This is a genomic window from Massilia sp. UYP32, from assembly GCF_050434365.1.
Lineage (GTDB): Bacteria > Pseudomonadota > Gammaproteobacteria > Burkholderiales > Burkholderiaceae_D > Telluria > Telluria timonae.
In genome coordinates, this window is sequence record NZ_JBNDIK010000017.1 from 56,215 (window position 1) to 113,885 (window position 57,671).

Annotated in this window: 44 protein-coding genes (2 of these 44 only partly in view); 18 read left to right on the plus strand and 26 right to left on the minus strand. The window is 67.2% G+C overall.

Annotation, left to right across the window (positions count from 1 at the left end; translation table 11 throughout):
* On the minus strand, positions 1-1,838 hold the 5' portion of the coding sequence (locus ABIB42_RS14845; protein WP_429248579.1) for a hybrid sensor histidine kinase/response regulator. It extends 343 nt beyond the left edge of the window; 1,838 of the gene's 2,181 nt are visible here — the first part of the coding sequence; the start codon lies at positions 1,836-1,838; its stop codon lies beyond the left edge, outside the window.
* A 78-nt stretch (positions 1,839-1,916) separates the two neighbouring features.
* Positions 1,917-2,879 carry an MBL fold metallo-hydrolase gene (locus ABIB42_RS14850; protein ID WP_005665436.1) on the minus strand — a complete coding sequence of 321 codons (963 nt, stop codon included), beginning with the start codon at positions 2,877-2,879 and terminating at the stop codon, positions 1,917-1,919.
* Positions 2,880-3,027: 148 nt separating this feature from the next.
* Between ABIB42_RS14850 and ABIB42_RS14855 the strand changes: the two genes are divergently transcribed.
* The gene (locus ABIB42_RS14855; protein WP_429248580.1) at positions 3,028-3,444 is read left to right on the plus strand and encodes a hypothetical protein; all 417 of its coding nucleotides are present in this window, start codon (positions 3,028-3,030) and stop codon (positions 3,442-3,444) included.
* Between the two features lie 9 nt (positions 3,445-3,453).
* On the opposite strand, the gene ABIB42_RS14860 is transcribed toward ABIB42_RS14855, so the two are convergent.
* Genes ABIB42_RS14860 through ABIB42_RS14870 form a run of 3 tightly spaced genes read right to left on the minus strand, consistent with a single transcriptional unit; the run spans position 3,454 to position 5,257 of the window.
* On the minus strand, positions 3,454-4,365 hold the full coding sequence (locus ABIB42_RS14860; RefSeq protein ID WP_184237065.1) for an NAD(P)/FAD-dependent oxidoreductase: 912 nt from the start codon (positions 4,363-4,365) through the stop codon (positions 3,454-3,456).
* A complete protein-coding gene (locus tag ABIB42_RS14865) occupies positions 4,349-4,810 on the minus strand; it encodes an Rrf2 family transcriptional regulator (RefSeq protein WP_005665442.1) in 462 nt (153 codons plus the stop codon). The genes ABIB42_RS14860 and ABIB42_RS14865 overlap by 17 nt, the downstream gene beginning before the upstream one ends.
* A gap of 42 nt (positions 4,811-4,852) precedes the next feature.
* A complete protein-coding gene (locus ABIB42_RS14870) occupies positions 4,853-5,257 on the minus strand; it encodes a YbaN family protein (protein ID WP_005665445.1) in 405 nt (134 codons plus the stop codon).
* A 914-nt stretch (positions 5,258-6,171) separates the two neighbouring features.
* Here ABIB42_RS14870 and ABIB42_RS14875 point away from each other — a divergent pair.
* Entirely contained in the window at positions 6,172-7,455 is a 1,284-nt protein-coding gene (locus tag ABIB42_RS14875) for a diguanylate cyclase domain-containing protein (protein ID WP_429248600.1), read from the plus strand.
* Here ABIB42_RS14875 and ABIB42_RS14880 read toward each other — a convergent pair.
* Both ABIB42_RS14880 and ABIB42_RS14885 read right to left on the minus strand, forming a co-directional pair.
* Positions 7,434-8,729, minus strand: a complete 1,296-nt coding sequence (locus ABIB42_RS14880) for a cytochrome P450 (RefSeq protein ID WP_005665449.1) — start codon at positions 8,727-8,729, stop codon at positions 7,434-7,436. The two genes, ABIB42_RS14875 and ABIB42_RS14880, sit on opposite strands and share 22 nt — an antisense overlap.
* Positions 8,730-8,787: 58 nt before the next feature.
* Positions 8,788-11,133, minus strand: coding sequence for a CHASE domain-containing protein (locus ABIB42_RS14885; RefSeq protein ID WP_429248581.1), 2,346 nt, complete (start codon positions 11,131-11,133; stop codon positions 8,788-8,790).
* Positions 11,134-11,269: 136 nt separating this feature from the next.
* On the opposite strand from ABIB42_RS14885, the gene ABIB42_RS14890 reads away from it, so the two are divergent.
* From ABIB42_RS14890 to ABIB42_RS14905, 4 genes are all read left to right on the plus strand, one after another.
* A complete protein-coding gene (locus ABIB42_RS14890) occupies positions 11,270-11,722 on the plus strand; it encodes a hypothetical protein (RefSeq protein WP_219861221.1) in 453 nt (150 codons plus the stop codon).
* A 64-nt stretch (positions 11,723-11,786) separates the two neighbouring features.
* Entirely contained in the window at positions 11,787-12,407 is a 621-nt protein-coding gene (locus ABIB42_RS14895; RefSeq protein ID WP_071363757.1) for an LON peptidase substrate-binding domain-containing protein, read from the plus strand.
* Positions 12,408-12,429: 22 nt separating this feature from the next.
* Positions 12,430-13,188 (plus strand): hypothetical protein, encoded by a 759-nt coding sequence (locus ABIB42_RS14900; protein ID WP_071361454.1) that lies wholly within the window; start codon positions 12,430-12,432, stop codon positions 13,186-13,188.
* A 314-nt stretch (positions 13,189-13,502) separates the two neighbouring features.
* Entirely contained in the window at positions 13,503-15,071 is a 1,569-nt protein-coding gene (locus tag ABIB42_RS14905) for a DEAD/DEAH box helicase (protein WP_184237079.1), read from the plus strand.
* 45 nt (positions 15,072-15,116) lie between these two features.
* On the opposite strand, the gene ABIB42_RS14910 is transcribed toward ABIB42_RS14905, so the two are convergent.
* Positions 15,117-15,797, minus strand: a complete 681-nt coding sequence (locus ABIB42_RS14910; protein WP_229520282.1) for an ATP-binding protein — start codon at positions 15,795-15,797, stop codon at positions 15,117-15,119.
* Between the two features lie 33 nt (positions 15,798-15,830).
* On the opposite strand from ABIB42_RS14910, the gene ABIB42_RS14915 reads away from it, so the two are divergent.
* Entirely contained in the window at positions 15,831-16,484 is a 654-nt protein-coding gene (locus tag ABIB42_RS14915) for a sensor histidine kinase (RefSeq protein ID WP_312485798.1), read from the plus strand.
* Positions 16,485-16,521: 37 nt separating this feature from the next.
* Here ABIB42_RS14915 and ABIB42_RS14920 read toward each other — a convergent pair whose 3' ends face one another.
* From ABIB42_RS14920 to ABIB42_RS14990, 15 genes are all read right to left on the minus strand, one after another.
* Entirely contained in the window at positions 16,522-18,231 is a 1,710-nt protein-coding gene (locus ABIB42_RS14920) for a response regulator (protein WP_429248582.1), read from the minus strand.
* A gap of 177 nt (positions 18,232-18,408) precedes the next feature.
* Positions 18,409-20,526, minus strand: coding sequence for a DUF7024 domain-containing protein (locus tag ABIB42_RS14925; RefSeq protein WP_429248583.1), 2,118 nt, complete (start codon positions 20,524-20,526; stop codon positions 18,409-18,411).
* A gap of 16 nt (positions 20,527-20,542) precedes the next feature.
* Positions 20,543-21,319 (minus strand): PIG-L deacetylase family protein, encoded by a 777-nt coding sequence (locus ABIB42_RS14930; RefSeq protein ID WP_219861207.1) that lies wholly within the window; start codon positions 21,317-21,319, stop codon positions 20,543-20,545.
* Positions 21,309-22,163, minus strand: coding sequence for a GNAT family N-acetyltransferase (locus ABIB42_RS14935; protein ID WP_005665467.1), 855 nt, complete (start codon positions 22,161-22,163; stop codon positions 21,309-21,311). Before ABIB42_RS14935 ends, ABIB42_RS14930 begins: the two co-directional genes overlap by 11 nt.
* Positions 22,163-22,537, minus strand: a complete 375-nt coding sequence (locus ABIB42_RS14940) for a GtrA family protein (RefSeq protein ID WP_005665468.1) — start codon at positions 22,535-22,537, stop codon at positions 22,163-22,165. The genes ABIB42_RS14935 and ABIB42_RS14940 overlap by 1 nt, the downstream gene beginning before the upstream one ends.
* The gene (locus tag ABIB42_RS14945) at positions 22,530-23,582 is read right to left on the minus strand and encodes a glycosyltransferase family 2 protein (RefSeq protein WP_370659796.1); all 1,053 of its coding nucleotides are present in this window, start codon (positions 23,580-23,582) and stop codon (positions 22,530-22,532) included. Before ABIB42_RS14945 ends, ABIB42_RS14940 begins: the two co-directional genes overlap by 8 nt.
* Before the next feature lie 12 nt (positions 23,583-23,594).
* Positions 23,595-26,531: a glycosyltransferase gene (locus tag ABIB42_RS14950; RefSeq protein ID WP_429248584.1), complete on the minus strand. Its 2,937-nt coding sequence runs from the start codon at positions 26,529-26,531 to the stop codon at positions 23,595-23,597.
* Between the two features lie 3 nt (positions 26,532-26,534).
* Positions 26,535-27,857, minus strand: coding sequence for an FkbM family methyltransferase (locus tag ABIB42_RS14955; protein ID WP_429248585.1), 1,323 nt, complete (start codon positions 27,855-27,857; stop codon positions 26,535-26,537).
* Complete coding sequence (locus ABIB42_RS14960; protein WP_429248586.1) at positions 27,854-28,882, minus strand: FkbM family methyltransferase; 1,029 nt, start codon at positions 28,880-28,882, stop codon at positions 27,854-27,856. The genes ABIB42_RS14955 and ABIB42_RS14960 overlap by 4 nt, the downstream gene beginning before the upstream one ends.
* 16 nt (positions 28,883-28,898) lie before the next feature.
* Positions 28,899-30,176: an ABC transporter ATP-binding protein gene (locus tag ABIB42_RS14965; protein WP_429248587.1), complete on the minus strand. Its 1,278-nt coding sequence runs from the start codon at positions 30,174-30,176 to the stop codon at positions 28,899-28,901.
* Positions 30,176-30,976, minus strand: coding sequence for an ABC transporter permease (locus tag ABIB42_RS14970; RefSeq protein WP_429248588.1), 801 nt, complete (start codon positions 30,974-30,976; stop codon positions 30,176-30,178). The genes ABIB42_RS14965 and ABIB42_RS14970 overlap by 1 nt, the downstream gene beginning before the upstream one ends.
* Before the next feature lie 252 nt (positions 30,977-31,228).
* Positions 31,229-31,987: a Crp/Fnr family transcriptional regulator gene (locus ABIB42_RS14975; RefSeq protein WP_429248589.1), complete on the minus strand. Its 759-nt coding sequence runs from the start codon at positions 31,985-31,987 to the stop codon at positions 31,229-31,231.
* A 17-nt stretch (positions 31,988-32,004) separates the two neighbouring features.
* On the minus strand, positions 32,005-32,271 hold the full coding sequence (locus tag ABIB42_RS14980; protein WP_229410123.1) for a VanZ family protein: 267 nt from the start codon (positions 32,269-32,271) through the stop codon (positions 32,005-32,007).
* Positions 32,272-32,381: 110 nt separating this feature from the next.
* The gene (locus ABIB42_RS14985) at positions 32,382-33,650 is read right to left on the minus strand and encodes a tetratricopeptide repeat protein (RefSeq protein WP_429248590.1); all 1,269 of its coding nucleotides are present in this window, start codon (positions 33,648-33,650) and stop codon (positions 32,382-32,384) included.
* On the minus strand, positions 33,647-35,566 hold the full coding sequence (locus tag ABIB42_RS14990; protein WP_429248591.1) for a CHASE2 domain-containing protein: 1,920 nt from the start codon (positions 35,564-35,566) through the stop codon (positions 33,647-33,649). The genes ABIB42_RS14985 and ABIB42_RS14990 overlap by 4 nt, the downstream gene beginning before the upstream one ends.
* 212 nt (positions 35,567-35,778) lie before the next feature.
* On the opposite strand from ABIB42_RS14990, the gene ABIB42_RS14995 reads away from it, so the two are divergent.
* The 6 genes from ABIB42_RS14995 (at position 35,779) to ABIB42_RS15020 (ending at position 45,382) form a co-directional block, all read left to right on the plus strand.
* The gene (locus ABIB42_RS14995; RefSeq protein ID WP_429248592.1) at positions 35,779-37,149 is read left to right on the plus strand and encodes a FecR family protein; all 1,371 of its coding nucleotides are present in this window, start codon (positions 35,779-35,781) and stop codon (positions 37,147-37,149) included.
* Between the two features lie 370 nt (positions 37,150-37,519).
* Entirely contained in the window at positions 37,520-39,541 is a 2,022-nt protein-coding gene (locus ABIB42_RS15000) for a DUF4214 domain-containing protein (protein ID WP_429248593.1), read from the plus strand.
* Positions 39,542-39,984: 443 nt separating this feature from the next.
* Positions 39,985-41,793 carry a type I secretion system permease/ATPase gene (locus ABIB42_RS15005; protein ID WP_429248601.1) on the plus strand — a complete coding sequence of 603 codons (1,809 nt, stop codon included), beginning with the start codon at positions 39,985-39,987 and terminating at the stop codon, positions 41,791-41,793.
* The gene (locus ABIB42_RS15010) at positions 41,793-43,151 is read left to right on the plus strand and encodes an HlyD family type I secretion periplasmic adaptor subunit (protein ID WP_071361473.1); all 1,359 of its coding nucleotides are present in this window, start codon (positions 41,793-41,795) and stop codon (positions 43,149-43,151) included. Before ABIB42_RS15005 ends, ABIB42_RS15010 begins: the two co-directional genes overlap by 1 nt.
* Before the next feature lie 3 nt (positions 43,152-43,154).
* Positions 43,155-44,507, plus strand: coding sequence for a TolC family outer membrane protein (locus ABIB42_RS15015; protein WP_071361474.1), 1,353 nt, complete (start codon positions 43,155-43,157; stop codon positions 44,505-44,507).
* A gap of 266 nt (positions 44,508-44,773) precedes the next feature.
* The gene (locus ABIB42_RS15020) at positions 44,774-45,382 is read left to right on the plus strand and encodes a DUF4214 domain-containing protein (protein ID WP_071361475.1); all 609 of its coding nucleotides are present in this window, start codon (positions 44,774-44,776) and stop codon (positions 45,380-45,382) included.
* Positions 45,383-45,395: 13 nt separating this feature from the next.
* Here the strand turns inward: ABIB42_RS15020 and ABIB42_RS15025 are convergent, their stop codons facing one another.
* A complete protein-coding gene (locus ABIB42_RS15025) occupies positions 45,396-46,277 on the minus strand; it encodes a sulfurtransferase (RefSeq protein WP_273035357.1) in 882 nt (293 codons plus the stop codon).
* A gap of 304 nt (positions 46,278-46,581) precedes the next feature.
* Between ABIB42_RS15025 and ABIB42_RS15030 the strand changes: the two genes are divergently transcribed.
* Entirely contained in the window at positions 46,582-47,238 is a 657-nt protein-coding gene (locus tag ABIB42_RS15030) for a PEP-CTERM sorting domain-containing protein (protein ID WP_273035359.1), read from the plus strand.
* A gap of 439 nt (positions 47,239-47,677) precedes the next feature.
* Positions 47,678-51,172 carry a DNA polymerase III subunit alpha gene (gene dnaE, locus ABIB42_RS15035; protein ID WP_219861197.1) on the plus strand — a complete coding sequence of 1,165 codons (3,495 nt, stop codon included), beginning with the start codon at positions 47,678-47,680 and terminating at the stop codon, positions 51,170-51,172.
* Between the two features lie 34 nt (positions 51,173-51,206).
* Here the strand turns inward: dnaE and ABIB42_RS15040 are convergent, their stop codons facing one another.
* Positions 51,207-52,034 carry a glycosyltransferase family 2 protein gene (locus ABIB42_RS15040; protein ID WP_005665500.1) on the minus strand — a complete coding sequence of 276 codons (828 nt, stop codon included), beginning with the start codon at positions 52,032-52,034 and terminating at the stop codon, positions 51,207-51,209.
* Positions 52,035-52,117: 83 nt separating this feature from the next.
* Here ABIB42_RS15040 and ABIB42_RS15045 point away from each other — a divergent pair, with 83 nt between their 5' ends.
* Together ABIB42_RS15045 and msbA are read left to right on the plus strand one after the other, a co-directional pair.
* Positions 52,118-53,374, plus strand: a complete 1,257-nt coding sequence (locus ABIB42_RS15045; protein WP_314439995.1) for an O-antigen ligase family protein — start codon at positions 52,118-52,120, stop codon at positions 53,372-53,374.
* Positions 53,364-55,088 carry a lipid A export permease/ATP-binding protein MsbA gene (gene msbA / locus ABIB42_RS15050; RefSeq protein WP_273163354.1) on the plus strand — a complete coding sequence of 575 codons (1,725 nt, stop codon included), beginning with the start codon at positions 53,364-53,366 and terminating at the stop codon, positions 55,086-55,088. Before ABIB42_RS15045 ends, msbA begins: the two co-directional genes overlap by 11 nt.
* A 27-nt stretch (positions 55,089-55,115) precedes the next feature.
* Here the strand turns inward: msbA and ABIB42_RS15055 are convergent, their stop codons facing one another.
* On the minus strand, positions 55,116-57,377 hold the full coding sequence (locus ABIB42_RS15055; protein ID WP_429248594.1) for a family 1 glycosylhydrolase: 2,262 nt from the start codon (positions 57,375-57,377) through the stop codon (positions 55,116-55,118).
* 287 nt (positions 57,378-57,664) lie between these two features.
* On the opposite strand from ABIB42_RS15055, the gene ABIB42_RS15060 reads away from it, so the two are divergent.
* Positions 57,665-57,671, plus strand: partial view of a hypothetical protein gene (locus tag ABIB42_RS15060; protein ID WP_040775231.1) — the start only. The gene runs 230 nt beyond the window's last position; 7 of the gene's 237 nt are visible here — the first part of the coding sequence; the start codon lies at positions 57,665-57,667; its stop codon lies beyond the right edge, outside the window.

Here is a 57,671-nt window from a genome sequence, read left to right on the forward strand (position 1 = left end):
AGCACGGTGGCCGGCGCCGTCCGCGCCGGGGCTGCCGCGGCCGGCGTGTCGACCAGCGCGTGTTCCAGCAGCGGCAGGCGCAGGGTGAAGACGCTGCCCTGGCCGGTCCCCGCGCTCGCGGCATCGATCGATCCGCCGTGCAGCGTGACCAGGCTGCGCACCAGCGACAGCCCGATCCCGAGTCCGCCCTGGGAGCGGTCGAGCGAGACCTTGCCCTGCACGAAGATATCGAACAGGCGCGGCATCAGGTCGGGCGCGATGCCCACGCCGTCGTCAAGCACCGTCAGCACCGCCTGGCCCTTGCCGGCATGCGCTTCGAGCGCGATCTCGATCGCGCCGCCCGGCGGCGTGTACTTGAGCGCATTGGTGACCAGGTTCGTGACCACCTGTTCGATGCGGGTGCGGTCGGCGCGCACCCAGGCCGGCTCCAGGTTGGTGGTCAGCGTGTGCTGGACGCGGCCGGCCATGCGCAGCGCGGCCACGGTCGACTCGACCACCGCCGACAGCTCGACCGGCCCCATGTCGAGCTTGATCTTGCCGCGCGCCAGACGCGCCAGGTCGAGCAGGTCGTCGACGATGCGGGTCAGGTGGCGGCTCTGGCGCATCAGGATGTCCTGGGCCTGGCTCTTGAGCTCGGGCCGGGGGCTGTCCATGCGCAGCAGCTGGACCGCGCCGACGATGCCGCTCAGAGGATTGCGCAGCTCGTGGCTCAGCATGGCGAGGAAGTCGTCGCGGATGCGCACCTGCTCTTCGGCCAGCGCGCGCGCCTCCTGTTCGCGCTGCAGGAGGGCGCTGCGTTCGCCCTCGGCCGCGGCCAGCTTGCGGCCGGCTTCGCCGATGCAGCGCTGCAGGTGGTCGAATTCGGCGATGCCGGTGCGCGGCCGCGGCGGCAGGCCGCCATGGCCGAGCGCGGTCGCGCTGGCGGCCGCGCCATGGGTCGCGTTCACCAGGCGGCGCCCGAACAGCGCGGCGGCGCCGGCCGCCACCAGCAGCGCGGCCAGCATGCCGATCGCCACCAGCATCACCGCGCGCCGGGCCACGCCGTCGATCTCGGCGGCCGGCACGCTGACGGTGACGATCCAGCCCGACATCGGCGAACGGGTGAAGGCGTGGTAGGCATCCACGCCGGCGCGGGTGTCGAAGCGCACCATGCCTTGCTGGCGGCCCGCGGCGGCGCGCATCAGGAGCGGGTTGGCGGCATGGCCCAGCCGCGCCGGCTCGCTCGAGCGCGCGATGAAATAGCCTGCGCGGTCGACCACCGAGAGTTTCCAGCTGGCCGGCATCGCGCGCCGGTCGATCACCCTGGAAAAGTAATCCGGCGAGAACACCGAACCGAGCACGTAGCGGCGGCCGCCATCGATCGGCACCGGGACGTTGATGGTGGTGACGGGGATCTGCTGCACCGCCCCCTTGATCAGGCCCGAGACCACGGTGCGGCCGCTCTCGATGACGTCGCGGGTGCGGGTGCGCACGTAGTCGGGCGGCGGCGGCAGCGTGGCGCCGAGCGGCGCCACGGTGTTGATCACCTGCTGGCCGCTGGCCAGGAACAGGATGGTGCGTCCGCCGTCGCCGCGGTCGGCCGTGCGCGCGTGGCGATAGAAGTTCTCCATGTCGCCGCTGGCCAGGTGCGGCGACTGCGCCAGCACGCGCAGCGCGGCTTCGGCGCTGCTCAGCTCATTGTCCACCAGCAGCGCCGTGGCGTCGGCGGCTTCCTTCATCGTGCTCAGGGCGGCGTCGCGCTCGGAACGCAGCAGCGTTTCCAGCGCCACGGCGGCGAAGATGGCGATCGGCAGCACGATGGCGCCGGTCATGATCAGGATATAGGCACGGATTTTCATGGCCATATGATTATGCCAATGTTGAGGACGCAGCGGTGCAGATGACGATCGGGTGGGGCGCCAGCGCCGGGACGGTAGTTATATGACGGCCTGCCGCAGTTCGCCGGTGCGGTCCAGCACGTAATGATCGAGGTCGCGCGCCAGCAGCAGGTGGCCGCCGTACCGGGCGCGCGCCTCCTCTTCGAGCAGCGCCAGCGGCAGCGGGCCGCCTTCCTGGTAGCGCGGGCTGAAATGGGTCAGCACCAGGTTGCGCACGCCGGCGCCTTGGGCGAAATGCGCGACCCGCATGGCCGAGCTGTGCTGCGGGCCGGGACCGATCTTCTGCAGCACTTCCTCGGTATAGGTTGCCTCATGCACCAGCACGTCGGCGCCCTGCGCGCCGGCGGCCAGCAGTTCCGGGCTGTCGTTGTCGCCCGCGACCACGATGCGGCGCGCGCGCCGCGGCGGCAGCAGGTAATCGGCGGCGGTGATGGCGCGGCCGTCCGGCAGGACCACGTCGCGGCCCTGCTGGATCTCGCCCCACAGCGCCGACGAGGGCACCGCGTCGGCCCGCAGCTTCTCGGTATCGAGCCGGCGCTCGATCGCGGCCTCGGTGAAGCCGTAGGCCCAGGACGGGATACGGTGCGACAGCGCGGTGGCGTCGACGGCAAGGTCGGGCAACAGCGGCCCATGCGCCAGGTCGTCGGGCGTGAGCCAGGCGAGTGGAAAGGGCAGGCTCAATTCGCTGGCCTGCATGATGCACTCGATCATGGTGCGCAGCGGCGGCGGGCCGACGATGGTCAAAGGCTCGCTGCGGCCCAGCAGGCCGGCGCTGGCCAGCAGGCCGGGCAGGCCATAGCAGTGGTCGCCGTGCATATGGGTGATGAACACGGCGCGCAGGCTCATCACCGATAGCGGGGTGCGCAGGATGCGGTGCTGGGTCCCTTCGGCGCAGTCGACCAGCACCCACGAACGCGCGCCGCGCAGGCGCAGCGCGAGGCCGGACATATTGCGTTGCCGGGTCGGCGTGCCGGACGACGTGCCGAGGAAAATGAGTTCCATGGGTGATTCTCGCGTTAAGGCGTTTCATTATCCGGCAACACGGCCCTGGCCGGCGCGCAGCCAGAACTCGGGGGGCGGGCCGGTGTCATATGGGACGGGAACGCCGCCGATGGCGCGGCCATGCCCGCTTTCGACCGAGGAGAACGATATGCGCACGAGTTTCGTTGCCGCCGCGTTCGCGGCTGGCGTTGTGGCATTGCTGGGACCATCTTCCGCCGTTGCCGCACCGGCGCTGCAAGAGATGCAGGTGCCGGTGGCCGGCATCAGCTGTTCGCGCACCGGGCCGCCGCCGCAGCGGGTGATGCCCAGCGCCGAAGTGATCGAGTCGATCGACGGCGTCTACCGGCTGTCCAACGGCCAGAAGCTCGGGATTGCCGCCAGCGACCAGCAGGTGGTGGCCGACTTCGGCCGCTGGCATCAGATCCCGCTGATGGCGACCGCGCCCGAGCGCTTCGAATCGCGCGACGGCCTGGTCTGGGTGCGTTACGAGGCCGACGAAGACACCGAGCGCATCGTGGTCAGCTATCCGGCCGACGCGCGCGGCCGCTACGTCGACGCCTGCTAGCGCCTGCCGCTAGTGCTGCGGCGCGAGGCCGAACAGCAGCGAACGGTGGGCGCCGACGCCGGCCATCGCGCCATCGGCAACGGCGAGCGCAACCGAGCTGGCGGCGCGCATGGCGTCGCCGCCGGCGAACACGCCCGGCACCGTGGTCTGGCGTCCTTCGTCGGTGCGGATGTAAGGGCCCAGCGGTCCTTCGTCGAAGGCGCAACCGAGTTGCGCGGCGATCGGGCTGGCCATGTGCAGGCGGCCGAAGGTGAACAGGCCGGCCATCGCTTCCCGCCTGCCATCGGCCAGCACCACGGTGGCGTCGCCGGCAAGCCGCGCAACCGGCGTCTCGTCCACCTGCACGCCGCGTGCCTGCAGGTCGGCCCGTTGCGCCTCGTCGAGCGGGCACACGCCATTGGTGAACAGCGTCACCTGGCCCCAGTGCGGCAGCATCTGCGCCTGGTGCACCGACAGCGGGCCGCTGGCCAGCACGCCGATGCGGCCCTCGTCCAGTTCGTAACCGTGGCAGTAGGGGCAGTGGAACACGCTCTTGCCCCAGCGTTCAGCCAGGCCCTCGATCGGCGGCAGCTCGTCGCGCACGCCGGTGGCCAGCACCAGGCGCTGGCCGCGCACGCTGTCTGCGCCATCGAGGTCGACGATGAAGCCGCCGGCGTCAGGGCGCGCGCCCTGCGCCAGCCCGTCATGCCAGGCCACGTTGGGATAGGCGGCGACGTTGGCGCGGCCCTCGCGCGCGATGTCTGCCGCCGGCTGGCCGTCGCGGGTCAGGAAGCCGTGCGAGTCGCTGGCGAAGCGGTTGCGGCGCTGCCCGGCGTCGACCACCAGCACCTTGCGGCGCGCCCGCGCCAGCTGCAATGCGGCCGACAGGCCGGCATAGCTGCCGCCGATGACGATGGCGTCGTAGTCATTCGTGATGTTCATGTTCGGCCTGTCGATGAGGATGGTTGTCGTAGCGCAGGTTGAAATCGCGCGACAGGTCGGCCAGCGTCACTTGTCCCAGGCGCTGCACCAGCAGCGCCTCGGCTTCCTGGAAGGCGTCCGCGAGCGAGGCGTTGACCACCTGTTCGACCAGGCATGCGCTGTGCTCGTTGCGGTTGCCCATCGCGAACACGGTGGGGGCGCCGACCGCGTCGTAGACGTCGCGCAGGGTGACCGTGGCCAGGTCGCAGGTGACGGTCCAGCCGCCGCCGTGGCCACGCTCCGAGCTGATGTAGCCGCGCTCGCGCAGCCCGGCCAGCACGCGCCGCACCAGCACCGGATTGGTGCCGAGCATGCCGGCCATCTGCTCCGAGGTCATCGGGCGCTCGCTATGGGCCAGGTGCAGCAGCACGTGGAGGACGGAAGAGAGTTTGCTGTCGCGTTTTATGTAACTAATAATATTACAAAATCGGCGGCAGCATGAAATTTTCTAACGCTCCGGTTGGGATTCCTCGACCGGCCCAGTCTTCGGCGGCAGCTTGAGCGTCGGCAGATACCACCACATATAGGTGCTCACGCAGGCGCCGATCACGACCATCGAGATCAGGATGGCGACACTGTCGAAATGGCGCGTCGACCATGCCATCGAGCCCCACAGCATGACGGTGGCGACGATCTTGCCCTTCAGCGGAATGCCGTGTCCGGCCTCGAAGTTGGCAAGGTATTTTCCGAACACGGGATGGGCCAGCAGCCAGCGGTGCAGGCGTTCGGACCCGCGCGCGAAACAGGCCGAGGCCAGCAGCAGGAAGGGCGTGGTCGGCAGCAGCGGCAGGAAGATGCCGAGGATGCCCAGCAGGACGGCCAGTACCCCGGCCACGTTATAGAACAGTTTCATACCGTCACTCTAGCATCCGGCGCGGCAAGAGGAGCGATCATCCCTGTTATCGATCCGGTTATGCAAAAAGGAAGCAGCCGAGAATATCGGACTGGAACTTTTAAGTTCCGTTCTGCAACTTTTGGCGTCCGACTCGGTATAATGTCCGGCTCGACGACGGACGCGTCTGTTCGGCAGTGGCAGGAATCGTTCTACGCCCGACTCCTTTTCCGCCTGCTGTCCGATTGCCGCCTGGCTCGCGCCGGCCATCGTCTTGATGCCTTATCCCACATCGTCCAATCCCATCGTGGCCCGGTTCGGCGGCTACTTCCACCGGCGCGTGCTGCGCCAGTTCGCGCTCTACCTGACGCTGATGCTGGCGCTCGTATGGGGTGGGGTGGGGTGGGGTGGCGGTGGAGCAGGCGCGCTTCGCCTCCCTGGCCGAGAGCGGCGCCCAGGCCAATGTGCGGAACCTGTCGCGCGCCTTCTCCGAGGAAGTCAAGGCCACCGTCGCCCTGGTCGACCTGTCGCTGGTCCAGCTGCGCGGCACCTGGCAGCGCGATCCCGCCAACTTCGCGCGCAGCGCGGCCGAGCATGCGCGCCACCTGCGGGTGCCAATGCACATCACCGTCACCGACGCCCAGGGGCGCCTGCTGTACACCGACGCCGCCGTCGGCGGCGCCACGGCGCCGCAGGGCCTGGCGCTGGGCGACCTGCGCCAGTTCGCCGTCCACCGCGAGCGCGGCGGCGACCGGCTCTACGTCGGCCGCCCCGAACGCAGCCGTCTCTCGCAGCAGTGGGTGGTGCAGTTTACGCGCCTGATCCGCGCCGCGGACGGCCGCCTGGCCGGCGTGATCGCGGTGGCGATCCGGCCCGAATACTTCCTGCGCTTCTACGACAGCATCGACCTCGGCCCGGATGCCGCCGTCAGCCTGATGCGGCTGGACGCCACCGTGATCGCGCGCAGCTCGCGCGCGGACGGCAACCGCCACATGGGCGTGGCGATCCCCGACGCGCCGCAGACGCGCGATGTGGGCATCAGTGGCGCCTTCCGCAAGGCGAGCCGCCTGGACGGCATCGAGCGCTTCTATGCCTGGCACAAACTGCCCGAATACGGCCTGGTGGTCACGGTGGGCCAGGCGGTGCCGGATGCCGAGGCGCGCTTCGCCCAGCAGCGCGAGGTGATGCGCAGCGCCGGCCTGGTGGTGTCGCTGGTGCTGGCCACGCTGGGCTGGGCGGCGATCGGCGCGGCCGACCGCCGCCGGCGCGCGCTCAAGGCCCTGGCCGCGGCCGAGGCGCGCTGGAAGCTGGCCCTGAACGCGGCCGGCGATGGCGTGTGGGACTGCGATATCGCCACCGGCATCGCGACCCTGTCGCCGAGCGCGCAGCGCATCCTCGACAGCGAGCATCCGACAGTGTCGTGGTTCGGCGAGAAGGGCCTGGCGGAGCTGGTGCATCCGGACGAGCTGGAACAGGTGCGCGCCGGCCTGCGCGCCCACGTCGACGGCATCACCGCCGATTACACGATGGAACACCGGCTGCGCACGCGCGACGGCGGCTGGCGCTGGATCGAGGCGCGCGGCGCCGTCACCGAAAGGGGCGAGCGCGGCGAGCCGCTGCGCATGGTGGGCACCTTCTCCAACATCGACGCGCGCAAGCGGGAAGAGCAGCGCATGCGGCGCATGGCGCACGAGGATGCGCTCACCGGCCTGCCCAACCGCGTGCTGCTGCACGACCGCATGCGCCAGGCCATCCTCACCGCGAACCGCGAGGGCCACAAGGTCGGCCTGGTCTATTTTGACCTGGACAACTTCAAGCCGGTCAACGACACCCATGGCCACGCGGTGGGCGACCGCCTGCTGCGCATGGTGGCGCAGCGCCTGCGCGCGGCGCTGCGCGAATCGGACACGCTGGCGCGGGTCGGCGGCGACGAGTTCGCGGTGCTGCTGCCGCGCTGCCAGCAGCCCCAGGACGCCGAGCGGGTGGCCGCCACCATCCTGGCGCGGCTGGAGCAGCCATTCGAGGACGGTGAGCGCATCCTGCGCATCTCGGGCAGCCTGGGTTACGCGCTGTACCCCGATTGCGGCGCCGGCGATGGCGAAGGCGATGCGGCGGCCGCCGCCGAAGCGCTGCTGCATAGCGCCGACCTGGCGATGTACGACGCCAAGGCGCATGGGCGCAACCGCATTTCGGGCAGTTACCGCACGCGGGTCGGCTGAACCCGGTCCGTTTCCAGCACCATCCCGCTGGCCGGCTGGCTCGGCATGCGCGACAGGCTGACCTGCAGCTGCTGGCGCGGCACGCGGTAGCGCGCTTCGCCGGCCAGCAGGCGCAGCGCCGCTTTCACCAGTTCCACCGTGGCCGGTTCGCCCGGGCAGCGGTGGCCGTTCAGGTAGTCGCCCGCGCCTTGCGCCACCAGGCTGTGGCCATCGTCGCGCCAGCCGGCAAAGCGCTCCGGATCGAAGCGCTGCGGCGCCGGCCACAGGTCGGGATGGTGGTTGGTGCCGTACAGGTCGAACAGCACCCAGTCGCCCTTCGCGAAGCGCAGCCCTTTCCAGTCGAAGTCGCCGGTCGCGCGCCCGCCCACCGCCGGAAAGAACGGATAGTAGCGGCGCACCTCTTGCGCGAACATCGTCAGCAGCGCGTCGTCGGCGCCGGCCAGGCGCGCGCGCCACTCGGGAAACTGGTGCATCGCCAGCGCGCCGAAGACGATGAAGCGCGCCACCGCCACGATCGGCCGCAGCAGGTTGATCAGCTCGACCGCGGCGACCTTGACGTCCAGCAGCCGGTCTTCGTGGTCGCGGTGACGGGAGATCACGGCCAGCGCGCTGGCCGGATCGGCCGGCAGCCGAGCGGCGCGCACCGCCTCGACCAGCGCGCGCGCCCAGCGCTCGCAGCGCTGGCGCAGCAGCTGCGCGCGCAGGTTCTTCGGCCCGAAGCTGCCGGCGGCATCGACCATGGCCGCCAGTTCTTCGGTGCGTCGTTCCAGTTCGCCGGCGGCGAGCGGCACGCCGGCCCAGCGGCAGGCGGCGTCGGCCAGCGCGGCCTCGGCCTCGCGCAGCAGCACGACGCTGTGCCGGCCCGGCCAGGCGGCCAGGCGTGCGCGCAAGGCGTCTTCGAAACAGGCCACCATGCGCGCCTGGTAGTCGGGCGTGAGCAGCGACATCATCAAGGCCTTGCGGCGCCGGTGCGCCTGGGCGTCGAGGGTTTCGGCGCTGCCGAAGTCCTGCAGCAGCATCAGGACCGTGGGCGGGATGGCGCGCTTGCGCGTGAAGCGGTCGGGCGTGTAGAACAGGCGCGCGGCCTCGGGGCCGCGCATGCAGACCGCTTGGCGCAGCATGATGCGGGTGGTGAAGATGTCGCTGCCGAGCCGCTCGCAGCGGCGCCCGATAAAGCGGTAGCCTTCGGCCAGCAGGGCCAGCGCGTTGTCGATGCCGCCGGTGCCGGGCACCGCGCGGTGCACGGAAACGGGTTGGTCGTGCGTGATGGTCACGGAAGTCCTCCGGAAGCGTCGGACTTGCGAATCTAACAGCCTGCGTCCGACTGCGGCGCTAGGGATGCGCCCCCACGTCCGGCTCCGCCAGCGCCGGCAGCACCGGCGCGACATGGCGCGGCAGGTAGATGGTCACCGTGGTGCCGGCGCCAGGCGCGCTCTCGAGCCGGATCTGGCCGCCGCTCTGGCGCACGAAGCCGTGCGCCATCGACAGCCCGAGCCCCGTGCCCTTGCCCTCGGGCTTGGTGGTGAAGAAGGGTTCGAAGGCGTGTTCCATCACCTCGGGCGGCATGCCGTGGCCCTCGTCGGCGATGGAGATCACGATGTAGTCGCCGGGCGCCGGCTCGCCTTCGAGCGGGCTGGCGCCGGCGTCGACCGTCAGGTTGGCCAGCCGCAGCGCGATGCGCCCGCTGCCGTCCATCGCGTCGCGCGCATTGATCACCAGGTTGAGCAGCACGTGTTCGAGCTGGTTCGGGTCGACCAGGGTCGGCCATAGATCTGGCTCGGTGGTGCGTTCGAGCACGATGCCGTCGCCGGCGGCGCGCTGCAGCAGGCTGTCGCTGCGCTCGAGCAGCTGGGCGACGTCGACCACGCTCGGATGCAGCGGCTGGCGGCGGGCGAAGGCGAGCAGCTGGCCGGCCAGCTTCGAGCCGCGCTCCACCGCGTCGAGCACGTTGTGCAGGCGCTTGCGGCTGGGCGGACCTTCGGCGCGCAGCATCAGCTGCACGTTGGCGCTGATGATGTGCAGGATGTTGTTGAAGTCGTGCGCCACGCCGCCGGTGAGCTTGCCGACCGCTTCCAGCTTCTGGGCCCGGGCCAGGGCCTGGCGCGCTTCATCGAGCCTCTGCTGGCGCTGCAGCTCGCGCGCCTCGGCTTCGCGGCGCGGCGTGATGTCGCGCACGAACACGGTCGCGCCCGCGCCGTCGCCAGGGGGCAGCAGGGCCACCGCCAGCTCCACCGGCACGCGCCGGCCGCTGGCGTGCAGCGCCTCGGTCTCGGTGGGCTGGCCGGCCATGGGGCCGGCGCCGCCGCGGATGAAGGCGTCGAAGGTGGCGCGGAAGGCGGCGCGCCGTTCTTCCGGCAACAGCTGCTCGGCCGGGCTGCCGATCGCTTGCGCGGCGTCGAGGCCGAAGATGCGCGTGGCCTGCGCATTCCAGTCGGTGATGCGGCCCTGGCGGTCGACGGCGACGAAGCCGTCGTAGGCGGTCTCGAGGATCGTCTTGAAACGGCGCTGGTCGGCCGCAATGCGGCCGTGCGATTCGCGCAGCTCGAGCGTCATGGCCTGCGCCAGCTGCAGCGCGCGGCGGCGCGAGCCGGCCAGCAACCACACCACCATGCTCACCAGCGCGCCCAGCACGACCCCGGTGGCGGCCACCATCTGCGGGCGCTCGTGGTCGAGCGTGGCCTCGAGGTTGGCGCTGGACGCCATCCGCACGGTCCAGGTGCGGCCGGCCATCGCCATGCGGGTGGCGGTGGAAAAGCGCGGCGGCCCGGCGTGGCCGGCGCCGGGGGAGCGGTACAGCAACGCGTCCGGGGCCATGTGGTCGCCATCGTAGATCTCGACGTCGAGCTGGGGCGCGGCGATGCCGCCCACGCCGCGCATCAGGTCCTTCATGCGAAACGGCGAATAGATCCAGCCCACCAGCGCCGCGCGGCGTTCCTCGACGGTGTCGACGTCGCGCCCGCTGCGGTACACCGGCAGGTACATCAGGAAGCCGGCATCGCGGCTGGCGCCGCCTTCCTGCACCAGCACCACCTTGCCGCTGAGCGCGGCCTGGCCGCTGTCGCGCGCCACCGCCATCGCCGTGCGCCGCACCGGCTCGCTGTACATGTCGAAGCCGAAGGCGCGCAGGTTGCGCGCGTTGAACGGCTGGATGTGCGAGATGGCCGTGCGCGGCTGGCCGTCGCCGGCCGGATGGACGCGGTAGTCGGGAAAGCCCTCGGCGCGCACCCGGGCTTCGTGGGCGGCGAGGGCGCCGGGCGGGATCGCGCTGGCGATCGCCAGCGCCTCCAGGCCGGGGAAGGACTGGTCCAGGCGCAGCACCTCGTAATACTCGGCGAACTCGGCCCGGCTCAGGTCGACCGAGCCGCGCAGGTAGCCGCGCGCGCCGCGCAGCACCTGCTCGTAGACCAGCAGGCGGCGTCCGATGGCATAGCCCATGTCGCGCGTGCGGTAATCGAAGGCTTCGTGCAGCTGGGCCTCGGCGCTGCGCTGGGCGCTGGACCAGGCGCCGAAGGTGACCAGCAGCGTCAGCACGAACACCAGCAGCGCCATCAGGACTGGCGCATGGCCGGCATGGGGCGCCGGGGGCGGGGCTGGAGTGTGGTTGGCGGTCTGCTGCATGTCCTTGTGCGTGACAGCCGGAGCGGCGGGGTTGATCGGAGAGACCGGACTACGTAGCATACGCATCCTTGGATTGACGGGGCGCACGCGACTTTGCGCCTTTGTCAATGAAGTTTGTCAATCTGGCACACGTGATGCTCTGCTAAATGAAACATTCTAATCTGAAACACTTTCCTTGCAAGAGTGCAAAGGCGGGATGAGTTCCGCACTCGCATCGCTGCTGAAACGCCATTGGCCCTTGACTGCGCTGGCCGGCCTGTGCGGCCTGGCCCTGCTGCTGGGCATGGTGGCGCCGTTGCGGGGCGGCAGCCATGAACTGCTGCTGGCCTTCCCGTCCACGGTCGGGGGAGAACTGGCGCTGCCGGCGGAGATCCGGCTGACGCGCGGCGTGCGCGACGTGCTGCTGCTGCGCAACGACGGCAGGGTGCCGGTGGTGTTCGGTCCGCTCAAGATCGGCGCGGGGCGCGAGCTGCGCCTGCCGTTCGGCGAGGCCGGCCTGTATACGTATGCCTGTCCGCCGGTCGCCGGCAAGGTGGTGCGGGTGAGGGTGGTGGACGCGCCCGGCCCCGGCTGGGGCCGCCTTCGCTGGCGCCTGGACGACGTGCGCCAGTGGGTGCGCTACCTGCCGCTGAGGTCACCGGACGAATAAACCGGTCATCGGCCGACCGCAATCGTACACCCGCGATGGCGCCGATTCTGTCATCATGGAAGCCATGTCGACGATTTCCATGCCACTGTTCCCGCTCAGTACGGTGCTGTTTCCGGACGGGGTGTTGCCGCTGCAGGTGTTCGAGGTGCGCTATCTCGACATGATCAGCCGCTGCATCCTCGAAGGCACCCCGTTCGGCGTGGTGCTGCTGACGCATGGGCACGAGGTGCGCCGGCCCGATGCCGAGCTGGAGCGTTTCGTGGCCGCCGGCACCATCGCCTCGGTCACCGAGACCACCACCGACACGCCCGGCCTGCTGCAGGTGCTGTGCCGCGGCGGCGCGCGCTTTTCCGTCGTCACCGCCGAGCAGCGCGTCAACGGCCTGTGGATGGCCGAGGCGCAACTGGTCGAGGACGATCGCAGCGTGAACATCCCGTCCGAGCTGCAGGGCGCCTCCGACGCGCTCGACCGGGTACTGAATTCGCTGCACGACGTCCCCCAGCACCGCTGGCCGGTGCAGCCGCCGTTCCGGCTCGACGACTGCGGCTGGGTGGCCAACCGCTGGTGCGAGCTGCTGCCGCTGCCGAACCAGCAAAAGCATCATATGCTGATGCTCGACAACCCCGTGATCCGGCTCGAATTGCTGCATGACGTGCTGGATGAACATGGCTTGATCACTTCTTAGGGAAGCAGCGCAGGGGCCCGGCATGACATTTTCTGACGATCTTCTCATCGGGTACATCAACGGCGAACTCGCCGAGCCGGCGCGCGCGGCGGTCGAGCGGGCCATGCGCGCCGATCCGGTGCTGGCGGCGCGCATCGCGCATCACCGGGCCGAGCTGCAGCTCAAGGGCAATACACGCAACGGGCGCGTCGGCGTCTCGGCCAACGGTCACGACGGCAGCCACGCCCAGCGCAGCGTGCCGCCCTGCGGCGCCAAGGTGGTGCAGCTCAACAGCCTGCGCCCCGGCCGCACGGTGCCGCCGCCGCAGATCGCCTACAGTAACTGGTGCAAGCGCCACTGGGTGGCGGTCGGCGCGGCGCTGCTGGCAGGCGCCGCCCTGGGCGCCTTCGGCTGGCACAGCCTGGCGCAGGCGCCCGGCCTGGCCACGCTCGACCACGTCGATGGCGCCCTGGTGGCGCGCGGGCCGCTGGTGGCGGCGCTGGACGGCCAGCTGGCCAGCCCCGGGCCGTCCGACAACGGCGTGCGCATCGGCGTCACCTTCGTCGCCAGGGATGGCGGCTATTGCCGCAGCTTCGTCGTCGACACCACCGCCGGCCTGGCCTGCCTGAAGAGCGGGCGCTGGAGCATCCCGGTGCTGGCCCAGGATGGCGGCGGGGCCGCCTGGGTCGACGGCAGCCAGCCGCCGCCCGTCGTGCGCGAGGCGATCGACGCGCGCATCGCCGGCACCGTGCTCGATCCGGTGGCCGAACGCGCGGCCCAGCAACGCGGCTGGACGCGGTGAGGCGGCCCGCGGGAGAGCCCGTCCGCGCCGCCGCGCGGCAGGGAGTCGCTTTCTTTTGGTAAACTGTTTAAAAACAGGCCGGCATATACATGGGTGGCGATTTCGGGTATCGTGTCACCCGCTAAAAGTGTCTCTACGTCCGTTATTCCGGCCTGCCGCCGGGCTGTCCCGCTTGCCGGCTTATCCCCGGTCCCCTGCCTGCCATGCGCGCCGGAGCCCGGTTCCCGTTCCGCCCTTCGCCGCGCGTCCATCGACCCGCGACGGGGAGAACATGCCCGAGCGTAGAGCTGAACGAATGAATGCAACTAAATAATATGTCTGATTCTCCGAGCAACATCGCGAACAACAACGACGTCGCCACCGCTGGTGCCACGCCTCCCATGCCCGCCGCCCCGGCCGCGGCGCCGGCCGCCGCCGAGGCTCCCACGGTACGCTTCGCCGACTTCGGCCTGGCGCCGGAAATCCAGCGCGCGCTCTCGGACCAGGGCTATGTCCATCCGACCCCGATCCAGGCCCAGGCGATTCCGGTGGTGCTGCAGGGCCGCGACGTGATGGGCGCGGCCCAGACCGGCACCGGCAAGACCGCCAGCTTCTCGCTGCCGATCCTGCAGCTCCTGATGCCGCACGCGAACGCCAGCATGTCGCCGGCGCGCCATCCGGTGCGCGCCCTGGTGCTGGTGCCGACCCGCGAACTGGCGGTGCAGGTGGCCGACAACGTCAAGGCCTACGCCCGGCACACGCCGCTGCGCGCGACCGTGGTGTTCGGCGGCATGGACATGAAGCCGCAGACCGAGATCCTGCGCCGCGGCGTCGAGATCGTGATCGCCACCCCGGGCCGCCTGCTCGACCACATCGAACAGAAGAACGTCAGCCTGGGCCAGGTGCAGATGCTGGTGATGGACGAAGCCGACCGCATGCTCGACATGGGCTTCCTGCCCGACCTGCAGCGCATCATCAACCTGCTGCCGAAGCAGCGCCAGAACCTGATGTTCTCGGCCACCTTCTCGCCCGAGATCAAGAAGCTGGCCAACACCTTCCTGAACAACCCGCTGACCATCGAAGTCGCGCGCAGCAACGCGACCGCCGAGAAAGTCACGCAGATCGTGTACAAGGTCGATGAGGAACAGAAGCGCGACGTGGTCGAGCACCTGATCCGCTCGCGCGACATGAAGCAGGTGATCATCTTCTCGAACACCAAGATCGGCGCCTCGCGCCTGTCGAGCCACCTCGAGAAGCGCGGCGTCAAGGCGTCGGCGATCCACGGCGACAAGACCCAGCAGGAGCGCATGGCGGCGCTGGACGCGTTCAAGAACGGCAGCGTCGAAGTGCTGGTGGCGACCGACGTCGCCGCGCGCGGCCTCGACATCTCGGACCTGCCGGCCGTGATCAACTACGACCTGCCGTACAACGCCGAAGACTACGTGCACCGCATCGGCCGCACCGGCCGCGCCGGCGCCTCGGGCGATGCGCTGTCGGTGTACTCGGACAAGGACGAGCGCCTGCTGGCCGACATCGAGAAGCTGATCAAGCAGACCATCACGCGCGGCACGCTGGAAGGCTTCGTGGCCCCCGGCAGCCGCGGCCGCGAGTTCGGCCGCGAGGGTCGCGAAGGTGGCCGCGAAGGTGGCCGCGACTACGCTTCGCGCGACGGCGAACGCGGCGCCCGCCGCGGCGATGAGCGCAGCGGCGGCGCGGCGCGTGCGCCGCGCTCCGGACTCGGTCCGGGCGCGCGCCGCGAGAAGATCGATCCGTGGTTCCTCAAGCCCTACGAACCGACCAGCAGCCCGCGCAAGGACGTCGATGCGGCGCCGCACGCGCCGGCCAAGCCGGCCAAGCAGAAGCTGGCTTTCCTGCTGGGCGGCGGACCGAAGGCGCAAGCCTGATCGAGATAGCAAACCAGGCCGGCATGCACTCCATGCCGGCTTTTTTCATGGCGCGACGGCGAGCCTGAAACGCAGCCCCGGTTCCACCCGTTCCGCGGGGCGCCAGCCATGCGCCCGCGCCACCTCCTGGCAGATCGACAGACCCAATCCCGCCCCGAGGTTGCGCCGGTGCGGTCCGCGCCAGAAGCGTTCGAACAGCAGCGCCAGCTGCGCAGCCTCGACGCCCGGCCCATGGTCGCGCACCGACAGGCTGTCGCGGGCGATCTCCACGCTCACGAGCGAACCGGCGGGCGCGCCCAGCGCTTCGGCGCCGAGGACGGCCCGGTTGCTCTTCCATTCGATTCTAGCACCGGCCCAGGCGCCGCTTTTCCGCTCGCCGGCCAGGACCGGCGTGTCCTCGATGTCGTCGTCGCCGCTGCCGTCGTAGCGCACCACCAGGTCGAGGTTCAGCGTGTGCGCCGGCGCCGGGGCGAGTTCGAGCAGCTTGAAGCCTACCTGCGGGCCGGCGATCGAGAGCCAGCGGTTCTCGTACGGGACGAAGGGAAGCGGCAGGTGCTCGCGCTCGATGCCGGCGTAGGCCTTGTCGAAGGTGATGGCGCCGACGCCCAGCGCCCACGACGAGGGAGACGCTGTGCCCGCGCCCGGTTCGGCCAGGGCGGGAAGGGCGCAGAGCATGGCGGCGAGCAGCGGCATGTGCGCCGGGCGCAAGGCGCGACAGGCGCTCACCCACGACCTGCGCGGCCCCCCCTGAGCGCCACCATGACAGGTCTCGAACTCATCCTGCTGAGCAATGACCCGACCAGGATCAAGACCGTCGCAGCCAAGGCGCTGACGAATCTGCAGCGCATGAGCGGCATGGTCGACGAGCTGCTCGACACGATGGCATTCCACAGCGGCGAGAACATCCGGCTCAGCATGAACAGCGTGGACATCCTCGAAGTGATGAAGGAAGTCCAGGCGGACGCCCTTGCCGCCTACGGGCCGCGCGTGCATGTGCAGGGTGGCAGCGTGGTTGGCTGCTGGGACCGCGCGGCGCTCAAGCGGGCCGCCGAAAACCTGGTGTCGAATGCGGTGAAGTATGGCGTCCCCGGTTCGCCCATCGACGTCCAGATCCAGGAGGTCCACGGACACCTGCTGTTGACCGTCCATAACGAGGGACCGCCCATCCCGCCTGCCGAACAGGAGTGCATCTTCCAGATGTACCGCCGCGCCGATGCGGCCAGGAAGGGACAGAAGCAGGGCTGGGGAGTCGGCTTGCCTTATGTGCGCGCTGTGGCCGAGAGCCACGGCGGCAGCGTGGGCCTGGACAGCGACGTGGAACGCGGCACCACCTTCGTCATCGACATCCCGCTCGATGCGCGCATGCTCGCCGGGGCGCCAACGCTGGAATCCGCGGCGCGGCCAGCGTCCTGAAGGCGGCTTCTCGTGGCGGGCGCGATCCTCGGAATGCTCAGGCGGCCCGCTTGAGCGCGGCCCCGACCCGGTCCAGCAAGTCCTGGTGCTGGTACGGCTTGGACAGCACGTCGAGCGTGCCGCTGGGCTTGCCGCGGCCGGGCAGTTCGTCCATGTAGCCGGTGGTGACCAGCACCGGCAGGCCGGGACGCCTGGCGTGCACGCGCTCGATCAGCTCCAGCCCGTTCATCCCGCCCGGCATGATCACGTCGGTGAACAGCAGGTCGGCCTGCTCGCCGCTTTCCAGCAGGCCGAGCGCGCGCTCGCCGCTGGGGGCCGACAGCACGTCGTAGCCGGCCATTTCGAGCATGCTTTCGGCCAGTTCGCGCACGTCGTCGTTGTCCTCGACCACCAGGATGCGGCAGCGCCGCTGCTGCGGCTCATCTTGCGTGCCGCCGCGCCGTTCGGCGAGTGAAGCGTCGTCGCTGGCCGCCTGCTCGGCGACCCGGAACACCATGCGCACCTGGGTGCCGCGGCCCGGCTCGCTCTCGATGTCGAGCTTGCCGTGCGATTGCTGCACGAAACCATGCACCATCGCCAGGCCCAGGCCGGTGCCCGGTCCCTTGGTGGTGAAGAAGGGCTCGGTGGCGCGGCGCTTGACCTCGGGCGTCATGCCTTCGCCCTCGTCGTTCACGCAGATACAGACATAGTCGCCGGCCGGCAGGCCCAGCAGGCGGCAGCGCTCGTCGCCCAGCACGGCGGTGCCGACCGTGACGGCGCCGCCGTCCGGCATCGCGTCGCGCGCGTTGAGCACCACGTTCAGGAGCGCCATCTCGAGATAGGTCGGGTCGATCGTGCAGGCCGGCAGGCCGGGCTTGAGGTCGAGCCGCAAGTCGATCTTCTCGCCCAGGGTGCGCACCAGCATGTCGGAAAACTCGATCACCAGGCTGTTCAGGCTCAGGCGCTTCGGCTCCAGCCGCTGCTTGCGCGCAAAGGTCAGTAGCTGCTGCGTCAACTTGCCGGCCTGCATCGTGGCGCGCTGGGCGCGCCGGATCGGTTCGGCCGCCTTGTGCTGGGGGCCGGCGCCCAGCAGGGCGACTTCGAGGTTGCCGTTGATGACTTGCAGCAGGTTGTTGAAGTCGTGGGCCATGCCGGCCGAGAGCTGGCCGATGGCCTCCATCTTCTGCGCCTGCAGCCAGGATTCCTGGTTGTTGCGGCGCTCGGTGATGTCCATCTGCGAAGCGAAGAAGTAGAGCAGTTTGCCTTGCTGGTCGAAGATGGGGCCGAAGAACAGGGCGTTCCAGAACGGCGTGCCGTCGGCCTTGTAGTTCACGATGTCGACCGCCACCGCGCGCTGTTCCTCGACCGCGCGGTGCAGCTCGGCCACGGTGGCGCGGTCGGTGTCGGGCCCCTGCAGGAAACGGCAGTTGCGGCCCAGGATCTGCTCGATGGGATAGCCGGTCAGGTCGACGAAGGCGCCGTTGGCGAACACGATCGGATTGTCTTCCTGGCGCGGATCGGTGATCAGCATCGGCATGCGGGTCATCTCGACCGCGGCGAAGAAGATGTTGCCGCGGTCTTGCAAGCCCTCGCGCTCGATGTAGCCGGACTGCCAGTGGTGGATGCCGGGATTGTCCTCGGGCGGTCCCATCGGATGGACGGAATTGCCCTCGACGTCGCCGTCGGCCGGCACGCCGCGACTCTGGCCGCCGCCCTGGACGTCCAGATCTTTCTTGAGTGAATCGTCCTTCGTCGGTCCGAGTACCATGGGGCATCCTGGGCGGTTCGGGGCCGGCGGCATGCCGCCCCCTTTGGAGCTACTCTAGCCGTAGTGGCCGGTGTGTCTCCGTTCGTGAGCGCACAGAGGCGCCGCAGGGACGCCAAATAGGCGGCTATGCCGCCGAGGCTTGCTGCACCACTATTTTTTCACGCCATCAAGGCTTCTTCATTGGTCGGCGCTGTTGCCGATTGCGATCTCGACCAGGCCGATGCCCAGCTCGCGCGGATCAGGCCATTCGCCGCGCGCCTTCGGTGAGATCGGCTTCGGCACGTCGATCGTCAGGGTGCGCTGCGTGCCGTCGGTGGTGAGGCGCAGCCGCGCTTCCTGGACGCTGCCCGGGAGGCGGAAGGTGGCGCTCTGCTCACCCACGCGCACGGTGAACGGCAGGCCCGCATTGTCGGCATAGGCGCGTCCCTTGATGATCAGGTCCAGCCGCTTCGGCAGCGGGCGGGCGAAGTGCAGCGCCACCTGCTTGCCATCCGACCAGCGCCCCCAGCCCTCGGCATGCGACAGGCCCTCGAACCGCGTCAGCAAGCCGCCTTCGACCAGTTCCTGCGACAGCTGGAAGGCGCCGATCGGATGGAATTCGCCGGCCAGGCGCACCAGCGCGTAATCGTCGGTCTTGATTACCGGCTTGACGTCGGCTGGCAACGGGTGTTGGCCGATGACCAGCAGCCACTTCTTGCGCACGGGCAGCTGGTAGCTTTCGATCGGGGCGCCCGGCGCCAGTTCCAGCATGGCGCTGTCATTGTCGTCGATGTGGAATTGGGCGCGCATGATGTCCACCTCCCGGGAGGCGGCGATCGTGATCTGGTTGCGCTCGTGGCGCGGCACGTGGTCGCGCGCGGCGATGCCTGCGTGGTCCGGCGCCCAGCCAGAGACGATCTGGGCCAGGTAGGCGGTGGTCAATTGGGCGCCCAGCGCCACGGTGGTCGGCAGCAGCACGAACAGGAACAGCGAGGCCGCGCTCTGCTGGCCGAACGCCCACAACGCCAGCGCCAGCAGGCCGAGGCCGCCGACCATCCAGCCGCTCCACAGGGCGACGTCGATCGACGTGATTTCCGGGCTGTCGATCGGAGCCAGCGCATAGTGCGGCAGCAGCGCGAGCGCGGCCACGATGGCGGCGCCCACCAGCACGGCGGCGGCGACGCGCGCGCGCGGCGCGGCGGTGCGCAGGGCCGGCATCGAGAATGCGGCGCCGGCCAGCAGCAGCAGCAGCGGGAAGGTGAAGCTGTAGTAGCGCAGGTGCAGGCGCAGGACTTCCTGCGGGCCGACGCCGGCGATCGAGGCGGTGTAGGCCACCGTCATGCCGGCGGCCGAGCCGAGCATCAGGAAGGCGTACAGCGCCAGGCGGTTGAAGCGGAGGGCGGCGGCCTCGCGCGTGGCGCGGCTGAGCACCCATTGCAGCAGGATCGCCATCGGCAGCGGCAGCAGGATCGCCAGCGCCATCAGGTGGCCGCGGCCGTTGATGAAGCCAGCCGCGGCCAGCAGGCCCAGCTTGCTGCCGGCGCTCGAGCTGGCGGTGGAACCGTAGAAGCTGCCGAACAGGCTCAGGCCGGCGTCGCCGGCCAGCACGTAGCCGAGGCCGAACTTGACGGCCAGGGCGCTGGTGGCCAGCACCAGGGCGGCGCCCGCGCCCTCGCGCAGCCAGCCGCGGCCACTGCGGTCGCCGGCGCCACCACCGCCGCTGTCGGCGGATTCTTCCATCCGGGCGGCGATCACAAGGAACAGGCACAGGCCCGGCAGCAGGAACAGCGCATGCACTTTCACCAGGCTCATCATGCCCAGCACCAGGCCGGCCGACAGCGCAAGGCGTGCCCAGCCCCAGCGCGCGCGGGTGAGCAGCATCCAGCTCAGCACCAGGACGCCGAAGTAATAGGTGGCCTCGGGCATGAAGAAGGCGGTGTACAGGTTGAACGGCCCCATCAGGCACAGCAGGGTGATGGCGATCGCCACCACGGGCCGCGCCACCTGGCGTCCGATCATGTAGATGAAGGGGCCGGCGCCGACATACAGCAGCACGTTGCCGAAACGCGCGCAATCATAGAAACCGGTGCCGCAGGCGCTGGTGGCGCTGAACAGCCACAGGTACAGATAGGACGGCACGATGGCTTCGGCCAGCGGCTGCAGGCGCGACATCCTGCTGTAGTACCACTCGTCGGCGAAGATGGCCGGATACAGGCCGTGGTTGCGCAGCGCCAGCCAGGCGAGGACGGCCGCCAGGCCGGCGGCCAGGATCAGCCATTCGCGTTTGTCGGTTGCAGGCGTGGCCGCAGGCAGCATCGTGGTTTCCTTTTTATTATGGTCGGGAAGGCAGGGCGCGCCATGCCGCGATCGCCGCGTGCATTCGCTCCCAGTCGAAGAATTTGCGCTTTTCGTAGTACAAAGGGCCCGGGTGCGGACGCTCGTCCAGACGGGCCGGATCGACTTTCTGCAGCGCCTGCTCGCCGCGCAGCAGGTAGTGCAGCAGCACGAAGGGGAACAGGCCGATCCAGGTATTGCGCTGCGACGGATAGGACAGGCACAGGCGCAGGTAGCGCCGGCGCGCGGCCCAGGAGATCGGGGTCGCTTCGACCGGGCCGTTGGCCGCCATCGGCGCCAGCACCCGGAACAGCGGTCCGCCCAGGCCCTCGGCCTGGTACAGCGAGAATTGCCAGGTGCGTGCCAGCAGGCCGCGTTCACAGGCCAGGGTCACCGTCAGCGCATGCAGGGCGTCGTGGTCGTGGTGGCCGCCTTCCCAGGCCGTCACATGGATCGCCTCGATCGGGCAGAAGCTGTCGATCCATTGGCCGATCCAGCGTCCGGCCTGTTCCAGGTGCAGCGGCAGGCGGGCGTCGCCGATGCCCAGCTGCTGGCCGGCGAAGATCACGTCGCCGGGGGCCACGCCCAGTTGCGCGAGCACCGCCAGCGATTCGGCGTTGCGCTGCGCGGCGCTGCTCTTCGCGGTCTGGCCGTCGGTGAGATAAGCGCAGGCCACCCGCACCCCCTGGCGGCGCAGGGTGGCGATGCGTTCGAACACCCCGAACTCGTCGTCCTGGTGCGCGAACAGGAACAGGGCGACCGGCTCAATAGGCATCGAAGTCGAGGAAGCTGAACTGGATACGGGAAGGATCGAGCGCGGAAACGCGCGGCACGAACGAGCGGTAGATCAGGTTCAGCGGCGAAGGCCGCAGGCGCTGCGGGATGCTGGCGTAATTCCACCAGCTGGCGTTGGCGTCCGGGGCCAGGCCGATCAGCAGGCGCAGCGGCGACAGCAGCGGCGCGGCGCCGTTGTCCGGCGCGGCTTGCAGCGGCCCATCCAGCTCGGCATAGGCCGGCAGGCGCAGGCCGAAGGCGGCGGCGTAGAACTGCTGGCGCGCGCCATGCGCGCGGCGGTGCACCGGATTGTGCGGGTTGGCGCAGCGCCAGGCCAGGGCCTCCGGGGTCCAGCTGCGTTCGAACGACAGTTGCGCGGCGGGCGCCTTGGGGCCGTGCGACAGCGTGCCCAGGCCGACCCGCGCCTCGAGCGGGCGCACCAGCTGGAAGCCCAGCTTGCGCACGAAGCCCGGCGTGCTGTTGGCGTTGGCCACGCCGTACACGCCGTCGAAGCCGGCGGCGGCGCCGGCCTCGAAGGTGGCCGCGGCCAGCTTGGTGAACAGGCCCTTGCCCTGGTAGTCGGGGTGGGTGGCGGTGTTCAGCGACAGCAGGACCAGCGCCTCGCGGCCCTCGACCCAGGCGCGCTGCGGGATGCAGACGTAGTGGGCCGCCAGGCGCTCGCCGTCCCAGGCGTCCATGCCGACCGCGGGGCCGTCCGGGTTGGCGGCGTACAGCCAGGTGAGATACTCGGGCGTGAACTTGTCGGCGCCGGGGAAGCAGGCGGCGAACAGGGCGCCGTATTGCGCCAGCGTGGCCTGGTCATGGGCAATGGAAGCGATGCGCATCACTTGAAGATCCAGTAGCGGCTGAGCAGGTATCCGTTCACCGCCACCAGCGGCAGCGACAGGATCTTCCCGGCCAGCGGGTTGTCGACGAGGGCCACCGTCAGCGCGACGCAGGCGATGGTCAAACCATAGTTCAGGCCCACCACGCACATGTAGCGGGCAAAGCTGCTTTTCGACGCCGCCTGGTCGAACGTGACCCGGCTGTGGAAGGCGTAGTTGACCAGCAGGCCGGCCACGAAGCCGGCGCTGGCGGCGGCCGTGTGGTGGAATCCTTTCATGACCAGCAGCTGCATCAGGCCGACGTCGATGCCGGCGCACAGCAGGCCGCCGGCCACGAATACGCCGAACTGGCGCAGGCGCGCGGCGTCAATCATCGCGGCGGCGCCGGAACAGCGTCTTCTTGTGCAGCGGCCGGCTCGGCACCGAGGCGATGTCGTAGTTCAGGAAGGCCAGGATCAGCTGCACGCCCATGATCACCGGCAGCGCGGCCAGCATCACGGTGCCGGCCGGGGTCTCGACGTCGCTCTGGGCCGAGGCGATCCAGTGCGCGACGCCATACACCAGGCCGAAGGTGGTGAGCAGCACGCCGATCGGCAGCTCGAGCGAGGCCACCGACAGATTGCGCAGGTAGTAGTTGTAGAACAGGCGCTTGAAGAAGTTGCGCACGTTCTTGACCGCGAACTCGGTGATGACCTTCGAGACCTTCAGGTTGCTCACTTCGTCGCCATACACCGCGTCCATCGGCACGTCGACCGCCACCGCGCCCAGCGTGTTCAGGCGGAACAGCATGTCGCTTTCGAAGAAGTAGCGCTTGCTGATCTTGTCGAAGGGGAGGTAGCGCGCGGCATCGGCGTGGATCGCGGTATAGCCGTTGGTCGGATCGAACAGGTGCCAGTAGCCCGAGGACAGCTTGGTCATGAACGACAGCATGGCGTTGCCGAACAGGCGCACCGGCGGCATCGCGCCCAGCCGTTCGAGGTTGAAGAAGCGGTTGCCCTTGGTGTAGTCGGCTTCGCCGGCCAGGATCGGGGCCACGAACACCGGGATCAGGGACGCGTCCATCTGGCCGTCGCCGTCGATCTTGACGATCACGCTGGCGCCGTCCGCGATGGCGGCGCGATAGCCGGTCATGACGGCGCCGCCCACGCCCTGGTTCTCGGCGTGCTCGAGCACGGTCACGCGCGGGTCGCGGCAGTTGGCGCGCACGAACTCGCCGCTGCCGTCCGGGCAGCGGTCGTCGACCACGTAGACGCGCGCCACTTCGGGACCGATGCCGGCGATGACGCCGATGATGTGGCGGGTGACGCGGTAGCTCGGGATCACCACTGCGATCGTTGCGGGCGCAGGTGCGGCGCCGGCGGCGCGGGCGCCGGCCGGTTGGTCGATGGCGTTCATGGCTTGGGTGACGGTGACGTTCATGGGATTTTATTATTATCGGGTATTGACGCCCGCCTGTGCTGATCCAGGCAGGGTCTTGTACCAGCGCTGGCGCACCAGCGCGTCCAGCGCCTGCCGGGCGCTGCCGTCCCAGGTCAGCCACGGCATGCCGGTCGATGGCGGCGCCGTGCCGGCGCGCTGCAGCGCCAGCCAGCCGTTGACGGCGTCGGCCAGGTCTTGCGGCGCCAGGCCTTCGAAGTAGGCGGCGTGCTCGCCGGCCACCTCGCGGAACACCGGCAGGCTGCGCGCCAGGATCGGGATGCCGTGCTGGGCGGCCTCGATCAGCGGCAGGCCGAAGCCTTCGCCCTCGGACGGCGCCAGCAGGGCCGAGGAATTCGCATACAGCTTGAGCAGCATCTCGTCCGAGATGCCGGCCAGCCAGAACAGGCGCCTGGACTTTTCGGGATGGGCGGCCATGCGCTCGCACACCTTCTCGACCATCCAGCCCTGCTTGCCGACCACCACCAGGTTGACGTCGACCCCGCTCTCCCACAGCAGCTCGAAGGCGGCCAGCGCCTGGGCGTGGCCCTTGCGCGGCTCCACCGTGCCGACCATCAGGAAGCTGGGGCGCTGGCCGAGGGCGGCCAGCACCTGGTCGGCGTCCGGCGGCAGGCCGAAGCTCGGGGCGCTGGCGTCGATGTCGGCGCCCAGGTGGAAGTGGGCCAGCTTGAGCGGGCTGCGGCGCTCGAGCTTTTCCTTCTCCACCCAGCCGGCCAGTTCGTCGGCCACGGCGCGCGAGATGCACAGCACGCCGTCGGCCACCTTGTGCACGGTGCGCAGGAAGTCGCCGAAATACTGTTCGGTCCCGAACGGGAACACCTCGGGCCGCAGGATCGGCAGCACGTCGTAGACGACGAAATAGACCTCCACGCCGCGCGCGCGCATCTCGAGCAGGCGCTGCTCGTTCTGCGAGGTGCCGTTGGTGAACAGGTCGAGGCCGAAGAACACGTCGCTGGGACGGATCTCGCACGGCGCGTCTTCCAGCGCCAGCTCGGATTCGCCCACCTGCTTCATGCCGAAGCCGCGCGCATAGCAATACGGCTGATTCGCGCCGACCGAGTACACCGGCTCGATCCGGAAGCCCGCCGGCGGCGCGGCGAACAGCGACAGCAGGATGCTGCGCACCACGCGCTGGATGCCGGTCTTGAGGTCGGACTGCACCATGGCCGAGACGTCGACCAGCAGCTGGCGCTGCGGCGCCGGCGCGCGGTTGAACGCGATCGCGGCGGCCAGCGCCGGCAGCTCGGCCTGGGCCGCCAGCGGCGCCGCGGCGTTCACCACGCGGCGGTAGACGGCGTCGCGGCCATTGCGCGCGAAGTCCTCGATCGCCTCGAGGTACAGGCGCCCGACCTGTGGCGGCGCGTGATGGCGCGCCATGTGTTCCAGCGCGTTGCCGGACAGGCGTTCGCGCAGCGCGCGGTCGGCGCGCAGGCTGGCCAGGCCGGCCGCCAGGTCGGCGGTCTCGAAGCGGTCCTCGAGCTTGACCAGGACGTCGTCCGGCAGCAGCGCGGTCGAGCCGTGGGCGTTGACCACGGTCGGCACGCCGTACAGCAGGCAGTCCAGCACCGAGGCCGAGGTCTCGCCGCGGGTCGCATTGCGCAGCTGCACCGCGCCGTCGCAGGCGGCCAGCCAGTCGGCGTACGCCGCGGCGTCGACGAAGCCGGTGATGCGGATGCGGCCGGCCGCGGCGCTGGCGGCGATCCGTTCGGCCAGCTGCTCGCCATAGGGGCCGGGATCGTTGGCGCCGACGAACACCAGCCGGCAGTGCGGATCGGCGCCCAGCGGCGACGCCAGGAAGGCGTCCAGCAGCTCGGCATTGAGCTTGGTGCTGCCCAGCATGCCGAAGGTGCAGACCACGAAGGCGTCGTCGTCCAGGCCGAGGCGGCGGCGCGCGGCGGCGCGCGCCGCGGCGCGCCCGGCGTCGCTGGCGGCGCCGTCCGGACGGCCGCGCAGCAGCGGGATGGTGCGCCAGCCGTCGGCGGCGCCGGGGCCATACCATTCCTCGGCCAGGGTGCGCGAGAAATCGGAATGCACGATCACGCCGTTGGCGTGGTCGAGCACCGCCTTGTTGAGCGGGTAGGTCCAGATCGACGGATTGCGGCCTTCCTTGCGGTGCGACAGCAGGCCGGTGTAACCGTGCGATTCGTACAGCGCGCGCAAGAAGCCTTTGGGCAGGTATTTTTCGCGCTCGAGGTTGTCGAGCACGCCCGAGAAATAAAAGTCGTGCAGCACTACGGTGCCGGGCACGTCGCGCAGCAGCTCGAACATGTGCTGGTGGGCGTGCGAATTGCCGAAGTGGTAGACCACGCGCTCGAACTCGTGGGCGTGGGCGCGCAGCCAGTCGGGGTCGCGCAGGCGCATGCCGTCCAGGCGGCGGTCGTCGACCTTGTCCTGGGCCACCACCAGCTCGACGTCGTAGAACGCCGACAGCTCGGGCACCAGTTCGGCGCTGTAGTCGGCGATGCCGGAATGGACCGGCGGCAGCGGCGAGACGTAGGCCAGTTTCGGGCGGCCGGACGGCATCGGCGCGGGTTGCGCGCGTGCCGTCGTGGCCGCGGCCACCAGCGCGTCGAGCAGCGCGTCCGGCGCGTGGGCGCCGGCGGGGTCGCGCGACAGCGCCGGCCAGGGCGTGGCTTCAGCGGCGCCGGGCTGCCCTTCGAGGACGAGCACCGCGGCCGGCGCCAGGCCGGCGATCGCATGGCGGCGCAGCAGCGCGCCGACGCGCGTGTCGGACGACAGCTCGAAGGCGCGCACGCGCCCGGCCAGCCTTGGTTCGAGACGCAGGATTTCCAGCGCGTCCATGTCGTGCAGGGGCGCGGCCACCCACAGCTCGCACCGCCCATCCGCCTGGCGCGCCAGCGCGGCGCACAGTTCCAGGACGGCCGGCGCGACGCTGCCGGGATGAGCGAGAAGATCGATAATGATGCGCATGATTCAAGTGCCTGTGTGTGGATTGCGGGCGCGCTGCAGGTCGGCCAGCACGTTGCGGACCGAGACCGGCAATCCCCTCAGTTCGTCGGGGACGTGGGTGACGTCCGCCGGCAGCGGATCGGGCGCCGCCTGCTTGACGGCGACCAGCGTCACCGCCACGCGCCGGCCCAGCGCCGGATAGCGCAGCAGGATCGGTATCAACAGGCGGCGCAGCAGTTCGACCCTGGTCAGGCGCTTGACGATGCGCGCCAGCAGGTTCGGGCCGCGCAGCTTGCGCGCCAGGCTGCCCGCGCGGCGCAGCGGACGCGTCACGCGCCAGGACGTGCTCTGTTCCATGGCGGCGATCTGGTTCTGCATGCCGACCGCCCAGGCATGCATTTTGGCGGCGTCGGCGTGGACGCGGTCGAGCTCCTGGTTCACGGCGGCGATGCGGCCTTCGGCGAGCTCGGCGCGTTCGTGCGCATAGTCGGCGCGCGCGTTGGCCTGGTCGGCGCGCTGGTTGGCGCCGTCCATCTGCCACAGCAGCTCGGTGTTCTGCGCGCGGTAGTGCTCGGTCTGCTCGGACATCTCGCGCACCCGCTGGCCGGCCCCGGCCAGCGCCTCGTTGAGCGTGCGTTCGGCCTGCCAGGCATGCTCCAGGTGCCAGGAGATGAACCCGTCGAACACGTTCGGCTGGATGCCGAAGTGGGCCAGCAGCTCGGGATGCTCCTCGGCCACGTAATAGCGGTTCAGCCCATCGAACCAGGCGAAGCGGTAGCGCTGGCCGGTCACCAGGTGCTCCCAGCTTTCGTGGTTGGTCTCGCGGCTGTTGGGCAGGGTCGCCTCGATCACCAGCACCCACGGGCGCCAGCGCGCGAAGTCCATCCCGCGCAGCACCTCGCCCTCGAATCCTTCGACGTCCACCTTGAGGAAGTGGATCTCGCCGCGCACGTGTTCCGCGCAGACCGACGCCAGGGTGCGCACCGGCACCTTGAGTTCGGCCACGTCGTGGCCCTCGGCGCGGTGCATCTCGGCCACCGACTGCTCGGGCGAGGCCCAGCCGCGCACGGCGGGCACGTCATACAGGGTCAGCTCGCCGTCGGCGGCGCCGGCCGCGATGGCCAGGTTGACGTCATGCGGGCGCTGCTCTTCGAACGCCTGGTGGAAGGAGGGCAGCGGCTCGATGCTGATGCCGCGCCAGCCGCGCTCGTAGAAGGCCTTGGTGACCGAGTGTTCGACCGGGTCGTTGGCGCCGACGTCGATGTAGAAGCCGTGCTTGACGTGGCCGAGCGCGCGCCACAGCAGCACGTCTTCGGAATTCTGGGCATACGAGACAAACGGCTTCATGCGCCCACCTCGTCGAACAGCGCCGACAGATCGCCGATGCCGGCCTGTCGCACGAGGGCCTGCGCCGCCGACGGCTTGTCGTAGACCAGCAGCAGGACCAGGGCCTGGGCCAGCAGGTCTTGCGCGTCCAGCGCCTGGCGCACGAACACGGCGTCACCCCAGCCAAGGCGGTCGCGCGAGCGCGCCGCGCTGCCCACGCTCGGGTAGCGGCACAGCGAAGAGAAATCGAGCAGCCAGAAGCCGGCCGCGCGCAGCAGCGTCTCGATCTCCGAGAACAGGGCCTGCCCTTCGTAGATCGGCGCGAACGACACCTCGCAATGCACGACGTTGGTGCGCGCCAGCACGGCGCCGGCGTGGCGGAGGGTCGGCAGTTCGAAGCCCTGGATATCGAGCTTCAGGAAATCGACCGCGCCTTCTTGGCTGAGCACGTCGTCGAGGCGGCTGGTGGCGACTTCTTCGGTATGCACCGTGTGCAGGTGGTCGAGGTCGCGCAACTGCGCGGTGAGCGCGCGGTTGAACGGCAGCAGCGAGGAAGTCGCGTCGTCGTTATTGGCGTGGAAGGTGTGGCGGCCGCCGTCGCCGATGAAGGTCGGGTACAGCGTGACGCGGCTGTCCGGATTGTTGCGGCGGCTGGCCTCGATCTTGTCCTGTTGCGGCTCGAAGCCGACGATGCGGTAGGGCAGGCCGTGGCGGGTCAGTGGCGCGTAGACATGGTCTTCATTCTCGAGCTCCTGGGCGCCGACGTCGACCACGGTGAGCGGACGCGTCAGCAGCGGCGCGCAGGCAGTCGCCACGCGCGTCTTGAGCGTGTCGAGGCCGGCGGCGCCAGGCGCGCCGTGGCCCAGGCGGTATTCGTCGGACGTCATCAGGGCCGCCAGCAACTCGTCGGCGACGGCGCCTTCGGCCAGGCGGCCGCTCCAGTAGGCCAGGCCGGCCGGATCGGGGTCGCGGCCGAGGAAGCCGCGGTACAGGCCGCGTACGATGGCGGCGTGATTCTGCTCGGGGATCGGGGTATTGTCGGACATGGTGTTTCCAATCGGGTCAGCGAATGCTGAATTGCAGCTGCGGATGCAGGTTGACCAGGCCGCCCCAAACGATCGCCGAAGGGTTGGGGGCAACCACGAAGCTGCGCACTTCGTGCAGGTAATTCAGCACTTTCTCGAACGAGCCTTCGCCGTGGCCGCCGGCGCCCAGGCCGACGGTGAGCGTGTACTCGTCCGGGAACAGCGACAGGTTCAGGGCGAATCCGGCGGAGAGGATCGCGCCGCGCGCGGCCGGGCCGGGAGGGCGGCGCATGCAGTAGCTGTTGGTTTCGAACAGGGTGGCGCCGAACCGGTTGCGGATCTTGAAACCGATGTGGGGGTCGGCCACGTCTTCGTGCAGCAGGTAGTCGACCTGGAGGGTGACCACCTCGTCGGCCATCAGCGTGGCGCGCTCTTCGCCGTGGCGGTCGAGCAGGCGCACGCCGACGCAATCGGCGCCGGGCGTGGTGATGCTGCCGGTTTTGCCGGACAGGACCGTCAAATGCTCGCGCGCCACCGGCGCCGGCGCTGCCGGTCCGCTCTGGATCCGGATCCCATCCGGCGCCTGGTCGGCGCGGCCGAGCAGTTCGGCCTGGTAAAGGTCGAGGGCGTCGGCCGGCGCGCCATCGAAGGCGATCCGGCCGCCGCGCAGGAAGATGCAGCGGTCGCAGATGTTCAGCACGGTGCCGGCGCTGTGCGAAACGAACAGCAGCGTGGTACCCGCCTTGATGAAGCTTTCGATGCGGGCGAAGCACTTTTGCTGGAAGAACACGTCGCCCACCGCCAGCGCCTCGTCGACAATGAGGATGTCGGGCCGCACGCAGGTCGCGACCGCGAACGCCAGGCGCACCTGCATGCCGCTCGAGTAGACCCGCACCGGCTCGTCGATGTAGTCGCCGATGTCGGCGAAAGCCAGGATTTCGGGCATCAATGCCTCGACCTGGCCGGCGTCGAGGCCGATCATCTGGCCCGCCATCAGCGCGTTCTGGCGTCCGGTGAAGTCGGGATGGAAGCCCAGGCCGAGTTCGAGCAGGGCGGCCACGCGTCCGTGCAGCGTGACGGCGCCGACGGTCGGCTGGGTGGTGCCGGTGATGAGTTTCAGCAGCGTGCTCTTGCCGGCGCCGTTGACGCCGATCAGGCCGACCGCCTCGCCCGACTGGATCGTGAAGCCGATGTCCTGCAGCACCCACTTGAGGGTATGGCGCTGGCCCGGCAGGGTCCAGTCCGCGAGGCGCGCCCAGCGGTTCTTGTATTGTTTGTAGGCCTTGCCCAGGCCGGTGGCTACGATCGCGCCCATCACAGTTCGTCCACGATTTCGCCGGCGCGCTTGCGGAACATGCGCAGTCCGAGCGCGCACAGCAGTATCGCCAGCAGCAGCGGGAAGCCCAGAGTGGACCAGTCGGGCAATTGGCCCTTGACCAGCACCGTCTGCCAGGCCCCGATGACGGGCGCCATCGGATTCCAGTCCAGCAGCGGCCGCACGTGCTCGGGCAGGATGCTGGCCGGATAGACGATCGGGGTGAACCAGAACCAGAACTGGAGCGCGATCGTCATGAACTGGCCGACATCGCGAAAGAACACGTTGAGGATGCCGACCACCATGCCGATGCCCAGCGCCAGCAGCACCTGCAGCACAAGCACCGGGATCAGGGCGAGGAAGGCCAGGCCAGGGAAATTGCCGGTGGCAACAAGAAAGACGGTAAACAAGCCGAAGATGATCCCAAAATTGACCAAGGCATTGAGCACCACGATCACCGGCAGGCAGATGCGGGGGAAGCTGACCTTCTTGAGCAGATTTGACTGCTCCAGGAACATGGTTTGTCCACGGGCGACGATCTCGGCGAACAGGCCCCATGTCAGGATGCCAGCGCACAGGTAGATCGAGTAGGCGAAGGTGGAGTCCGAGCCGGGCAGCTTGGCGCGCATGACTTCCGCGAAGATCACGGTATACACCAGGATCATGGCAAGCGGACTAAGCAAGGACCACGCAGCGCCCAGCATGGCATTGGCGTATTTCGACTGGAATTCGCGTTTGACGCTGCCCAGCACGAAACCGCGGTAGGCCCACAGGCCTCGCAGCATCAGGGGCGAAATCATAGGGTCGTCGTCGGAGGTGCCTCGGATGAGGTCGGAAGGGTTGTCGTCATAATAATGCTGAGCGTTAAGAGCGGGATTATACCCCACGGCCCAGCCCACAAATTGTTCAATTGTAACGACGTGTCATCTTGTGGAGATGTCGCGCCGAACCGTCTCCGGCCAACGCGGTACGGCGGATGTAAGCGATCGCTATCGCCCTGGCGGGCACGGCCCGTAGGTCAGGGCGAGTAAGCGTCGTGCGAACGCTGGCGCCTAACTGCCCTGCGCCAACCTCTGCAGCGCGTCCGGATCGAGGATGATCAGCCGGTGCGCTTCCTTCCGCACGACTGCTTGTTGCGCCAGCACCAGCAGCGCCCGGGTGACGGTCTCGCGGCTCGTATTGATCATGTTGGCGATGTCCTGGTGGGTCGGCAGGTTCTCGACCACGCGCCGGCCGTCCTTGTCCTCGGTTTGCTGCATCAGCGCGATATAGGTGTAGATGCGGCGCGTCGTGTTGTTAATGCTGAGCAGGGCGCGGAATTCGGAATCGCGCTGGATCTTCTGCGCCAGGTGGCCGAGCATCTTGCGCGCCACCGACGGCGAGTGCGAGAACAGGTGCAGGGCGGTCGAGGCCGGCAAGAAGGCGACCAGCACCTCGGTCGTGGCGACCACCGAGGCCGAGCGGGTCGAGCCATTGATCAGGGCAATCTCGCCGAAGAAGTCGCCGGCCGCGAGCATGCGCAGGCCGACCGCGCGCCCGTCCTCGGTCACGTCGATCACCTGCAACTGGCCCGACAGCAGGAACAGGAGGGCGTCGCCGATGCCGCCCTTGTGCAGGACGACCGAGCGCTTCGGGAAGTGGCGGTAGCGCAGCTCACCCTTGACCTTGGCGATTTCCTCGTCGCTCAGGTCGGCCAGGAGCGGAATCTTGCGCAGGTGGACCTGGATCTGGCGTTCCTGCAACTGCGGGGCGGCCCCGTTGGCGGCGTCGGAAGCGCTGGCGAGTGCTGATAGCTTGGTGGTGGAACTCATCGATTGCTTCGGTCTCGTCAAAAATGCCCGATCAGGAACATGGCGATGGCGGCGCCGCCAATGCCGGCGGCGTTGGCGCCGATGTCGCGCCAGCAGAAGCGGCGGTCAGGCACCAGCGCCTGCAGGCATTCGATCAGCCAGCCGCCGATCAGCAGGCCGGCCAGCCACCATGCGGCCTCGCTTCCGGTCCGGGCGATGCGCAGCGCCAGCACCGTCAATACGGCATAGGCGGCGAAATGCAGGAATTTATCGTTCGGCAGCGGCGGCAGCCAGCGATTGGGCACCAGGCACCCCACGCAGAGCCCGAGGGCCGCGCATACGAACAACATCACATCCAGACCCATCTCGCCAATCGCTTCCCGCCAGATTCAAGACAGCGATTGTACCGCCTGGATCACTGAGTATGCCACTGCCAACTCAGCTGCAGCTGGCGGTTATTGTACTGAAAGATCGAGATGTTCTCGCGGTTGCGCACCGCGCGTGCTTCCAGCACGACGCTCTGCTGCTTGCCTATCCGGTAAGTCAGCGAGGCGCGCGCCACCTGGGTGCGCTGGGCGCGCACCTGGTCGATCAGCAGCTCGGGCGAATAAGGGCTGGCGCTGTCCCAGGTCTGGCGCGTCCAGGCGAGTTCGCCGGTCAGGCCCCAGGCGATCGGCTGGCGCAGGTTCAGGCTCAGGTAATTGCCGTGGCGGTTGCCGCCCGGGCGGTCGCCCAGCGCCCGGTCGGACATCAGGCCGGCGCTGGCGGTGGCGCTGAAGCCGTCCAGGTGATGGCTGAGCAGCACGCGGCCCTCGAACAGGTTCGAATCGAAGGCGCTCAGCGTCGCGTAATCGTTGCGGGTGGCGGCGCCGATCAGGTGCAGCTGGGTGCGCGCCGGCAGCGGCAACGGCGGCGTCACCCGCAACTGGGCCTGGCCCTGGCGCTGGTACAGGTGGCCGCCCATGCCCGAGACGCCGAGCGAGCCGGTGGCGCGCAGCAGCCAGGTCTTCAGGCGCCAGGCCGATTCCAGGCCGCCATACAGCGCCGCCGTGTCGTAGTCGCGCAGCCGGTCGTAGCGCCGGCCCTGCAACTGCAGGAAGCCGAGGGTGCCGTTGGCGGTGACGTCGCGCACGTAGTCGGCGCTCACTTGCGTGTATTGGTCGCGCTTGGGCAGGAAGTCTTCCAGCAGCGGCAGTTCGACGCTGCCGTCCGGCCCCTCCACCACGAAGGACGAGTTGCTGGCGCCCTGGTTGACGTTGTCGTCCACGCCGCGGGTCAGGCTGACGGTGCCCGAGACGGTCGGGGTCCAGCTGACGCAGCCCGTGTCGCGCGCCTCGGCGATCAGTTCCAGGATCTCGCGCCGCGGATTGAAGCGCGTTTCGACGTTGGCGAACAGGCGTTCGGCCTCGTCGCCCTGGCCCAGGCTGCACTGGATCAGCGCCAGGTCGAGCCAGGCGCCGGCATGCTGCGGCACCATCCCGATCAGGCGCGCCATCTGCTCGGTGGCGTCGTTCCTGCGGCCCTCGGCCAGCGATTGCAGGGCTTCCTGGTACAGCAGCTCCGCGGCGGTCGGCGCGCCCGGCGTGGCGGACGGCGCGGCGGCGGACTGCGCCAGCCCCCAGCAGGGGGCCAGCGCGACGGCCAGGCAAACGAGCGAGCGGATGATGGCGGACGGCTGGCTCACGGCGCGCCCTCCATGGTGGCGCGATTGGCGCTGGCCTGCGGATTCATGCTGGTATCGAGAGTATAGAGGGGAGTTGCTTTTTCCTTGCCGCGCAAGTGGCGTTCGCCCAGCGGGAGAAAGCGGTGGCGCCGGCTGTGCTCGACCGTGCCGGGCCCGATGATCATATCGTGCGGAAAATCGCGCGCGACCTGCTCCAGGCGGGCGGCGGTGTTGACGCTGTCGCCGACGGCAGTATAGATGCTGCGGAACGAGGTGCCGAAGTCGCCCGCCATCGCGGCGCCGCTTTCGATGCCGATGCGCACCCGCAGCGGCTTGTGGCCCTGCGCCACCCGCGCCGCGCTCAGTTCGGCAACGCGGCGGCGCATGGCGCAGGCGGCGTCCAGCGCCAGGTCGGCGTGCTCGTCGAGCGGTAGCGGCGCACCCCAGAACGCCATCATGCCGTCGCCGGTATATTTGTCGAGCGTGCCCCGGTGAGCGATCACGGGGCCGGTCAGGCAGTCGAGGAAATCGCGCGTCAGCCTGGCCGCTTCTTCCACCGGCAGGGTCTCGACCTGGCTGGTATAGCCTTCCATGTCGGCCACCAGGGTGGTGACGTCGCGCCGGCGCGGACGCAGCGGGTCCTGCTCTTCGCTGCGCAGCAGCTGCTCGACCACGGCCGGGGCCACGTATTGGCGCAGCGTCTGCAACAGGTGACGCGAACGGCGCTGGGCCTGTTGCCATTGGTAGGGAACGGCCACCGCCAGCAGGAACAGATTGGTCGCCAGCGGGCCGACCGGCGCGAAGTCCGGATCGTGCGGCGCCGCCAGGCAGGCGAGCAGCAGCCACAGCGCCGAGCTGGCGCCCAGCAGGACCACGCCGGCCGCGGCCGACAGGCGCGGGAACAGCAGCGTGCAGGCGATGCACGAGGCGGCGGCGAACAGGCAGGCGATCAGGCGTCCCGGCCACGGCGCGGGCAGCTTGCCCTCCTGGCGGTCGAGCAGGGCCGACAGGATGGTGGCCTGCACGCCCAGGCCCGGACGGTTGGCGGCGAGCGGGGTCGAGACCCGGTCGCCCATGCCGAGCGAGGACGAGCCGACCAGCGCCAGGCGTCCGCTGGCGCTGGCCGGGACGATGCGCTGGGCCAGGATATCGGCGGCGCTCACCACGGTGTAGGCGCGCCAGTCGCGTGCGTAGGGAATGCGCATCATGCCGGTGTCGTCCAGCGCCGGCGGCGCCTTGCCGCTGCAGCAGTTGAGCAGGGCCAGGCCCAGCGCAGGGTAAGCCTGGCCGCCGAAGCGGGTCACCAGTGGCACATGGCGCAGGGCGCCGTCGGGATCCGGGATGAAGCCGATCGCGCCGATATGGGGCGCCGCCGCCAGCGCGGGATAGTTGCCGATATAGCCGGTGGCGGGGACGCCGCCGGCGTAGCCCTTGACGGCGCCGCCCAGGTGGCCGTCGAGCACCGGCTGCGGCCGGTTGCCGGCGAAATCGAAGTCGAAGGCCTGGGCCGGCACCACCGGGCCGTGCGCCGCCAGCAGGGCCAGGCGGGTGTCGCCTTCGGTGCCGGTCGGCGCCGGCAGCAGGATGTCGAGCGCGACGCCGCGCGCCTCGTAGCCGGTGAGCAGGATCTCGACCAGGTGGGCCAGGCGTTCGCGCGGCCAGGGCCAGGGGCCGAGTTCGTCCAGCGAGGCTTCGTCGATGTCGACCACCAGGATGCGCGGCTCGGGGGCATCGCTCACCTGCAGGCGCAGGAAAGCGTCGCGCAGCCATTCGTTGGGCAGGAACGACACCTGGTTGAGCGTCAGTCGCATCCAGCTGTTGTCGGAAAGCGACAACGGCGCATGAATGCCATATTGCGACCACAGGGTCACGACGAAGGCCAGCGCAGCGATGACCCAGCGTCCCCGGGGTCGTGCTTGATTTCTCGGTTCAGCCACGCGCTGCGCTCTTATATTAGGTCGGTCGATCAGAAAAGGTGAGCAAGTATAGCGTTCGGGTTGCTCAATTGCATTGTTTTTATTGAAACGTCATGAATAGTAATTGATAGGTTGGCTGATGGGTCGGATCGGGCCTTTGCGCTAGAATGTGATGGTTGTCACAGATCACTGTCTTGACGGCACGGTACAGTGGAGAAGAAAGGGGAACCATCTTGCAAAAATTATTGTTGATCGCAACGCTCGCATGCGCCGCACAGTTCGCCCATGCCGCCGATGCGGGCAAGATCGTCTTCGTTGCCGGGGCCGCGCAGGCCGGCGACCGTCCCGCCGTGGAAGGAAGCCAGGTCGAGGAAGGGCAGATGCTCTCCACTGGCGCCGACGGTTATATCTATGTGAAAACGCCCGACAACGGCCTGTTCATCCTGCGCCCGCAGACCCAGGCGCGCATCGTCACCTACCGTATCGACGAAAAGAACCCGGCCAATACCCGCGTCAAGTTCGAGCTGATCAGCGGCACGGCGCGCAGCAAATCGGGCGACGCGGTCAAGCACGCGCGCCAGAATTTCCGCTTCAATACGCCGGTTGCGGCAATCGGCGTGCGCGGGACTGACTTCACGGTATTTACCGATAACGATATCTCGCGCGTGTCCGTGTTTTCTGGCGGCGTGGTGGTGAGCGGTTTTGTCGGGGGCTGCCGTCCGGATGGGGCAGGGCCTTGCGAAGGCGCGACCAGCCGCGAGTTGAGTGCGGCCCAGCGTGGGCAACTGGTGCAGGTGACGCGGGGACAGGCTGCGCCACAGTTGCTGGATGAAAGTGTGCAGCGACCGGGACAGGCCGCGCCAGCGCGTCCCGATGAGCCTTTGTCCAAGAAAGATAACGACCAGCCCAAGGTTAATGTCGAGGCGGCGAAGAATATTGGCCTTAATGATGCGGTTGAGAAAGTCGTTAATGCCGGGCCAGTAACGCCAGCCAATCCGCCTCCGGCGGAGACGCCAGCGCCCGTTCCCGTCCCCGTTCCTGTTCCGGTGGATCCGGTCGTGCCGCCGGTGGGAGTGCCGGACTTGGCTGAGCGCACGGCGATCTGGGGGCGCTGGCAGCCTGTCGGCGCTGCCGCGCCCGTGCTTGATTACTCGACTCAAGGCAATAAGAGCGAACTGATCGCTTTAAATGGCTATTTCGCACTCTACCGTACGCCTGGCAATGAATATGTTACGCCGAATAGTGGCAGCGTAGGATTTGGTTTGCGCGCTGGTGAAGCTTACGTCATTACTGAATTTGGCAGTGGAAACTCGATCACGAACAAAGCAAGTTTATCCAACGGAACCTTGAACGTTGACTTCGGAAAACGTAGTTTTACGACCAGTATGGACCTGGTGACCAGGAGCGACACTGTCAAGCTACGCGGCGAGGGCAGCATATCCGCCGATGGGCGCTTGTACAGCACCGCTGACGGCCGTGTGGGCTATCTGAATATCCAGGGATTGATCACCAACGAGCGCGGGCCTTCGCGTACTGCAGCGACAATTTTCGATGGGCGTCTCGATGATCGTAGGACGGTAAATGGTGGAGCAACCTGGCGCTAATCTGCACCGCATGAGTCGACAAAACCCCGGAGATTCTGGGGTTTTTTATGTCATCCATATTTGAATGGGCAATTCGATTAAGCGTCGAAATGTTTCAAGATGTAAGCGATCCAGCGCATAACCAAGAGTAAAAATTGATTTGATGTAAGTGAGAATGTTAGAGAATTTCATTAAAATCAAGCTACACCTCAGGAAATTGTCCAAATTTTGTAAATTTTTCAGGATAGTTTGTCGGTTATGTGACGGCCATCACACAACACATGAGTCCGCTTCTGTCATGATGCGGTCCGTTGGGCTTCAAGGGTGCTAGGTGCTCTTGCAATATTGAATCAACATTTCGATCGATCGATCTATTTTATTGGAGTAATACATGGCAATCGTCGCTACCCACGTCGCAGCAGTTCAAGAGCTGTACGTCGCTTACTTTGGCCGTCCAGCTGACGCAGCTGGCCTGGACTACTGGACCAACATCGTCGAAGCCCAAGGCTCGACCACTGCTGTGTCGGCAACCTTCGCTGCTTCGCCTGAGTACACCGCCGCCTTCGCTGGCATGAACAATACCCAGATCGTCAACCAGATCTACCTGAACCTGTTCGGCCGCGCTGCTGATACGGCTGGTCGTGATTACTGGGTCGGCCTGCTGAACGCTGGTACCATCGGCGTCAACACCATCGTCGCTGAAGTTGCTGCCGCTGCACTGACCACCGACGCCGAAGCCGTTGAAAACAAAGTTGCCGCCGCAACCGCGTTCACCAATGCCCTGGACACCACCGCTGAGCAAAACGGCTATGCCGGTCCTGCAGCGCTGGCTCTGGCGAAAGCCTTCATCACCGGTGTGACCACCGATGCAACCCTGTCGGCCGCAATCGCTCCAGCCGCTCTGAACGCAACTGTCGCTGCTGTTGTCAATGCTGGCACCCCGTTCACCCTGGTCTCGGGCTTGGCGGCTCTGGACGCAGCTAACGGCGCCGTGACCGACTTCCTGGCCTCGCTGGATCTGGACGATGACGAAGACACCGACACCGAAGCTTCGGACGTCTTCGAAGCGCTGTACGGCACGGACGGTGTTGCAGGTGCTACCCCAACCGTTGGCACGAATGGCGCCATCTTCGATGTTGACGCTGAAATCGGTGGCACCATCGACTTCGCAACCGCTTCGCCAACCGTGCGCGCTGCTCTGATCGCAGACCGTACCGCTGCCCTGAACACCCAGCTGACCGCAGCTCAGACCGCTCTGGCAGAAGACCAGGCTGACGTGGACGAAGTGGTTGGCCTGAGCGCCGCTGTCGCTTCGCTGGAAACGGCTACGACCGCTGTCGAAGCCGCTAACAGTGCCGAAGATGAAGCGCTGGCAATCCAGACCGCTGCTGTCGCTGCATTCGAAGTGCGTACCGGCGCAACTGCTGGCAGCGTGACCGTTAATGCCGATGGTACCGTCGCTGGCTTCATCGTGGAAAACCCGACTACCGGCGCACTGCAACTGGCTACCGGCCTGACCGCCGCTCAGCGCACCGCTGCAAACCAGCTGCTGACCGATATCGTCGCTTACCAGGAAGCCCTGGCTGACCAGACTGCAGCAGTTGAAGCGCAGTTCGCGGCGCAACTGGAAGTGAACCTGCTGGACGAAGGTACCGCAACCGAAACCAACGCGCTGACCGCACTGGTCGCAGAACTGAATGAAGCTGATGTCGGCGCCATCGTCGATGACATGCCAACCGCTGCGCAGATTCTGAACCAGCGCGCAATCCTGGAAGAATCGGGTACCCCAGCTGATCTGCTGGCCTTCGAAAATGCGCTGACCGCGTACATGAACGCGAACGAAACCGCAGCGAATAACCCGCTGTCGAGCGCAGTCATCGCTCAAGCTGGTGTCGTTGCAGGCCTGGAAGGCGACATCGAAGATCTGGCTGAAGCAGTTGCTGCTCTGGAAGTTGCTCAGGCTAACTACGATGAGCTGACCAGCCTGAACGAGGCAGTTGCCGATGCGCGTGCCGCGTTCAGCACCAATGGCTTCCGTCCTCCAGTCGTTCTGGATGAAGTGACTGCAGGCGCGACCCTGAACGCCGCTGGCACCGCTGGTTCGGACATCTTCGTCGTTGGCGATTCGATGACCACCAACATCAGCAGCTTCGGCCGTGTTGGCAGCGATTCGCTGTACATCGGCACCGAGTACACCCTGAACACCGGCGCGATCACCGCTGGCGACAACTCGGTACTGGAAGTGTTCTTCATCAACAATAGCACCGGCGGCGTCCAGGTTCGTCTGGAAACCGAAGTCTACGGTTCGGACAACGCAGCAGTTGCTGAGCAAATCATCACCCTGACCGGCGTGCAAGCAGAAGACCTGCAATTCGTCGACGGCATCATCTCGCTGCGCGCACCAACCGCCTAATGCTGTGTCCGCATTAGCGGACGAGCGATAGAGCCAAACCCGCCACCGCAAGGTGGCGGGTTTTTTTCGTAGTGCGTCCGGCGGAGCGCATCTATTCGGACCTGAAAGTCTTCTGTTGACGAGATGCCCTGGAACGTAGCTTGCAAGCCTGCCATGACGATCCACGTGCCGAACCCGGTGCGGCGTGGGGACGAGGCCACTGGATGTGGTGGGCGCCGGTGCGAGCCAGAGGGTGGTAAGGCAACCCTATCCCCATCGATGAAAGGCTGTGGATCACGAGCCACTAAACAATGATTATCATGACAATTATTTGTGACGAGGATCACATCTTCCGTTTGTTTTAGGTCATAATACGCGTGCTGAGCAATTTGCTTGTGTTTCGGCAACTTGTGGGGCCAGTCCGAGTTCCGCTCGATACTGTTCTGCATTCCAGATCACAGCCCATGAAAAAACTGCTAGACGAAAAAAACGAGATCCAACGCGCCTTACTCGGGTTCAAAAGCACGTTCATCACCATCGGGGTGTTCAGTGCGATCATCAACATACTGATGCTCACGCCGTCCATCTACATGCTGCAGGTGTACGATCGCGTGCTGGCCAGCCGGAACGAAATCACGCTGCTGATGCTGACGCTGCTCATGCTGGGCGCGTATCTGTTCATCGGCGCGCTGGAAGTGGTCCGCTCCTTCGTGCTGGTGCGCGTTGGCGCCAAGTTCGACATGACGCTCAACAAGCGGATCTACACTGCTGCATTCGAGCAGAACCTGAAGCAGGCCGGCGGCAATGCCGGCCAGGCCCTGAACGACCTGACCAGCCTGCGCCAGTTCCTGACTGGCAATGCGCTGTTCGCATTCTTCGACGCGCCCTGGTTCCCCATCTATCTGTTCGTCATCTTCCTGTTCGAGCCGTCATTGGGCTGGTTCGCGCTGGGTGGCACCGTCATTCAGGTGATCCTCGCGATCGTCAACGAACGCGTGACGCGCGCGCCGCTGTCCGAAGCGAATTCGATGGCCGTGTCGGCCAGCACCATGGCCACGAACAACCTGCGCAACGCGGAAGTCATCGAGTCGATGGGCATGCTGCCGAACCTCATGGGCCGGTGGTTCAAGACCCATGGCAAGTTCCTTTCACTTCAGGCGGATGCGAGCCAAAAGGCCGGCAGCATTGGCGCCGCCACCAAATTCGTCCAGACTGCATTGCAGTCGCTAGTGCTGGGCTTCGGCGCACTGCTGGTGTTGGAAAACAAGATCACGCCGGGCATGATGATCGCCGCGTCGATCCTGGTGGGCCGTACCCTTGCACCGGTCCAGCAGGTGATCGGCGTATGGAAGAGCTGGGCCAGCACCCGCAGTGCGCATGAGCGCCTGACCAAGCTGCTGGAGTCCAACCCGGCGCGTCCGGCTGGCATGGAACTGCCCAAGCCACAAGGCGCGCTGACCGTCGAAGGCGTCACCGCAGCGCCGCCGGGCGTGAATGTGCCGATCGTCCGTAATCTCAATTTCGGCATCAATCCCGGCGACGTGCTTGGGGTGATCGGCCCGAGCGGATCGGGCAAGTCTACCCTGGCGCGCCTGCTGGTCGGTGTCTGGCCGTCCATGGTGGGTAAAGTGCGCCTGGATGGCGCGGACATCTACCAGTGGAACAAGGCTGAACTCGGCCCAAATATCGGCTACTTGCCGCAAGATATCGAACTGTTCAGCGGCACGGTCAGCGAGAACATCGCCCGCTTCGGCGACGTCGACGCCGAAAAAGTGGTGACGGCCGCCAAGCGTGCCGGTGTGCATGACATGATCCTGCGCCTTCCAAAGGGCTATGACACCCCGCTGGCCGACGGCGGCGGCGGCTTGTCCGGTGGCCAAAAACAGCGACTGGGCCTGGCGCGCGCCATGTACGACGACCCGGCGCTGATCGTGCTCGACGAACCGAACTCGAACCTGGACGACGTCGGCGAGCAGGGCCTGGTCAATGCCGTGATGGACCTGCGCAAGCGCGGCAAGACCATCATCCTGATCACGCACCGTTCGACCATCCTGGGCGCCACCAACAAGCTGCTGGTCATGAAGGATGGCTCGGTCCAGGCCTTCGGCCCGACCCAGCAGGTGATGGCAGCGATTCAGGACGCCAACAAGAAGGCGCTGGAAGCAGCGCGGGCGGCAGAAGCCGCGAAAACGGCGCAGCCTCGCGTCGCCGGGCCCGGAGCGCCGGCAGCACCTGCCGCCACTACCACGCCAGCTACTGGAGAAACGAACTGATGAAGTTGGTAAAGAAAGAGAAAGACGCGGCGGAAGTGATCACGCACGACGTGACGCCGCTCGAAGTGCAGACCGATGCGCGCGCCTTCAGCCGCATCGGCTGGTTTGTCGTGCTGTTCGGCTTCGGCGGCTTCCTGCTGTGGGCGCTGCTGGCGCCGCTCGACAAGGGCGTGCCGCTGTCCGGCACCGTGGCCACCGAATCGAACCGCCAGGCCGTGCAGCACCAGGCCGGCGGCACCGTCCAGGAGCTGCTGGTGCGCGATGGCGACGTGGTCAAGAAGGGCCAGGTGCTGGTGCGCATGAATCCGATCACGGCCCGTTCGGCGGTGGAGGTCACCGACGCCCAGTACCTGTCGGCGCTGGCCAACGTCGCCCGCCTGACGGCGGAACGCGACGGCGCCCGGGCGATCAAGTTCCCGGAAGAGATGGAAAAGCGCCGCGCCGAACCGCGTGTCGCTGAACTGATGAGCACGCAAAACCAGCTGTTGATGGCGCGCCAGAGCTCGCTGCAAAATGAACTGGCCGGCATCGACGCCAGCATCGAAGGCCTCAAGGTGCAGATCAGCGGCCTGCAGGAATCGCGCGACAGCAAGAAGGAGCAGGTCGAGTTCCTGAAGGAGCAGCTGGGCGGCATGCGCGACCTGGCCAAGGAAGGCTACGTCGCCCGCAATCGCCTGCTCGACCTCGAGCGCACTTATGCCCAGTTGGGCGGCGCCATCTCGGAAGACATCGGCAACATCGGCCGCTCGCAGCGCCAGGTGATCGAGCTGACGATGCGCCGCGCCCAGCGCGCGCAGGACTACCAGAAGGAAGTGCGCACCCAGCTGGCGGATTTCCAGCGCGAGGCCGATGCCCAGGGCGCGCGCCTGCAGGGGCAGCGCTTCGAGCTGTCGAACGTCGAAGTGAGGTCGCCTGCCGACGGCGTGGTGGTTGGCCTGGCGGTGTTCACCAACGGCGGCGTGGTGCCGTCCGGCTTCAAGATGATGGACATCGTCCCGAGCAACGCCCCGCTGATCGTCGACGGCCAGCTGGCGACGAACCTGGTGGACAAGGTTCATCCGGGCCTGCCGGTGGAGCTGATCTTCTCGGCCTTCAACACCAACAAGACCCCGCACATCGACGGCGAAGTGCTGTACATCTCGGCCGACCGCAGCGTCGACGAAAAGACCGGCGCGCCGTACTACAAGGTGCACGTGAAAGTGACGCCGGAAGGCCAGAAGAAGGTCGCCGCGCACAATATGGACATCCGCTCCGGCATGCCGGTCGAGCTGTTCGTCAAGACCGGCGAGCGCACGATGATGAGCTACCTGCTCAAGCCGATCATGGACCGCGCCCACTCGGCGCTGAGCGAGGAGTAAGCGATGGCGCGCACACACGCATTCCGTTTGCGCGGCCTGGCGGCGGGCGCGCTGCTCGTCGCCGGTTTCTGCGGCGCGGGCAGCGCCGGCGCGGTCACGCTGGAAGAGGCCTACCAGGCCGCGCTCAAGAACGACCCGACCTTCCGCATGCGCTACTACGAGAACGAGAGCGGCAAGGAAAACCGCATCCTGGGGCGCGCGCAGTTGTTGCCCCAGGTGTCGGCCAGCCATTCGGTGAACCGCAACATTACCGACCAGTTGCAGTACGATCAGTTAGGTCGTCCTGTGCTGCAGCATCCGAGGTATTTCAGCCGGTCGTCGGTGGTTCAGCTTCGCCAGCCGCTGTTCAATATGGACGCTGTTCAGCGCTATCGCCAGGGTAAGGTGCAGAGCGACCAGGCCGAACAAGCCTATGAGGCCGGGGTCGACGAGGTGTCGGTGCGCGTGGTGAGCGCCTATATGGACGCCTTGTTCGCCGAAGACCAGCTGGCGCTGGCGCGCGTGCAGCGCGATATGTATGCCGAGCAGCAGAAGGTCAATGACTTCCTGTTCCAAAAAGGCGAGGGCACCAAGACCGATTCGCTGGAAACCCAGGCCCGGCTCGACCTCGCCGAGGCTCAGCTGGTCGAGGCCCAGGATCACGTGGTCGCGGTGCGCAACACCCTGGCCGGCGTGATCGGCATGGACCCGGGCACGCTCGACCAGCTCGGCCCGAATTTCCGTCCGGTGACGCTCGACGTGGCCGGTTTCGAGGAGTGGCGCAAGCTGGCACTGGAGCGCAACAACACGCTGGCGGCGACCCGCCTGGGCGTGGAAAATGCGCGCCTGGACATCAACCGCAACCGCGCCGGCCACTTGCCGCGGGTGGACTTCGTCGCCGCCTACAGCAAGAACGACAGCGAAACCCTGAACCTGCGCGGCACGGAGTCGACCAACCGCTCGCTCGGCATCCAGGTCAACATCCCGATCTATTCGGGCGGCGCCATCAACGCCCAGACGCGCCAGGCCGCAGCCACCTATGGCCGCGCGCAGGCCGAACTGGACGCGCGCACCAACGAAACCCTGCTCGAGCTGCGCCGCGCCCACGACCTGGTGATGAGCAGTGGGCGCAAGATCGACGCCCTGGTCAAGGCCGTGGACTCCAGCAAGGAGCTCATGAAGGCCACCGAGCAGAGCATCAAGGGTGGGGTGCGCATCAACCTCGACCTGCTCACCGCCCAGCAGACCTTGTTCACCAGCCAGCGCGACCTGGCCCAGGCCCGCTATTCCTACCTGGTGGGCCTGATGCGCCTGCGCGCGGCGTCCGGCACGCTGGCGCCGGACGCCATCCGCGAGATCGGCGCCTTCTTCCGCTGATCCGAAAAGGGGGGCACTTGCACCCCCTTCATCTATCTGGGCTGGCAGTGGGCGCTCGATGGCGGGCGAGTTACTTCTGTCGAGCAATTGCTGCGTATTGCATTCGGGGTCATCAACAGATAACGGTGACAGCGCCTTTATCTGCGGTCAACCAGGCCTATCTGGATGGCAATTTCCGTTAAAAGATTTCATCCCGCCATCAACCAGACGCCGCCGTTATGCGGATTGGATTAATATCAATTATCCATTCAATAACGGAGGTAGCAATGGCAGTTGATGCAATCGAAGTTCAAAAACTCTATGTGGCCTACTTCGGCCGTCCAGCCGATCCGAACGGCATGGATTACTGGACCGACGCGCTCGACGCGAATTCCATTGGCATGGCCGACGTCTCGGCCTCGTTCGCCGCATCGCAGGAATACCGCGACACCTACGCCGGGCTGGATAACCGCGCCATCGTCGCCGAGGTCTACCAGAACCTGTTCGGCCGCGCGGGCGAGGAAGCCGGCGTGAATTACTGGACCGACCTGATGGACCGCGGCGTCATCTCGATCGATGACGTGGTGAAGGATATTTCCGAAGCCGCCAATGGCAGCGACAGCGTCGCCTTCAACGGCAAGGTGGCCGCCGCGAGCCTGTTCACCGCGCGCGTGGACGAACCCGACGAGATCGCCGCCTACACGGGCGATGCCGCGAATGATATTTCGATGGAATTCCTGGCCACGATTACCGACCTGGGCAGCGCCGCCGACGCGCTGAAACCGGACGTGGTGGACGCCTGGATCGAGCGCATCGTCGATGCCCATGGCGCCAGCGCCGAAGGCATCGCGCTGGTCGGCGTGGCGCCGGCGGCGGAGCCGCTGCCGGGCGCCTGACGCATCGGGCGGGTCAGGCCGCCGCGTGGCCGGCGACTGGCGCGCCCGTCTTGGTCTCGCCCGCGCAATGCGGGCACGACACGCCCACGACATAGCTCGGCGACAGCTGCTGGCGCGGCGTCACCACGGCGCGGCAGGCGAAGCACTGCGCGGTCTCGGTCGGTTCCAGCTTTGGATTGAGGGCGGTGCGGTAATCGAACACGAAGCAGTCGCCCGTGTAATGGTCGCCGCCGACTTCCTCGAAATACTTCAGGATGCCACCCTCGAGCTGGTACACGCGGTCGTAGCCGATGTCCTTCATGTGGATTGCGGCCTTCTCGCAGCGGATGCCGCCGGTGCAGAAGGTGACCACGGTCTTGCCGTTCAGCTCATCCTTGTGCTCGGCCGCGACGGCCGGGAATTCGGTGAATTTATCGATGCGGTAGTCGAGCGTGTTGTCGAAGGTGCCCACGTCGACCTCGAAGGCGTTACGGGTTTCCATCATGACGACTTCGACGCCGTCGTCGTCATGGCCCTGGTCGAGCCAGCGCTTGAGCGTCCTGGCGTCGACCGCCGGTGCGCGGCCCAGTTCCGGCTTGATCAGCGGCATGCGCATGGTGATGATTTCTTTCTTGATCTTCACCAGCATGCGCTTGTGGGATTGTTCGCCCGACAGGCTTTCTTTCCATTCCAGGTCGGCCAGGCGCTCGTCGCTGCGCACCCAGGCCAGGTACTGGTCGATGTGCTCGCGCGTGCCCGACAGGAACATATTGATGCCTTCCGGCGTCAGCAGCACGGTCCCCTTCAAGCCAAGCTCGTTGCACAGGGCCTGGTATTGCGGGCGCAATTCCTCCAGGTTGTCGAGCGTGATGAATTTATAGGCGGCGATATTGACGTACTGGTTTTGGGAGGACATGGTCGATGAGCCTTGCAAAGGCGGTTGGAAAGACAGGGCGATATTATAAGTCAGCAAGCGTGCCCGACCACATGGCGCTCCCGATTTGCGACGGAGCTGCGCCGCTCGTTCCCGCTGGTCATTCATGAAGAAGCGTCAGGAAGCGCGAGGGAGCACTCTTATGTCGAAAAATCTTACAGTAAATACAATCCGGCATTGCGAAAAATCAATTAACTTGTTGATTATTAACACTAATGCATTGCTGGCATCTTAATTGCTTTATGGATCATGTTCTGTTTTTAATTACCATAACTAGGGATAAACAATGATTCGTAAATTTGCCTTCATCACTCTGGCACTCGCGACCGGCTTCGCATCGGCTGCGCAAATTCTGCCTTCGAAATCGTTCAGCACCAACGCCAACGATATCTACACTTACAGCTTCGACCAAGCGCAAACCGGCAGCTACATCCTGGACTTCACGTTCAGCTTCAACGGCAAGGTGCAGAACAACGATTTCCTCGGTGTATGGTTCGGCAATGCAGGCGTCGCCAAGAACTATGAAGGCCCGAATTTCGGATTCAAGGCCAACTGCAACGAACAAGGCACCTGCACCGACGATCTTTTCGTGCGTACGCAAGGAACCGGTGGTCATTTCATCGCAGGCAGCGACCTGAAGGAAGGCGAGACCTATCACCTTTTCGCACATCTCTACAAAAGCACTGCGAACGGCTTTTATGACCGCTTCGACCTGTGGCTGAACCCGACTGCAACCGAGATGCAAACGCTGACCGGCGCCGACGCTTCGGCCACCGAAAAGTCCAGCCTCAAGTCGTTCGACACCATTGGCATTCGCACCGCCAATGTCGACAACGGCCTGACGCTGAACGTCAACCCGGCCGAAGTCCCGGAGCCGGGCAGCGTTGCGCTGATGGGCCTCGCCCTGGCCGGCCTGAGTTTCATCCGCCGCAAGCGCGCCTGATCCGAAGGAGCCGGTGTCGATAAAACCGCTGCTTCGGCAGCGGCTTTTCGGGTGCTCACAGTGCAAGCGCCAATGCCAGGCGGACTTTCCTGGCGGCGTTGCAAGATATGGTCGCTGGACAGCGGTGGCCTGCTGGCCGTCGTCGAGGTCGTATAAGCGAGCGTACCGGCGAACCGACACCGATGCGGGTGGCATGATGCTGTTCGACCCGATGGCACGGTCAGCTGTATGGACGATATCGTGGTGATTGGTTCGACCGCAGCCTGATCGTAGCGTGTCACCTGGCTGGCGCCTCTGGCGACGCTCTTGCGCGTGCAGTCGGCAGGCCGAAGAACGACTACCTCTCGCCGTTTCCGGGTGCGCTGGATTGTCGGCCTTGGTCGCACCACACCCATATTCCGCCTTCATCAGGTTGTCCGGCTCGCGGTAAAATACCCGGATGACTTCCCCGACTTTCACCCACCTGCGCGTCCACTCCGAATACTCCATCGTCGACGGCCTGGTCCGCATCGACGACCTGGTCAAGGCGGCCGTCAAGGACAACCAGCCGGCGCTGGCCGTGACCGACCTGGCCAACACCTTTTGCCTGGTGCGTTTCTACAAGGCCGCGCGCGGCAAGGGCATCAAGCCGATCGTCGGGGTCGACGCCTGGATCACCAACGACGACAACCGCGACAAGCCGCACCGCCTGCTGATCCTGGCCAAGAACCATACCGGCTACCTGCAGCTGTGCGACCTGCTGGCGCGCGCCTGGCTCACCAACCAGCACAAGGGCCGCGCCGAGATCCGCACCGAGTGGCTGGAGGCGCTGGCCACATCCGTCTCGACCCTGCATCCCGACGAGCCCCAGGCCAACGCCCTGATCGTGCTGTCGGGCGCCCATTTCGGCGACGTCGGCCAGGCGATCGAGAACGGCGATTTGCCGAAGGCCGAGGCGAATGCCCAGCGCTGGGCGCGCATCTTCCCGGGCCACTTCTATATCGAGATCCAGCGCGCCGGCCAGCCGAACCAGGAACAGCAGGTGCGCCACTCGGTGGCGCTGGCCGGCCGCCTGGGGCTGCCGGTGGTGGCCACGCACCCGGTGCAGTTCCTGGACAAGAGCGAGTTCATCGCCCACGAGGCGCGCGTCTGCATCGCCGAAGGCGAGATGCTGGCCAACGCCAAGCGCGTGCGCCGCTTCAACGAGAACATGTGCTTCAAGTCGCAGGCCGAGATGCTTGAATTGTTCAAGGACTTGCCGGGCGCGCTGGCCAACTCGGTCGAAATCGCCAAGCGCTGCAACGTCACGCTCACCCTGGGCAAGCCGCAGCTGCCGAACTTCCCGACCCCGGGCATGACGATCGACGAATTCCTGGTCGCGGAAACGAAAAAAGGCCTCGAGGAGCGCCTGGTCCAGCTGTATCCCGACCCGGCCAAGCGCGAGCAGGAACGGCCGCGCTACGAGGCGCGCCTGGAGTTCGAGAACAACACCATCATCAAGATGAAGTTCCCGGGCTACTTCCTGATCGTGGCGGAGTTCATCCAGTGGGGCAAGAACAACGGCGTGCCGATCGGCCCGGGCCGCGGCTCGGGCGCGGGTTCGCTGGTCGCCTACGCGCTCAAGATCACCGACCTCGATCCGCTGAAGTACAACCTGCTGTTCGAGCGTTTCCTGAACCCCGAGCGCGTCTCGATGCCCGACTTCGACATCGACTTCTGCCAGGAAAAGCGCGAACTGGTGATCCAGCACGTGAAGGACCTGTACGGCCGCGACGCGGTGTCGCAGATCGCCACCTTCGGCACCATGGCGGCCAAGGGCGCGATCCGCGACGTCGGCCGCGTGCTCGACTTCGGCTACAACTTCTGCGACGGCATCTCCAAGCTGATCCCGTTCAAGCCGGGTAAGCCAGTTTCGATCGCCGAGGCGATCGAAGAAGAGCCGCTGCTCAAGGAGCGTCTCGAGAACGAGGAAGAAGTGAAGCAGCTGCTCGACCTCGCGCAGCAGGTCGAGGGCATCACGCGCGGCATCGGCATGCACGCCGGGGGCGTCCTGATCGCGCCGGGCAAGCTCACCGACTTCTGCCCGCTGTACACCCAGGGCGGCGACGCCGGCGTGGTCTCGCAGTACGACAAGGACGACGTGGAGGCCGTGGGCCTGGTCAAGTTCGACTTCCTGGGCCTGACCACGCTCACCATCCTCGACCGCGCCGTCAACTACATCAAGGATCTCGACCCGGCCGAGGCGGATTTCGACCTGGCCGCCCTGCCGCTGGACGACCGCGCGTCGTACAAGCTGCTGTCCGAGGCCAAGACGGTCGCGATCTTCCAGCTGGAATCGCGCGGCATGCAGGGCATGCTGAAGGACGCGCGTCCCGACCGCTTCGAGGACATCATCGCGCTGGTGGCGCTGTACCGTCCGGGTCCGATGGACCTGATTCCCGACTTCTGCAAGCGCAAGCACGGCGAGAAGTTCGACTATCCCGACCCGCGCACCGAGTCGATCCTGTCCGAGACCTACGGCATCATGGTCTACCAGGAGCAGGTGATGCAGATGGCGCAGATCGTGGGCGGCTACTCGCTGGGCGGCGCCGACATGCTGCGCCGCGCGATGGGCAAGAAGAAGGCCGAAGAGATGGCCGAGCACCGCGAGATCTTCCGCGCCGGCGCCGCCAAGGACGGCCTGTCGACCGAAAAGGCCGACGAGATCTTCGACCTGATGGAAAAGTTCGCGGGCTACGGCTTCAACAAGTCGCACGCGGCCGCCTATGCGCTGCTGTCGTACCACACCGCCTACCTGAAGGTGCACCATACCGCCGCGTTCATGGCAGCCAACATGTCGCTGGCGATGGAAGACACCGAGAAGATCAAGATCCTGGTCGAGGACGCGAAAGAAGTCTGCAAGCTCGTGATCCTGCCGCCGGACGTCAACGAATCGCAGTTCCGCTTCACGCCGGAAGGCGAGCCGAGGTCGAAGACCGGCAAGCAGGTGACCAATATCCGCTACGGCCTGGGCGGCGTGAAAGGCGCGGGGCAGGGCGCGATCGAAGCCATCATCGCCGCGCGCAAGGAGGGCGGCAAGTTCAAGGACCTGTTCGATTTCTGCAAGCGGGTCGACCGCAAGCAGATCAACCGCCGCACCATCGAGTCCCTGATCCGCGCCGGAGCGATGGACGCCTTCGGCGTCGACCGCGCCGTGTTGCTGGCGTCGGTGGCGTTCGCGATGGAAGCGGCCGGCCAGGCGGCGGCGGCGGCCAACCAGGTCAGCCTGTTCGGCGGCGACGATTCCGACCTCGTGGCGCCGCCCGAGTACGTCAAGGCCACGCCCTGGACCGACCGCCAGAAGCTGTCCGAAGAAAAGATCGCGCTCGGCTACTACCTGTCGGGCCATATGTTCGATTCGTACGCGCAAGAGGTGCGGCGCTTCGCCAAGACCAAGCTGAAGGACCTGGAGCCGTCGCGCGACCCGCGCATGATGTGCGGCGTGATCACCGGCGTGCGCACCCAGATGACCCAGCGCGGCAAGATCCTGATCGTGGCGCTGGACGACAAGACCGCGGTGCACGAGGTGACGATCTACAGCGAGGTGGCCGAGGCCAACAAGCACGCCCTCAAGGAAGACGAGTTCCTGCTGGTGGTCGGCAAGGTGTCCGAAGACCGCTTCAACGGCGGCCTGCGCATCACGGCCGAGAAGGTGTTCGACATCGCGGCGTCGCGCATCCAGTACGGGCACAAGCTCGAGATGGACCTGAGCACGTCGATCGACCCGGCGAAGATCGCCGACGTGCTGCAGCCCTACCGGGTGCAGGACGGGATGCCGGTCAGCCTGCGGCTGGAGACGAATGGTATTCCCTACGTCATGCAGCTGGGCGACGACTGGCGCGTGGCGCCATCCGACACGCTCAAGCAGGCGCTCGAGCTGACGCTGGGGGCGAAGGACGTGGCGGTCGAATACTGATCGGGTGTTGGCGCGTCCTTGAACCCTGCCGTCGTCAAGACTGCGGGTGTTCGCGCAACCCGATGGTGGCCTGAGTGGTCCCGTTCGCGGCCCGCTCCAGCACCACCTTGCGGTTGCTCGATTCCTGGTCGCGCTGCGCCTCGCGGTGCCACAGGTGCAGCACCTCGGTGGCCAGCGCGCCGTCCTTGCGCAGCACGCCGGCGTGGAACAGGCGCACCACCAGGTCCGAATCCTCGTGGCCCCAGCCGGTGAAGCTCTCGTCGAAGCCGTTCACCTTCACCAGATCCGATTTCCACACCGCCAGGTTGCAGCTCTTGATGCGGCGCCAGCTGAACTTGCGCCGCACGCGGCCGAGGTCGGGCCAGCGCAGCATCGTCTGGATCACCTTGTTCATGTCGCCGGCGAGGCGGTGACGCAGGCGTTCGCCCACGCTCATGCCGGCGACGTCGATGTGCTCGCGCAGCGCACGTTCGGTCAGTCCCTGGCTCAGGAGAATGCGGCTGCCCGACACCAGGAAGCCGGGCTGGGCCAGCGCGCGGTGGCGGCGGATGAAGTCGCGTTGCGGGACGCAATCGCCGTCCAGGAAGATGATATAGTCGCCTGTTGCCGCCAGGGTGCCGCGGTTGCGCGCCATGGCGGCGCGAAAGCCTTCGTCCGGCTGCCACACGTGCCTGACGGGCACCGGCGCCCCGGCCGCCAGGCGCTCGATGCAGTCCCGCGTGTTGGCAGTCGAGCCGTCATCGGCGATAATGATTTCGAAATTCTTGTCGTCCTGTAAAAAACAGGCTTCCACCACCGCCTCCAGGGCGTCGGGCCGGTTGTACGTGGTGATCACGACCGAAATTGTCTGTGTTTGCTGCATTGCTGTCCGATTTTAGGCCTAGGCCGCAAGAATATCCCACAAGAACCTGAATGAACAATAAGCCGATGATGTCCCGGGAGCCAATGCAGGTTTGGATCGGCTTCCAGGTGTTCCTGTTTCCCTTCCTTAGCCTGACCACCCCTTCCGGCATCGGATTTTCCAGCCTCCTGTTCCTGCTGACGGCCCTGTGCGTGCCGCGCAAGGCCTGGGCGGCGTTGACGCCGCACTGGAAAGAGATCCGCTGGGTGGTCGCCGCCTTCTGGTTCCAGTTCGCGCTGGCCATCGTGGCCGTGCTGGTCCGGCCCGAAGCCGGCCTCGATTTCCTCGACAAGCCCTCGCGCATGCTGCTCGGCCTGAGCTGCATGGCCCTGGTCCTGCTGGCGCGGCCGTCGCCCGCCACCCTGTGGTGGGGCGTGGTGGCCGGCAGCGTGGCCGCGTTGCCCTTCGTCGCCTGGCAGCGCATCGTGCTGCAGGTCGAGCGCCCCGGCGGCTTCCTGAACGCGATCACCTTCGGCGACCTGGCGCTGGTGCTGGGCCTGGTGGCGCTGACGGCGGCGATCGACTATCGCCACCATACCCGCAAGGCGATGCTGGCCGGGATCGGGGCGCTGGCCGGGCTGGCCGCCTGCATGCTGACCGGCACCCGCGGCGCCTGGGTCGCGCTGGCGCTGGCCGCGCTGCTGTTCCTGAGCTATGCCCAGCTGCTGAAGAGCCGCAAGGTGCGCCTGCTGCTGGCCGGCAGCTTCGCCCTGGTCGGCGCCGCCTTCTTCGTGCCGGCCACCGGCATGCAGGAACGCGCGCTGCAGGGCGTGGACGACGTCCAGACCTGGGTCGACGGCGGCAACGTCTTCACCAACGTCGGCACCCGGCTCGAATTGTGGAAGGGCGCGGCGATCCTGATCGAGGAGCGGCCGCTGTTCGGCCTGGACCGCAACACGGTGCGCGCCGAGATCCGCCGCCTGGTGGAACAGGGCACGCTCGATCCGGCGATCCTGTCGCTCGAACACCTGCATAATGACGCACTGCAGGCGCTCGCCACCGGCGGCGTGTTCGGGCTGGCGGCCTGGATCGGTATCCTGGCGGCGCCTTTCGTCTTCTTCGCGCGCCAGCTGGGGCGCAGCAGCGCGGACCGCGCGCTGGGCGCCAGCCTGCCGCAATTCGCGCCGGCGCTGGCCGGCATGCTGGTGGTGCTGTGTTACTTCAGCTTCGGCCTGACCGAAGTCATTTTCTGGTCCCTCAAGGGCAGCATGTTCTATGCGCTGATGGTGTTCCTGCTCATGGGATTCTGCCTGGCCGCCCAGCCGGCGAGGGAAGCAAAGGTTGAACAACGTGGAAACTAACCTCATCGTCCGGCGCCTGCTTGGGCTGGTCAAACCGTATCAATCGCGCGCCTGGATGGCGCTGCTGTCGATGGCCATCACGGCCGCCACCCAGCCGCTGCTGGGCGAGGCGCTCAAGGTCCTGCTCGACGACGGCTTCAAGGAGAACATCGACTTCAGCCTGTGGTGGATCCCGGCGATCCTGGTGTCGATCTTCATCCTGCGCGGCATCGGTACCTTCGGCACCGCCTACTTCAACAACTGGGTGCTGTCGCGCGTGCTGAACGACATGCGCGCGATGGCCTTCGAGAAGGTGTTGCGGCTGCCGGTGGCGCGCTACCAGGACGAATCGACGGGCAAGATCATCAACACCGTGGTCAACGACGTGCGCCAGGTGGTGGACATGATCCAGTCGGTGTTCGTGGCCTGCGTGCGCGACGTGCTGGTGGTGATCGGCCTGCTCGGCACCCTGCTGTACCTGAACTGGAAGCTGACCCTGGTCGCCATCATCGTGATCCCGCTGACCGCCGTCATCGTGCGCACCACCACCAAGCGCCTGCGCAACCTGAACCGCGAGAGCCAGCGCGTCACCGCCGAGATGACCGGCGTGGTCGAGGAAGCCGCGCGCGGCCACCAGGTGATCCGCGTGTTCTCGGGCGAGAAGTACGAGCGCCAGCGCTTCCACAAGCGCAGCGAAGCCCTGCGCGGCTTCTCGCAGCGCATGACGGTGGCCTTCGCCGCCACCACCCCGGTGACCCAGATCGCGACCTCGCTGGCGCTTTCCCTGGTCATTGTGCTGGCGATCCAGGCCGACATGACGGTGGGCGAATTCACCCAGTTCGTGACCATGATGCTGATGCTGCTCACGCCCCTGAAATCGCTGGCCGAGGTGAATGGCCCGATGCAGCGCGGGATGGCGGCGGCCGAGACGGTGTTCGGGATCATCGATTCGGAGCCCGAGGCCGACACCGGCAGCCGCGAACTGGGTCGCGCCAAAGGCCACCTGGTGCTGGAAAACGTGGTGTTCCGCTATCCGAACGCGCTGAACCCGGCCATGAACGGCATCTCGCTGGAGGTCAAGCCGGGGCAGACGGTGGCGCTGGTGGGCGTGTCGGGCGGCGGCAAGTCCACTTTCGTGAACCTGGTCACGCGCTTCTACGATCCGGAAGCCGGCCGCCTGCTGCTCGACGGCGTGCCGTACACCGACATCAGGCTGGCCTCGCTGCGCGGCCAGCTGGCGATGGTGAGCCAGAACGTGGTGCTGTTCGACGATACGCTGGCGGCGAATATCGCCTACGGCGCCGAGCAGGTCGACTACGAGCGCCTGGCGGCGGCGGTGCGCGCCGCGCACCTGACCGACGTGGTGGCGCGCCTGCCGGACGGCATCGACACCCGCATCGGCGAGAACGGCTCGCGCCTGTCGGGCGGCCAGCGCCAGCGGGTGGCGATCGCGCGCGCGATCTACAAGGATGCGCCGCTGTTGATCCTCGACGAGGCCACGTCGGCGCTGGACAACGAGAGCGAACGCGCGGTGCAGGCGGCGCTCGACACCCTGATGGCCGGCCGCACCACGATCGTGATCGCGCACCGCCTGTCGACGATCGAACGCGCCGACCGCATCGTGGTGATGGAGGCCGGGCGCATCGTGGAGCAGGGGACGCATGACGAACTGCTGGCGCTGAAGGGCATGTATGCCAATCTGTATCACCTGCAGTTCACGGCCGAGGCCAAATAACCACCGCCGCCCCACGTGCCGGCGCGCTCAGCGCGCGTAATGCGCCGCTTCCCCCGCCTGCTCGTGGCCAAGGCTGACGCCATTGGCCCTTTCCTGCACCGCTTCCACATACCGCTTGAGCGCATCGTCCAGCGACGGCAATAGCAGGCCGCGCTCGCTGCTCAGGGCGCTGTAGCCCGGCCGGCGCGCGGCGTAGCCGCACTCCTCGACCGAGACTTCCTGAAGCCGCTCGCTCGAGACGCCGGCCGCCGCGCAGGCGCGCCGGGCCAGCTCGAACCAACTGACCGCCTCGCCGTTGGTCAGGTGCCAGATCCCGCGTTCGCGGTCGATCAGCAGGTCGAGCGACACGTTGACCAGGTCCGGCACGTAGGTCGGCGACACCGTTACGTCGCTCGCCGCCTGGAACGGCAGGCCGACGTCGAGCGCGTTCAGGGCCTGGGTCACGAAGTTGTGCTGGTCCCAGGGGCCGAAGAAGGAACTGGTGCGGATCACCAGCGCCTGCGGATCGGCGTCCAGCACGCGCTGCTCGGCCTCCAGCTTGCTGCGGCCGTACACGCCGAGCGGGTTGGCCAGGTCGGACTCGACATACGGCTGTTCCCTGGCGCCGTCGAACACCAGGTCGCTCGAGAAGGTCATGAAGCGCAGCGCATGGCGGATGCAGGCCAGCGCCAGCACGGTCGGGCCCAGCGTGTTTTCGCGCATGCAGCGGTCGAAGTCGGCTTCGGCCTCGTCGACCCGCACGTAGCCGCCGGCATTGACGATCGCCCACGGCTTGAAGCGCACGATCGCCGCTTCCACCGAGGCCGGGTCGGTGATGTCCATCTCCTGGCGCGTCAGCACGTGACAGGCCAGGTTGCGCTTTTCGCAGATGCGCTTGAAGCTTGAGCCCAGGGTGCCGCTGGCGCCCGAGATCAGGATCGGCTGCACGGGGCTCGACTTGAACTGGCTGCGCACGGCGATGTCGGCCACCGCGGTGCGGGTCGCGACTGGTTTGCACAGGAAGCGGCCCGGCCGGCGCCACCAGCCTTCGCCCTGCAGCACCGGATTGGACAGCGGCCGCTTGCTGGCCAGCTCGCGCATCAGGGTGGCGACCGCGGTCGGCCGCGGCGCCGGGCCGCGCACGTCGAACGGGCCCGGCTCGTAGTAGCCGCGGCATTCGGTCACCAGGCAGTTCCAGTCGAAGGAGCCGAGCAGGGCCCACACCGTGACCGCGCGCACGTCGGCGCCTTGCTGGCGCGCCTTGAGCGCGGCATTCCAGATCTCGAGCAGCCAGCGCATCTGGTCTTCGCGGTTGGCGTCGATATGGGCTTCGGTGATGGCGATCGGCAGCCCATAGCGTTCCCAGGTCTCCATCAGCAGCGGGGCGATCCCCGGCGTGGGCGTGGCCAGCGCGCGCGGCGCCTCGACGTCGGCGTGCGGCACGCCGCGAAACACGTGGCGATGGGTTTCAGGATAGCGCTCGGGACGATGGTCGAGCCAGCGCTCGCTGGTGATGTAGTAGTTCACGCCAACGACGTCGGGCGGGCAGGGGTTGTCGCGGAACCAGCGCAGCTCTTCCTCGCCGGCGCCGGAGTCGAGCAGGTAACGCCACAGCTTGTGGTTCTCGTCGATCATCCCGCACAGCAGGTCCCAGGCCAGCCAGCGGCGCTCGTTGAAGAAGCCGGTGATCTCTTCCATCTCGGGGGTGCCGTAGGTCTTCGACAGGTCGTCGGTCTGGACCAGTTTGGCCTGCGGATTGACGGCGCGGATCGCGCGCATCGACAGCACGGTGGCGCGGCATTGCACCAGCAGGGCGCGGATGAAGGTGGCTTCGTCGCCGCCGTGCGGATACCAGACCCCGGCCAGGCCCGAGAAGCGCGCCGTGGTGCAGATCTCGTTGACCGGCGTGTAGTACTCGACCCAGGGATAGCGCGCCGCCACCGCGCCGGCGTATTCGGCCAGCAGGTCGGGGAAGGCGGGATCGATCAGGCTGGTGTGGCGCGGGCCGCTGCCGTGGTGGACCAGGCCCACGATCGGCGTGACGCCCAGCTGGCGCAGCGCCGGCAGGCGTTCGTCCGGCCACGACCAGTCGGCCTTGTCGACGCCGTCGGGAGCGGTGCGTTCCCACAGCACCGGATAGCGGATCGCCTGGATGCCGAGGGAAGCGAAGCGTTCGATGTCCTGCAGGCGCCCGGCGTGGCCGTTGCGGTCCATCTGGCTGAAGTAATTGTCGCGTACGCGGTTGACCGTGCATTCGAGACCGCCCCAGAGGGCGAGGTCCGGCGTGGAAGAGTCGGTGTGAATATTCATGAAGTCCGTACCTGCGTAATGAACACAGATCCCAGCCTAACGGCCCGGTGCAACGGGCTATGTGAAGTAGCCAACACAATTCGGACTTTTCGGACAAATCCTACTTTCTGTAGGCATTTCTTTATTTACCCTTTATAACTCAAAGACTTACAGCTATTTACCCGAAGCTTGTGACATCCGGGCACCGCCGTCGGGTCCGGCATGAACCGCTACTGCACCGTTGGCGCGCCGCCGGCCCGCGGTTCGGGCGACAATGTGCGCCAGGATGATATGGAAGGGAACGAGGCATGTACA

What these genes read in the sequence shown, in the direction of transcription:
- ABIB42_RS14850 (WP_005665436.1), bottom strand. Translation starts at nt 2,879, where the DNA reads ATGGAACTCATTTTCCTCGGCACGTCGTCCGGCACGCCGACCCGGCAA.
- ABIB42_RS14855 (WP_429248580.1), top strand. Translation starts at nt 3,028, where the DNA reads ATGCGCACGAGTTTCGTTGCCGCCGCGTTCGCGGCTGGCGTTGTGGCA.
- ABIB42_RS14860 (WP_184237065.1), bottom strand. Translation starts at nt 4,365, where the DNA reads ATGAACATCACGAATGACTACGACGCCATCGTCATCGGCGGCAGCTAT.
- ABIB42_RS14870 (WP_005665445.1), bottom strand. Translation starts at nt 5,257, where the DNA reads ATGAAACTGTTCTATAACGTGGCCGGGGTACTGGCCGTCCTGCTGGGC.
- ABIB42_RS14875 (WP_429248600.1), top strand. Translation starts at nt 6,172, where the DNA reads ATGCGGCTGGACGCCACCGTGATCGCGCGCAGCTCGCGCGCGGACGGC.
- ABIB42_RS14885 (WP_429248581.1), bottom strand. Translation starts at nt 11,133, where the DNA reads ATGCTACGTAGTCCGGTCTCTCCGATCAACCCCGCCGCTCCGGCTGTC.
- ABIB42_RS14890 (WP_219861221.1), top strand. Translation starts at nt 11,270, where the DNA reads ATGAGTTCCGCACTCGCATCGCTGCTGAAACGCCATTGGCCCTTGACT.
- ABIB42_RS14895 (WP_071363757.1), top strand. Translation starts at nt 11,787, where the DNA reads ATGTCGACGATTTCCATGCCACTGTTCCCGCTCAGTACGGTGCTGTTT.
- ABIB42_RS14900 (WP_071361454.1), top strand. Translation starts at nt 12,430, where the DNA reads ATGACATTTTCTGACGATCTTCTCATCGGGTACATCAACGGCGAACTC.
- ABIB42_RS14905 (WP_184237079.1), top strand. Translation starts at nt 13,503, where the DNA reads ATGTCTGATTCTCCGAGCAACATCGCGAACAACAACGACGTCGCCACC.
- ABIB42_RS14915 (WP_312485798.1), top strand. Translation starts at nt 15,831, where the DNA reads ATGACAGGTCTCGAACTCATCCTGCTGAGCAATGACCCGACCAGGATC.
- ABIB42_RS14920 (WP_429248582.1), bottom strand. Translation starts at nt 18,231, where the DNA reads ATGGTACTCGGACCGACGAAGGACGATTCACTCAAGAAAGATCTGGAC.
- ABIB42_RS14925 (WP_429248583.1), bottom strand. Translation starts at nt 20,526, where the DNA reads ATGCTGCCTGCGGCCACGCCTGCAACCGACAAACGCGAATGGCTGATC.
- ABIB42_RS14930 (WP_219861207.1), bottom strand. Translation starts at nt 21,319, where the DNA reads ATGCCTATTGAGCCGGTCGCCCTGTTCCTGTTCGCGCACCAGGACGAC.
- ABIB42_RS14935 (WP_005665467.1), bottom strand. Translation starts at nt 22,163, where the DNA reads ATGCGCATCGCTTCCATTGCCCATGACCAGGCCACGCTGGCGCAATAC.
- ABIB42_RS14940 (WP_005665468.1), bottom strand. Translation starts at nt 22,537, where the DNA reads ATGATTGACGCCGCGCGCCTGCGCCAGTTCGGCGTATTCGTGGCCGGC.
- ABIB42_RS14945 (WP_370659796.1), bottom strand. Translation starts at nt 23,582, where the DNA reads ATGAACGTCACCGTCACCCAAGCCATGAACGCCATCGACCAACCGGCC.
- ABIB42_RS14950 (WP_429248584.1), bottom strand. Translation starts at nt 26,531, where the DNA reads ATGCGCATCATTATCGATCTTCTCGCTCATCCCGGCAGCGTCGCGCCG.
- ABIB42_RS14955 (WP_429248585.1), bottom strand. Translation starts at nt 27,857, where the DNA reads ATGAAGCCGTTTGTCTCGTATGCCCAGAATTCCGAAGACGTGCTGCTG.
- ABIB42_RS14960 (WP_429248586.1), bottom strand. Translation starts at nt 28,882, where the DNA reads ATGTCCGACAATACCCCGATCCCCGAGCAGAATCACGCCGCCATCGTA.
- ABIB42_RS14965 (WP_429248587.1), bottom strand. Translation starts at nt 30,176, where the DNA reads ATGGGCGCGATCGTAGCCACCGGCCTGGGCAAGGCCTACAAACAATAC.
- ABIB42_RS14970 (WP_429248588.1), bottom strand. Translation starts at nt 30,976, where the DNA reads ATGATTTCGCCCCTGATGCTGCGAGGCCTGTGGGCCTACCGCGGTTTC.
- ABIB42_RS14975 (WP_429248589.1), bottom strand. Translation starts at nt 31,987, where the DNA reads ATGAGTTCCACCACCAAGCTATCAGCACTCGCCAGCGCTTCCGACGCC.
- ABIB42_RS15000 (WP_429248593.1), top strand. Translation starts at nt 37,520, where the DNA reads ATGGCAATCGTCGCTACCCACGTCGCAGCAGTTCAAGAGCTGTACGTC.
- ABIB42_RS15005 (WP_429248601.1), top strand. Translation starts at nt 39,985, where the DNA reads ATGAAAAAACTGCTAGACGAAAAAAACGAGATCCAACGCGCCTTACTC.
- ABIB42_RS15010 (WP_071361473.1), top strand. Translation starts at nt 41,793, where the DNA reads ATGAAGTTGGTAAAGAAAGAGAAAGACGCGGCGGAAGTGATCACGCAC.
- ABIB42_RS15015 (WP_071361474.1), top strand. Translation starts at nt 43,155, where the DNA reads ATGGCGCGCACACACGCATTCCGTTTGCGCGGCCTGGCGGCGGGCGCG.
- ABIB42_RS15020 (WP_071361475.1), top strand. Translation starts at nt 44,774, where the DNA reads ATGGCAGTTGATGCAATCGAAGTTCAAAAACTCTATGTGGCCTACTTC.
- ABIB42_RS15025 (WP_273035357.1), bottom strand. Translation starts at nt 46,277, where the DNA reads ATGTCCTCCCAAAACCAGTACGTCAATATCGCCGCCTATAAATTCATC.
- ABIB42_RS15030 (WP_273035359.1), top strand. Translation starts at nt 46,582, where the DNA reads ATGATTCGTAAATTTGCCTTCATCACTCTGGCACTCGCGACCGGCTTC.
- dnaE (WP_219861197.1), top strand. Translation starts at nt 47,678, where the DNA reads ATGACTTCCCCGACTTTCACCCACCTGCGCGTCCACTCCGAATACTCC.
- ABIB42_RS15040 (WP_005665500.1), bottom strand. Translation starts at nt 52,034, where the DNA reads ATGCAGCAAACACAGACAATTTCGGTCGTGATCACCACGTACAACCGG.
- ABIB42_RS15045 (WP_314439995.1), top strand. Translation starts at nt 52,118, where the DNA reads ATGCAGGTTTGGATCGGCTTCCAGGTGTTCCTGTTTCCCTTCCTTAGC.
- ABIB42_RS15055 (WP_429248594.1), bottom strand. Translation starts at nt 57,377, where the DNA reads ATGAATATTCACACCGACTCTTCCACGCCGGACCTCGCCCTCTGGGGC.